Consider the following 57,671-nt stretch of genomic DNA (forward strand, 5'->3'; position numbering starts at 1 on the left):
GAGGCCGCTTAGCGGTTATGATTTATCGCGTCCAAGTTTCGGGGCGCAGTTCATACGCCGCCCCCTTCCCGGTAAAGACCACGGCGACGGTCTGCAGGATCAGCTTCAGGTCCGTCATCACGCCGCGGCGCGCGATGTAGCCAAGGTCCAGCCGCACCATGTCGTCGAAGTCCACGTCCGAGCGGCCGCCCACCTGCCAGGGGCCGGTGAGGCCCGGCTTCACGGCCAGGCGCTGCATGGCCCACTCGTCGTACTGCGCGACCTCGCGCGGAAGCGGCGGGCGCGGGCCCACCACGGACATGTCGCCCATGAACACGTTGAGGAACTGCGGGAACTCGTCGATGGAGTGCCTGCGGATGAAGCGGCCGATGCGCGTGACGCGCGGGTCGTCCCTCATCTTGAACATGGGGCCCTCGACCTCGTTCTCGGCCAGCAGGGCGTCCTTCATCTTGTCGGCGCCCTTCACCATGGAGCGGAACTTCCACATGGTGAACTCGCGGGGCCTGCCGTCCGCGCCGATGCGCCCCACGCGCCTCTGGCGGTACAGCGGGCATCCCGGGCTCTCGACGGCGATCGCGGCGCACAACACCGCGGACGGCACGAGGCCGACGGCGATCACGAGCGCGGAGAAGACGATGTCGAAGCCCCTCTTCACGAAGCGGTACCCCAGGCGCTCGCGGTCGAAGGCCTGGGCGCTGCGCATGAGCGTGAGTCGGCGCACCGAGCGCTCCTCCTCTCGTGCGCGATCACGCGTTCCAGCCACCGGCGTTCGAAGATCCGCAGGGACAACGTCCGCTTGTACCGCATCGGCAGCATTCACATCACCGGATGCGCTTGCACTGGGCACGTTGGCTGCCCCGGCTGCAGAAAACTCGGCAGTCGGCATCTCGCCAACCCCCTCGCCCTTCGTATTCGCTCCGCTCACATCAGCACAGCCTGCAATTGGCATTTGAGACTGTCCCCCCCCCCCGGCTCATGCCACACCTCGTTCCGGCGCGACATTGCGGGCTCCTTGCAAGTCCTTCATCAGCCATTTCTCCTTGGAAAGCACGCCCAGGCCCACGCGCGTGGACACTTTGCGGCCGCATACGTCGATCTCCAGCACCGCAGTGCTCTTGCGGCGCCAGATCTCCTTGACCATCGCCTCGTGCCCTACCAACGGACCGCCCGTTATCACCACGCGGTCGCCGTCTTTCACGCCCGTGCTCATGGGCACCACGCGGTTCCCAGGCTTGGTGAAGCCACCAATGATCTCGACCTCGTCGGGTGTCAGCGGTACAAACTCATTGCCTTGGGCCAGCAGCCTCGCGAATTCGTCCATATCGAGCAGCATGGCCTCGACCGCTTTGGGGTCATCGCAAATCGCGATGAGGTACCCCGGCAGCAAGGGCTTTTGCACGGGGACCCACCGGCCGCGAACCTTGATCTCGGTCTCGTATTTAGGTGAAAACACTTCTTGCAACAGGCACTTGGGCACCACGCGGCCAATGAGCGCGGCCATGGCGTCTTCGCGCCCTTTCATTACCTGAATCACATACCACTGCACGTACATCACCGCCTTAAGAACATTCCTATCGAGGGCGGGAAACGCAAAAGCGAACGCAGGTTGCGGCGAGCCCTGTGGCTACGCCCACCCGGTGCATGACCGACAAAACGTCCGCTATACATTCCCCAACCCACCGAGGTCTGCTCTTGGCACCACGTCGACAAGAGGGTATGGACACGCCGCCTATTGGCAACGGCAATTACCGATACCCCTCCCCCCTAAAATATGCGGACGGTGGATATCAGCTTATCGCTTGGTCAAGTTTACTATTAATAAACCCTTTAGGCGATTCTCTCCATAATATTTATTACTACTGAACTAATTACAGAAAACCCAGCAGTGTGTTTCCTATCGCTAAAACTGGAGGCACCAAATGGGTAAGCAAGACAAAACTGAGCGGGGTAAGACGCAACTTGCCCGACTGCGCAAAGCGCGTGGCCTTACGCAGACGGAAATCGCCTACGACCTTGGTGTAAGCAAAGCGACGTACAGTTCTTGGGAGAGCGGGCGCATTGAATTGGGGGCAGGGCGTATCACCGCCCTGGCCGAACGCCTTTGCTGCACGCCCAACGACATCCTCGGGTTTGCCTCCACCCCCGAGCATGACGAGCCCGCCCGTTACGAACCCCTCACCGAGGAGGAGCTTCACGCCATCAAACTGTTCCGTTCCTGCCCGCCCAATATCCGCCACAGCATCCTCGACATCATGCAAACCACCGTGAAAGGCTGGCGGATTGGATAGCGCGCCCCCACTCACTCCGTCATCGTTTATTTATTCCCTCACGTACCCTCCACAACAATGGGTTGACCTCAAGCGAGAAACCATTTCTCGCAGAACCAAATCTTGCAATCCTACATGGCAAGATTGATACGAATCTTGACACGCTGCGTTGCAAGATTTTGGAACCCAACGTTACCGCTCGGTCTCCTGCATGGCCTTCGTAATGAACTCGACCCCCCTGTCTACCATATAGAGCGGCAAGTTGAGCACCCCGTTGTTCAGCGTGAGATTGCGCTGCGAAAATCTCACCCTGAGCGGCGTTGAGTCTGCATGTTTTTTTTGCGTAGTACTTAAGGCTGGCAGAATGCACGACCTCGCCCGACTTGACCTCGACAGGCACCAGCTCGTTACCCACCTGAATCAGAAAGTCGACCTCATGCCTGGGTTTCTCGTTCGTCCAGTAACGAGGGCTCGCATCGAGCTGCGGAACCAGCGCCTGGGGCACGTAGTTCTCGGCAAATGCTCCTTTAAACTCCGCGAACAGCGCCGTCTTTTCCGAAAATGCCGTGGCATCCAAGCGAGACAGGCGCCGCAAGAGCCCAACGTCCAGACAATACACCTTGAACGCAGAGGGGCTGTCATAGGCCGAAACTGGCACACCCTTCGCGTCATTAAGCGGAATCTTTCGTATGAGACCGGCCTCTACCAGCCAAGAGACCGCGTCTTCATATTCGCGTGCGCGGGCTCCTTCACGCACCAACCCCCACATAAACTTCTTGTTCTCGCGCGCAAGCTGCGATGGTAGGGAGTTCCAAGCAAGGGAGATTTTGGCAAACTGGGCTGCCCCACCATGCTTGGCAAAATCATTGGTATACGAAACGAGCAGGTCCGAGAGGACGCCATCCACCTGTGCCACATCGCGCGTTGCCACCCAGCGATGCATAACTTCCGGCATGCCGCCCGTTACAAAGTACCTCTGGATCTGCTCATTCAGGCGATCGTTAAATTTGTGCTCGTGTACCTAGACGCAACCTGCTACTTTTCTATGGTGTACCCGACGCCCCAGATGTTCTTGATGAAGCGCGGGTTCTGGGCGTCGTCGCCCAGCTTCTCGCGCAGGTGCCGGATGTGCACCATGACGGTGTTGTTGGACCCTGCCATGAACTCCTCGTCCCACACGGCACGGAAGAGCTCCTCAACCGGCACCACGCTCCCGCGATGCTCGGCGAGATACAGCAAAATCGAGTACTCGAGGGGCGTGCAACGCACGGGCTTTTCGTCCACCGTCACCGTGCGAGCATCCTTGTTGATGGAGAGCCCGTTGAACGAGATGATGGGCCCCGCCTCCTCGGCAGCAACAGCCTGCTCGCGACTGCCGTAACTCGTGTACCTGCGAAGTTGCGCCTTGCAGCGCGCCACCAACTCAAGAGGGCGAAACGGCTTGACCATGTAATCGTCCGCGCCGAGTGTCAGACCCTCTATCTTGTCGGACTGGCTATCGCGCGCGGTGAGCATGATCACGGGGTAGGTGCGCTCAGAGCGAATGGTGCGCAGCAGCTCAAAACCGTCGACGTCGGGGAGCATGATGTCCAGCACAGCAAGGTCGAACTCTTGCTCCAAGATCAGCCGCGCCGCATCGGCGCCCGTATACGCCAGCGTGACGTCATAGCCCTCGTTACGCAGATAGATACCCACCAAATCCGTGATGGTCTTCTCGTCATCCACGACCAGAATGCGCGGCGTCTCCATAGCATGCTCCTTTCACCCACGCCCATTATGGCGAAGACTCCATTTCCGCGCACCCCTTTACAGATGCATTAAGCAAATGCTAAGCGAAATGCCAAGTAGCCGTTTTATACGTGGGACATCATTTGCGGTAATCTTGAGGCATCGCGCTGAGCGCACTCCCCTGGCTTCCGAATCCCCAAAGAGGTTCTTATGAGAAAACCCCGCGCAGCCACAATCGCCGCAGCCCTCGCCACAGCCCTCGCCCTTTTCGCCGGCTTCCCCATACCGGCCCATGCTGAAATTCGCACAAGTGACGTCATCCTGGGGACCACGGCGGCGGACCGCGGCATCGTACAGGGCGAATTGCCCGACATCACCGCGCCACATGCCATGGTGCTGGGCCAAGACGGTCTGGCCTACTATGAGCGCAATGCGGACGAGCCCATCAAGATCGCCTCGGTCACCAAGGTCATGACCGCCCTGGTGGCACTTGAGCACTGCGAGCTTACCGATATCGTCACGGTCGACTACGCCGCGGCGACGGTGGGCGAATCGAGCCTGGGCCTTTTGGAGGGAGACGCCCTCACCATGGAGGACGCACTCACGGGCCTCATGGTCATGAGCGGCAACGATGCGGCAACGGCGATCGCCATCGCCGCCGGAGCCAAGATCGACCCTGCGACCACCGACCCCTATTCCACGTTCATTGAGGCCATGAACCAAAAGGCGAAGGAGCTGGGCTGCACGGATACGGTTTTTGAGAACCCCCATGGCCTCGATTTCGACAGTTGGGCGGGCGATCTGCATTCGACTACGCGCGACATAACCGCGGTGTTCTCTGCCGCCATGAAAAACGAGAGCTTCCGCGCTATTGACAACAGCGACCGCACGTCGATTTCCGTGACCTCCGCAGACGGCACCCAACGCACGCTCACGCTGACCGTTCGTAACCAGATTCATGGACAGGAGGGGAATATCGGCGGCAAGACCGGCACCACGATGGAGGCGGGCAACTGCTTTGTTGGCGCGTTCTCGCGCGAGAACGGCGGCGAGGTCTACGTGGCCATCTTCGGGGCAGCAGACAACGACACGCGCTTTGCCGACACGCTCGCTTTGGCGAACTGGTACTACGACCACATCGCTACGGTGCCCTACATCAACACCCCCGTCACACGCAACGGTGTTCCGCTGGTGGGCGAGGCGACGTGCAGCGCATGGTGCGACCGAACTGCCGCGGTCACCCTCGAGGACCCCAACGCGACGCTCAGCGTATTTAGTCTGGGCGATGAGCTCGTGCAGGACGTGGAGTATGACAAACTGGACGGAGCCGTCGAGCAGGGCGCAACCGTGGGCACCATTTCCCTGCGGCAAGGGGATGTAACCGTGGGAAGCGCCAACCTCGTCTCCGCGGAATCCGTGCCGGAGCCCAACCCAATCGAGTGGCTCATGATAAAATTCGACCGGCTGATCCGCTTGTTCGAAGGCAGGCCGAGTACGGCCAAGTCGGTCGTCGTGAACGAGGTCGCCGATCCACTGGGCTATGACAACTGGAACGCGGCATAAGTAGCTGCTTTGAGCCTGCTGCGTTGAGCTTGTGCTCGCTGGCCGCAAGCGGAAGATTAGCGCCCGTCGCGCTCCTGTGTGAGCTTTTTCGCCTGATGGCGTGAGATGAACCATGTCACGAACGTGGTGATGAACAGCAGGGTCGTGGCTATACTGGCAACCGATTCCAGATCGTGGTTGCCTAGGTAAACGCCAAGACGCGACACCATGAATGCGAACACGGTGACAGCGAGCAATCCGTACGCCACGCGCGCGAGGGGCAGTTCGCGGTGCAGTTCGTTGTCGATGGGCGCGGGACCCTGCGCCGCTTCACGACGGGCGCGGAGCTCACGCGCGGTCTCCATGGCGCGGACATCCTCCGCCTTGCGGCGTCCGTCATCCTGCGACGCACGAGTGCCGTGAGTCTTCTTCTTGCTGCTCAATAGTATCGATCTCCTTGGCTCACGCAACGCGCGGGTTCATGTCGCGCCCTGTATGACCTTCTACCCAAACAAGCCGACCGCGTTATCCCACGCCGCCTGAGCGACCGTCTTCGGTAGCTCGCCAGTGCGATCCACACGGTCGAATACCAGCACATCGGCGGTCTGGGCGATCATGGCCGGCTCGCACTCCAGTCCGCGGATGGGCTCGGGCGCCATGTACGGGCAGTCAGTCTCGAGCAGCAAGCGGTCGAGCGGACAAGCGGCAAATGCCTCGCGGACCGCATCGTTGCGCTTAAAGGTTGCAGCACCGCCAAATGCAATGTGGCACCCAAGGGCAAGGAAGCGCTCCATGGTGGTGCGATCCTCACCAAAGCAGTGGAGCACGCAACCCGAAGCGGGAACACCCACCTGTTCGAGCACGCGCGCTGCATCGGCATGGGCCTCGCGGGATTCATCCCCGTAGTCATCGCGAAGATGAAGCTCAACCGGAACATTGCGAGCAACGGCAAGCTCGACCTGCCGCGCCATGACGTCCATCTGCAGATCGTGCGGAGCCGCCTCGATGTCATCGTCCGCATCGAAATGGTAATCCAAGCCAACCTCGCCCACGCCCACGCAGAGCGGATCTTCCAACGCGGACTCGACCTGCGCATGCAGCGCATCGGTGTACTCGGGGGCACCATATGGATGCACGCCCACGAGGTACCTCACGGCAAGCGGCGAACCGTTCTCCGCCGCGCAATTGACCGCCGCCTTAAGCCACGCGGAAAACGCGCGGGCGTCCGGAGTCTCTTCACTGCGATCGGCTACGGGATCGTACAGGGTAACCAGCGAGCGAACGCCAGCCTCGTATGCGCGGGCGAAAACGTCCGCCATGCCTTTGTCCTTCCCCCAAAACGACCGCAGATGGGCATGCGTGTCGTAAAGCGGTGCCTGAGGCGCAGGAAGCGTGAACGTCTTGTTCTTTTTGGTGTAGACAATCGGCATGTGCGAAAGGTCCTAGTCGAACGATTCCGAAAGAACGGCTGCGAGCTTGATGAACTCATCCGTGGTGAGCGCCTCGGCGCGCGCGGTGGGCGCAATGCCACATGCCTCGAACGCCACGTCGAGTGCCGCCTTGTCAAAACCGTTTGAGCTCATGGAGTTGCGGATGGTCTTCCGACGCTGGGCGAATGCGGCGTCGACCACGCGCGACACGCACGCAGCATCGATCGGGGCATAATCCGATTCGAGGCACGCCAGCCCGGCGCACGCGAGGGCGTCGACGCGGTCGATGCGCACGACGGCGGAGTCCACGTGCGGGGCGGGCATGAAGCAGCGTGGCGGCACCTCAAAACGCCCCGTCACCTCGCCATGCAGGGAAAGCTTTACCGTGTAGGCGCCATACGCTTTGGTGCCCGCCACGGCGGCGATGCGATCGGCCACCTCTTTTTGCACCATGACGACCGCACGCGTGAGGCTCGGCATGGTCTGGAAGAACTGCAAGATGATGGTGGCGGCAACGTTATAGGGCAGGTTCGCCACGAGCATGGTGGGCTCGCCGCCGCTCGCCTCGGCGATGGCCGTCGGCGGGACAGCGAGTGCGTCGCCCATGATGAAGCTGAAGTTGTCATGGTCCATGGCATGCGCGGCCAACACCTGCTCAAGCTCGGAATCCATCTCGATGGACGTCACGTGCGCGGCTTCCTGAAGGAGCGCAAGTGTGAGCGTGCCGATGCCGGGACCCACCTCGAGCACGCGCTCGGAGCCGGAGAGGTCGGCGAGCGCCATGATGCGCTCGATCACATGGTTGTCGACGAGGAAGTTCTGGCCCAGGCGATGCTTGGTCGCCAATCCAAAGGCCTCGAGCATCTCGCGTGTCGCGGTGGGATTTGCCAGCGGGGAAGTCGTCATCGTTAGCCCAGACGCGGGAACAGGGCGTCGCCCTTCTCGACCGGCAGCCCCGCAGTGAGCTGGCCCCACGCGCAGGCGGCGGCCATGTCATCGGTCGCGGCCTCGCCCTCGCAGCCGATGCGGCGCAGGGCCTCGGCGCTCGTGCTCGGCATGAGCGGCATGAGCAGATGCGCAGAGATGCGGATGGCCTCGAGCAGGTTCCAGATCACGTTGGCGAGCTCGCCCGCCTTCGCGGGATCCTTGGCGAGCGTCCAGGGCTCGGAGTCCTCGATGTAGTGGTTGGCGGCGTGGATGAGGTCCATGACCTCCTTGGCGGCATCGCCGTAGGCGAAGGCCTCCATCTTGGCGGCATAGCGCTCGAAGATGCCCTCGGCGGTCGCGGCCAGCGGATTCTCGGCGTATCCGGCGGCCGTGGCGTCGCGCTCGGGCGTGACGCCGTCGAAGTACTTGATGCACATGTTGGTGGAGCGCGAGATCAGGTTGCCCCAGCTGTTGGCCAGATCGGCGTTGTAGACCTGCTCCATGCGGCCAAAGCTGATGGCACCGTCGGTGCCCGGGGTGACGTCGGTCATGAAGTAGTAGCGGTAGCCCTCCACGCCGAGCTTCTCGATGACCTCGCGCGGGGCGATGGCGTTGCCGCGGGACTTGGACATTTTCTCGGCCTTGCCGGTCTCCTCGTTCTTGACGGTAAGGAAGCCGTGCGCAAAAACGTGCTCGGGCAGGGCTTCACCCAGCGCCATGAGCATCGCGGGCCAAATCACGCAATGGAAGCGGATGATGTCCTTGCCCACAATGTGGGTCTGCGCAGGCCAGCGGTAGGCGAAGTCCGCAGCGGCCTCGTCGCCCTCGGCGCCGTAGCCCACGGCGGTCATGTAGTTGGTCAGGGCGTCGAACCACACATAGGTGACGTGGTCGGCGTCGAAGGGCACCTCGATGCCCCAGTCGAAGGAGGTGCGGGAGACGGAAAGATCATTCAGGCCGCCCTCCACGAAGGAACGGACTTCGTTCATGCGGAAGTCGGGCTGGACAAAATCCGGGTGCTCGTCATACAGGGCGAGCAGCTTGTCCTGGAACGCGGAGAGCTTGAAGAACCAGCTCTCCTCCTTAACGCGCTCGAGCGGGCGGTCGCAGTCGGGGCAGAGGTGCTGTCCTTCCGTGCCGCGGGCCTCGTCGGCCTTCTCGACCTGGGTCTCGGTGAAGAAGGTCTCGTCCGGCACGCAGTACCAACCGTCGTAGCTGCCCTTGTAAATGTAGCCAGCCTCCTGCATGCGCTCCCACAGATACTGGACGGCGCGCTTTTGGCGCGGCTCGGTGGTGCGGATGAAGTCGTCGTTGGAGATCTCCAGCTCACGCCACAGATCGTGGAAATGCGGTGCCTGGGAGTCGCACCACTCCTGCGGGGTCATGCCGTGCTTCTCGGCGGCTTCTGCCACCTTCTGGCCGTGCTCGTCCATACCGGTCAGGAACTTGACGCTGTAGCCGGCGGCACGGCGATAGCGCGCCTGGACGTCGGCGATGATGGTCGAGTACGCGGTTCCCAGATGCGGGTCGGCGTTCACGTAATAGATGGGCGTGGTGATGTAGTAGGACGGCTTCGTGCTCATGATGCGCGGCTTCCTTCTCGCTGGTTGTTCATGCAATTCTTCATTCTAGCAGGAATGCCCGGTGTGCCATTGGGGGACGGACCCCTTTGGCACAAGGGGGCGCTGGGGTTGGACGTGCCATCGGCACACCGGACGCACGTCACTGCTGCTGCAGCTCGAGCACCTTGGCGTAGACGTCGCGCTTCTTGCGCGAATACTTTTGGGCCAGGCGCTTGGCTAGGGCGTTGGCGGGCTCCCCGGCAGCCAGGGCCTCGGCGATGTCGGAACGCAGCAGCTCGTCGGGATCGGCAGCCGCGTTCACCTGAGATCCCGCGGCGAGTGCGGCCTCATGGCGCTCAAGCTCCTCTTGGGTGGGAGGCGCCACCACGATCACCATCTCGCCCTTGAGCTCGCCACGCGCCACAACCTGCTCATGCAGCTCTGGGGCAGGAGCGCGCAAGACCTCCTCGTGCAGCTTGGTGAGCTCGCGGCAGAGCGCGACCATACGCTGCGGGAACACCTCGGCGATCGCCTTGAGCGATGCCTCCGCACGATACGGGGACTCGTAGAAGATGAGCGCGCCCGGAATGGACGCGAGGCGCTGAAGCCTGCGCACGCGCTCGCCGTGCTTGCGCGGGAGAAACCCCTCAAAGAAGAACTGGTCGCTCGGGATGCCCGACAGGACCAGGGCGGTCACACACGCCGAGGGGCCGGGAATGACCTCCACGGGGGCTCCTTCGCGGCGCACGAGCTCAACAAGCACCTGACCGGGATCGGACACGCTCGGCATGCCCGCGTCCGAGGCGAACGCGATGCGCTCACCGGCGAGCACACGCTCCACGAGCTCGGGGGCACGTTGGGCGATCACGTTGTCATCGCAGCGCATAAGGGATTTTGAAATGCCGAGGTGGGCCAGGAGCTTGGAGGTGACGCGCGTGTCCTCGCAGCAGATGAGGTCCGCAGTGCGAAAGGTCTCGGCGGCACGCGGGGACAGGTCTCCCAGATTGCCGATGGGCGTGCCCACCAGGGAAAGAAGCCCTGGGACATCTGAACGTTTCTCAAGGTCGCCAGAGCGAACGGTGTTCGGCATGGGCTACTCCATCATGGCACGCTCGAGTGGGGCAAGCGCCACGCGCGCATCCCATGCGGGAAGACGACGTTCGGTCTTCCACGTTTGGAAGAACCAGCCGTCCGCCGCATCAAACGTTGCGAGCTGGTTCGAAACGAATACGCGCTCATAGGCACGGCGACCCTCCGGTGTGACCGAAGATCCCGAGAGCACGGCGGCACCCGACCACTCGCCAACGATGACAGGGAACTTGAGGCTCTTTGCCTCGCGGATCAGCGTCTTGTTGCGATTGAGCGCGGCGGTGAGCCCTTTGGGGGACGTGATGTCCTGGGCGGTCTCGTCCCTGAAATGATAGAGGTGCAGGTCCATGACCACATTCTGGTACTGCTCACCTGCCATGAAGCGCTTCCAGGCGTCCGGATGGCCCGAATCGGAGAAGACGACCATCTTGCGCGTTGGCATATGACGGCGCACGACCTCATACGCATCGCGATAGAAATTGCGCAGATAGTGCCTGGGAATTCCCACGCTGGTGGAAAAAAGCCCCGTGCGCACGCTCATAACGGGAGAATCGAGCAACTCGATGCCAAGCAGGGGCTCTTGCTCGCCGTACCGCTCGGCAAGGCGCTCGAGGGTTTCGAGCGCGGTAGCACGGCCATTTGCAGAAGAGTGCCAGTCGGCCACGATATCGGGTATGGTGGGAGAGCTGTTGGAATCCCCCTGGCCACCAGGAACCGTCGCGAGATCAAGCAAAACTTTCATCTCGTATTTATTGGCCCATTCCATGGCGCGATCGATATAGTCGATGCAGGAAATATAGGATTCATGCTCGTTTTGCGCGCCAAACGCATACCAGGGAAGCGGAATGCGCACGGCGTTGAGCCCCATCGCCGACATTCTCTTAAAGTCGAGCTCGGTGACGAACGTCTCGTAGTGCTCGCGAACGCGCTCGTTATAGGCGGCGGGTCCTAGCACCTGCTGAAGCTCGCCGTCGTTGGAAGCACCAGTAGCGGCGAACAATGAGGGCGTGACCCATGGTTCCAAGATGAACCAACCAGACAGATTGACACCGCGAACCCTGTCGAACATGGACACCTCTCCCTGTGCACAATTCCTATCTAAGTTCTTAGGATACCCCCATCGAGCGCGATGAGACATCGAAGACCTAAACCAAAAGACCTCCCATTTTTGGGAGGTCTTTCAAATTCAAAGGGTGGCGGGGAAGGGAATCGAACCCCTGACACGAGGATTTTCAGTCCTCTGCTCTACCAACTGAGCTACCCAGCCACTATATGCGCTGTCGTTGACAGCAGTGATTAATATACCCATAGTTTTCCAAGCGGTCAAGCAAGTTTTTTGTTTTTGCCAAAAATAGTCCCCGCACCGCCACGCGCCGATAGTGCCAATAGCGCCGAGGGGCGCTCGATAACGAACGCCGCCCCCGAGCACGAAAGCATGCGCCAGGGCATAACGCCATCGTGGCGTGCGAGTACACGACCGGATGCGTCGACGAAGGCGATATCCAGCGGAATCCGCATGAACCAGGTGTGAACCGACCGGCAGCGGGGAAACACGAGGATGCGAACACGCCCTGCGCCGACCGTCGCGGGAAGAGCCACGAAGCCCGCAAGACGGCGCGCGAACGTCTTCGCCTCTTCGACCTGCCCCTCCCAGCCAAGGTCGTGCAGCGCGCGGAAGACTGCAACACTAGCAGCTGCCCCATGACAGGAAGTCACACAATCACCCCCGACTTCCACGGATCGACCGTCACGGCCTTGGTGTGGACAAGCTCGAGCGGCGCCCCCAGGTCCACTCCTGCAATGGAAAGACCCTGGGGCCACGGACGATATCGCAAGGTGCACCGATAGGTCCGCAAACTCCCCACAAGGCTGAGCAGGGATCCACGATCCGAGCCGTCGCTCCCTTCACCACCCTCAACCACTACTTCGACGCGTACCTCATGACCATCCATGGCTTGTGCGAGCTGCTTCTCAACCTGCGCCGCGGCAGATGCCCCCGAGAGCACCCCCGTCGCATCTCCCGCTGGCGCCAAACCGTGCGCGAGCACGACATCGGGCGCCACCCGGTCAAACCGCGCTGTAGCTGACACGAACATCATCACGTTGTAGACAATCAGAGCAAGCACCAGCATGACGGGAGCGACGACGGCCATTTCGACCGTCGCCTGAGCGCGATCCTCCGCACGGCATGTCTCACCCATCACGAACCGCCTCCCCCAATTGACGCGATGTCGCTCACGCGCACCGTAAGTGGCAGGGAGCCGCCGCCGGGCAGCGGGATTTCGGCAATGGTGAATTCCATGGACATGATGCGTTCCCCCACTGCATAGCCGACGGCCTGCAAAATCGCCTCTGGATCCGTTGCGCCGGCGGGAATGCTCCGCAATGCACCTTGGATATGGGCATAATCCTGCATACCCGCGCGCGATGCCACGAGCGAGCTATCGGTGAGCACAGGCTTTCGCTGTCTCAAGTCGACCGGCTCTATGCCAAGGGTTCGCACGATTCCCTGCAATCGATCCTTGAGCCAAGTGCCCACCGAGCCGATGCCGATCCTTCCCAGGCCCTCTGCAAGGTCGGAAAAGGCGCGGTCTATCCCGGCGCTCGACTCACCGTAGGAAGTGAGTAGATCACCCCACAAATCCATCACCGAATCAACGAGACCGACCGCTCCTCCCGACCCAACGCGCCCTTCCAGGGAGCTGAAAAACCCTGAGAGGACGTTGTTTTGACGCGTCGCCTCGTCGGGCGCGAGGACCGAAGCCGAAACGGCACCGCGCTCTGCCACGTGCTCCGTCGTGGCAAACGGCGATTGCAGGTCTTCGGGCGTTTGCGTGGCGGATGCGACGACGAGCGCGATGCACCCGTCCCTACCGGGAGGGGCGATACGCGGCCGTTTGCCCGAAAGGCCCAATATCGCCTCCTCAAATGCACTACTCACCTGTTCCGCCTCTCCACGTGAACGTGCCTGCTCGTCGAGCTCCTGTTGACGCGCGGCCACGTAGTCGTCAAGCGCCAACGTGAAGGCTCGCAGATGGTACTCAAAGCCGTTGTCTATGCTCGTCGATGCGGCGGGGGCCTTTCCCACGTCGCCAATACTGAACCGGCACACCTCGCACTCCCGCGCGGCACCTTGATCAAGCGACTCAAGCGAAAGCGAGGGGCCCGCCGCCCCCTGAGCACCGGGGCACGAAGAAGAGAAATGCAGAGTGAGACCATCGTCCTCGTTGCTCGAGGGCCACGCGGCATCGGTATACAGACTTGTCTTCCGCACTTCCTCGGTATTTCTGGGCAGCAACTTGACCGTCGAGGTGATCGTGCCGTCCCGTTCAACGACTTCAGCGCCCGCGAGCGTCTTAATCGCAAAGCCGTAAAATGCATGGCGTGCAGCGGCGTCGGCACGGGCTTCGGCCCCTTGCCCTTCGGGAGCATCGTGGTCATAGCGCCAGCGATAATACGCCCGTGCGCGATCGAGAGCGACATTCGGCTCCCACACCATGCTCGATGCGAAATCGGGGTTGTCATGATCCGCAATGCCCGAGAGCCGCCCCGCCCGCTCCTGCATGTTCATGCCATCGCGCCCACAATCCGCTAGCCACGCCGCCTCCTTCTTTGCCGCCGTATGCTCCGCCGCGCGTGCCAGATCTGCCGCTGTCTGCTCCAATTCACCGGATTCTCGCTCAAGTTCCCCGAGTGATATCTGGTCGCCCTCGAGCGCCGGGAACTCCGATGCAGATGTTGAGGGAGCCGCCAATGCGCTGCCGGCATACGTGGTCGATTCGCCATTCTGCGCCGTGCAGGCGCGGGTGGCGTTGGCGGCAACCAGATACGGCAACGAGTCCTCGAGGGTCTTAAGGCCCCGCGAAGCCGATGTCACGAAGGTGTTCCTGGTCTCGAGCATATCGAGGCCGGCGTCCAGCGTCTTTGCCGCAGCACCCTGTGCGCCCGGCACGAACGCCCCAATCAACCCCACGCCCGTCATGGCAAAACCGGCAAGCCCCAAGCTCAGCGAGCAGGCGTCGAGTACCGTCGCCACTGTATGGTACGAAGAGACCACATTCGCCCCCGCAAGCGCGGTGGCATCCGCACGGGCCTGCACATCGCCCGACCTGCCCGCCGACCATACCGCCAACGATGCCGAGAACAGCAGCGCCAGCACCATCAACATCGCAACGGCTGATGCCACCGTCGTATAGGCACCGTCCTCGAGAAACATATCGATGCCCCATCGCACTCTGTGTCGCGCGTTGCGCGTGCGGGGCCACCGGCTTCCAAGAAGGTCAGCCCTCAACTCATGTATCCCACATCTCAACCCATTCCGCATACTCACCCTCCAGCCACTCTGGCCTGCCCTCATACGAGACATCGACCCGCATCCGCACATCGCCGTATCCGTTCACCTCGCCCATCGCGCCCGCAAACGCCCCCAAGATGGGAAGCGGCCGAACATGCCCCTCGATGGATACGCGGACGGTTCCACCCGTATCTGCCGCGCGCCCACACTCGATCTCCCATGATTGGGAACCTCCCGCATGAAAGATCGCCAGATCAGGTATGGCGGAGAGCCTGCGAAGCGCGAACGCCCGATATGCCTCGTCGTCCTCCAGCGTGGCCGTCGTCATCAACCTAGCCGTCTCGGCAGCCGCGGATTCCATGATCGCGCGCGTGTAGAGCAGGCAGACGGGCTGGAGCATGAGCAGCAACAGCAGCAGAAACGATGGAATCAGCAAGGCCGCCTCGACGGTCGCCTGGGCGCGGTCCTCTGCCAACATCTCAATACAGGGATATGTCGATGGCTCCTCCCGCGCTGAACGCATGCGATGCCGCGGCGCGCACGAGCTCCGCAAGCGTCCCGTCAACGGCAGCACGCCACAACGCCGCCATTCCCGCCACCATCGCCAGAAGCGCAACGACGGTGAGGGCGTATTCGACCGTCCCCTGCGCCGCCCGCTCACCAAGCACGTGCACCAGCCGTCCATGCTGGTGCCATGCCCCAACCATCGCCTTATCCAGCCTTCCATGGCACCTCCCTGCACGGCGGGAGCGCGCTAGACCTCGCCTGGAAGCAGTCGAGTCACCCTGACCGTGCTCTCCCGCCCGCCTTCCGTATTCACCAGGACCACGTCGCACCAAGCATCCCCTCCCTGCACGATGGCGCCCCAAACATTTCCCTGCATATCGAGGTAGCCGCTGGCGGCAAGCCTTGCCTCTCCGGTATCCGCATAGGCACGCAGCACGTTCTCGGCAACAACGGGAAGATCACCCTCCTCGACCCAACACAGGGCATCGGTTGCCCCCTCGCCATCCGAAGCCGCCGCACCAGCGTCTTGAGCACGCGAGTTGAGAGCCAAATCGCGTAAAAACGTCTCGGTCGAGCTCTCGCGCGTCTTCGCGCCCAATAACGCTCGCGCACGCTCCAATACGCCAGCCTGCCCTCCCGCCTCAGCCTCATCCTGAGTGGAGGCATCGCCATCAACTTGCGTCGCCGCCTGTCCCATAAGCGCCGCAACAATCGCGACGCCGATGCAGACAAGGGGAAGGCCGTACACCAGCGCACGCGGCGCACGCCCGCTCACAGGCCGTTGATTCCGTTCGAGATGGCGTTCCACAGCTCGCTCACCTTGTCTCGAAACGCGATGATCGCGATGATCGCTATCACCACCAGCACACCAACCAAAATCGCGTACTCAGTCGTCCCCTGCGCATCCTCCTCATGGGCGGCCTCGATGCATGCATTGCCCGCTCGTTGACAGGCAACCGCAACGCGAGCGCGCGCTTCTTCACAGACCTCGGCCAGATACTCAACTAATGCGATCATGGGTACCTCCCTACATCATCCCGCCGGCAGCAAGCAGCGGGCCCAAAATGGATAACAACAAGGCGGGCAAGATGAGCGTCCCCGTAGGTATGAGGAGCTTGACCGGAGCCCGCTCGATTTGGCGCTCAACCTCGGCGCGATGGGCGGCGCGGATCTCCCGGCTTTGCCCCTCAAGCGTCTCGGACAGCGGCGCACCGAGCTCGAGTGCCTGCGAAACGGCGACTGCGAATACTTCGAGCGCCCTTAGTCCCGTCTCATGCGCGACAGCCTGAAGCTCCTCTTCCCGCGTCGTCAGACCCGATTGCCACGACACGCGCGCCTGCGCCAGACGCGCGGAAAGCCCACCAGATCTGCCATCGCAGTACATGCCCAAGGCGGCATCGAACGACAAACCCGCGGACAGACCCAGCCGAACGATATCGATCATCTCGGAAACCTCGCTCAACGTCACAGAAGTCTTCGAGGGGGCTTCCACCCTCAGAACCCTGCGCACCCCCGCTTCAAGTGATGCGACGAGCCGCATGCCCTCCCTGCGCAACGTCTGCGCCCAACGGGCGCAGGTACGCCGACGGTCGTAACGTTCCCATCCCAAAAAGAGAAAGACAGATATCGTCGCCAACGAACCAGATGCCACGACCGGTATGGCGATATACACCCCTCCCATCACACATCAACTCGCATGATCTTGCGGATGATCGACCAAGCGAACATGTTCAGGAACAACGCGACGGCCAGAGACCCAAGGCCGGAAGGTGTGAACACTCCCGCCCGGAAATCACTCGACGCCAACGAGAGGAACCCCACCATAAAGACGGGCATTCCGGCTACCAATCGAGCCGACATGCGCACTTGCGCCGTCTTCACCTCGAGCTGGCGCATCAGGGCTATGCGCTCCCCAACCAACCCGGCGGCTTCTGAGAGTAACCCGCCCAATGCCGCTCCTGTCCTGCGGGAAACCTTGAGGGCGAGCACCACCAAATCCAAAGCGGGCGCATCGAGGCGCTCCACCAACTCATCAAGTGCATCAACCGACGAGACACCGCAGGTCATGAGCGCAGAGGCGTGTAGGAACTCGGTGCGCACCGGTTCCTCCGCACGGCTGCCCACATACTGCATCGCTTGGGAAAGAGACAAACCCGAACCAAGAGAAACCGCCAACGAGCCGAACGCCTCGGGCATCGCACGCTCAACCCGGTTACGCTCCACCCGCTTGCGTGGGGTGAGGACGCCGTACGCGGCAAACTTCCCCTCAATCTCTTCGCGCGCATGGAGCAGCGCACGTTCCACGCCCTTCAAAATGAGCGCGAGCCGCCTGCGTGCAATCGTCAACTCGCCAGATAAGCCGGGTGTCGACAGGGCCGCTAGGCTGATAGCCGTGAGCGCTCCGACGCACGCTGACACGATGACCTCCATCTATCGACCTCCTCTTGCTCAAGCGCGCCCGTTCGCAGCGCCTCGCCAATGAACGGTGGCTCCCGAATCAGTTCCCACGTGTGGGCAACGGCGTCCCCTCGCACGTACTCAGTCAGTTCGACCCCGCCTCCCGGTGCACGCGACACGCCCGTGTACGACGAGACGTATCGCTTACCCGACGGGGTGCGCACCGACATTACGATCCCGTCGAGCGCCATCGCGATTTGCTCCTCGATGAGGGAACTCGCGAGATCGACGCCGTAGCGGGCGAGCAGGGTCAGGCGGACCACCGCCTCCTCGGCGCTGCCCGCATGCAGCGTCGTGAGCGAGCCATCGTGACCGGTACTCATGGCCTCGAGCATGTCGATGGCCTCACAGTTGCGCACCTCGCCCACCACGATGCGGTCGGGACGCATGCGCAACGCGTTCACCAGCAGATCGTGGATCGTGACAGCGCCCTCCCCCTCAATCGACGCCTCGCGTGCCTCGAGTCGGACGACATGCGGATGGTGCGTGAACTTGAGCTCGGCCGAGTCTTCTATGGTCACAATCCGCTCGCCATGCGGAATCTCGCACGACAGGGCGTTGAGCAGGGTTGTCTTTCCCGATCCCGTGCCGCCCACCACCGCAAGGTCCTCGCGAAGGCGCACGGCGAACGAGAGCATCTGTGCGTACCATGCGGGAAGAGACCCCAGGCGCACCAGGTGCTCCAATGAGCTAATCCGATCCGAGAACTTGCGAATGGTGAGCGTGGGACCGTCGATGGCGACCGGCGGGATCACCGCGTTCACGCGATAGCCGTTCGGCAAGCGCGCGTTCACCATGGGGCTCCGCTCATCGACGCGACGGCCCAGCGGCGATATGATCCGGTCGATGAGGATGCGTATCTGCTCGTCCGATTCAAATGGTCTGCCTATTGGACTCAGCACGCCGCCGCGCTCGATGAAGGTCGACGTGCAGCCGTTGACCATGATCTCGGTCACCTCATCGTCTTCCAGCAACGACTGCAAGGGGCCGAGCCCCACCACGTCATCAAGCACATCGGAGATAACGCGCTCACGCTCTCGCACGCCCAGGTCGATTGTCGTATCCGCATTGATGACCGCCTCGAGGGCCGGCCGCAACTCGACGCGCGCCTGTTCGACGTCGGGCACCTTGACGATACGGGCAACCTCGGCAAACCCAACGCGATCCATCATCAGGCGCATGATATGCACCCTCATGGCCCGCGGGACGGAGTCTGGCGAATCCGTCACACACGATGCGCGTCCGCGTTGCGGCCCCTCCGCGCGGGCGCTCCCACCGCCGGCTTGGACACGGGCTATCCGATGCATCAAGCTCATCGTGCACCACCGCTCCTTTTGCGCCACGGCAACCGGAACTTCGTCCCGCGCGTCTCTCCCTGTGGCGACGCGGCCATGAGGCGCTTATCGACCGAACAGCCCAGCTCCCCAAGTAGCTGCGCCGCAAAGGTCCGCACGCTCTCGGCAAACGCGCTGTTTCCCGCAACCAAGGCGTCGAGCTTGCCGAATGAGAGCATGCCTCTCACGTCTTCGCCGCCATCCGCTATCCGAACGCGCGAACGTAGCGAGGTGCCCATCTCGAATCGCAGCGCCTCCTCCTCTCCGCACCCACGACCACCTAGCCGATTGAACACGCTGGTCATCCGTGTCGCTGGGACGCCCAACCGCGCCGCGAGCGAGACGACTGCCGCCGCCGATGACCCCGAGGTCTCTCCGCTGCCGCCCACAATCAAACAACGGTCGCATGCGCCAATTGCAACTGCCGCCGCATCTCCCCAGTTGTTCGAGGTGTCGGCGTAAATCACATCCGCCGCGCCCCGAAGCACCTCGATAAGCTGCTCGATTGGGGTGCCAAACAACTCTGCCTTCTCGCCTTCTGTCAGTGGGCCCCACAGCGTCAAACCGGGACCCACGCGCATCGCCGTCGCCTCGACGTCGCACTCCGCGATGAAATCATCGCACTCATGGGCAACAAGGCCCTCGAGTCCCTTGCGAGTTTCCGCCCCCAACACGGCGGGCAGGTCGCCGAACATCAAGTCGAGATCAAGAACCGCGGCACGCAACCCGGCGCGAGCGGAAGAAGCGGCCAGAGCTGCCACAAGGGTCGTCTTTCCAACGCCTCCCCTGCCAGAAACAACCGTGACGAGCGGCGCACGGTGCGTCCCCGTCGCCGCGTGCGCAACCGAACGCGTGCCCGCACGTGCCGCAACCTCGCGCAAATCGCTCGCCGCCTCCTCTCCGCCTGCCGGCGCACCGTCACGCAGCTCGGCCACGGGCGGCGACATGATCGACACGTCCTCAGGCCATTCCGCGTCATCCGGCTCATCAAGCGGCGGCCACAGCTCCTCAAGAGGAACCATGTCATCGCGAACGAGGGCTATCTCGCCCGTCCGCTGCGGGAATTCGTCGGGTTCCATGCATGCTTCTAACGTGGTTGAGTCTTCGGAGCGCACCTGCGCGTCCTCACTCGCCCCCGTCGCGATGACCTCAGTTGCACCGGTACGCAGCAAATGCGCGATGGACGGCGCATCGCAGCCGTCGGCGATCACGAGTACCTCGACCCCATCAAGCGATTGCCGTACGAACGCCATCCCCGCCACCGTCGTCGCGACCGCCTGGGAATCGCAGCCAAACACCACATGGACATCTGCCGCGGCACACGCCCTCCCCAGTTGCACGGCGCCCTCCACCGAATTCACGCGGGCGATCCGCGCACGTGCATCACGCTTGCGCACTTCCGCGCGAACACGTCCGTATACGCCCTCTGCGCAATACGCCAGCCAAATCGATTCCATCCGTCACTCGCCTTCTTTCCTTAATGGCGAATCGTCCGCAGATGTATCCGCCTCCGGCTCGTCCTCGCCATCGGGCTCCCCTTCTTCCGGCTGCTCCGACTGCACCCCCGGCACGACTAAGGTGACCATGCCACTCGACGTCGCCGCCAGTAACTCGCGCACCGCCGAGGGACGCACCGCGAGCGTCACCCATTGCACATCTCCACCGCCTAAAGCCAGGTTGCTTGAGTCGATCACCCGCGCGCTCGTCAACTTGTCTGCAAGCGCGTCGCCCAAGGTATAGACGTCAACCGTCTGACCCCGCGTGAGCATGCCTCCAACCGCATGCTCCGGATCGCTCGCGACCGAGACCGCGACCATCCCGCGCGGAATGTCCACCGCGCCCTCACGCTGCTCGAAATATGCCTCCGCAAGGGGCGCATGCGCGGGGATCTGCGCCGTCGCCGTTCGACCCAGCACGCTCGAAAGACCGGTTATCGCGCCTTCGGGCAATAAGGCGGAAACCCATTCCGTCACCACGACGTTGCCCTCGTCGATCTTCTCGCCAGGCTCGATCTCCCGGCTGGCCACGCAAACGCTCGTCAACTCGCCACCGTATTGCGCCAGCATCTCCTGCTCCGCACGCTCCGCATCGCGGTGCGCGCCGGTTACCGCCATAAAGCACACGAGCGCGGCCGCCAATCCGGCAAAAACGCTGATTGCGAGCCTTCTGCTTCGATTCATGTACCGATCCCCCCAGTCGCATGCGTCCCGTGACTCGATTCTCGAACCCCGCGGAACTCGCGAAGGCGACTAATTGAGAAACTCCGCAGCGACCTGTTGAGGGCTCATACCACCAGCTGACACCCGATGACAGGCCTGTGCCAGACCCAGGCCAAACCTGTGTCCGAGCGCACGAAGGCCCACGGTCGACGCGCATAGAGAACAGGGCCGCCCATACCGAGCGACCCTGCGATCGAGCTATGTCGTTGTCTTTCGCTCACGCGTGAGGAAATCCCTAGTTAGAGGTGGATATCGGGGTCCAAGCTCTGCGCACTCACGCGCATCTCGGAAGCGAGCGCCAAAAACGCGTCCACGCGCACGCGCTCGATCTCCCCATCTTCCACGCCCTGCAGCACACCGCATCCCGGCTCGTGCACATGGGAGCAGTCATTGAATCGACAGGTATGTGCAGCATCGATGAACTCGGGAAATGCTCGTGCGAGCCCTCGTTCATGTCCCACGAGCGGCAGTGAGCGCAATCCCGGGCAATCGGCTATGACACCGCAGGGCTCAGGCAACGTGACCATGATGCGCGCGACGGTGGTATGCCGCCCAGCATCATCACGTTCACGCACCTCGCTCGTCTCGAGCGCCTCGGTGCCGAGCAACGTGTTGAGCAGCGTCGACTTGCCCGCACCGGACTCGCCCAAAATCATGCCGACCGAGCCGCGGGGAATGCAAGATCGGACCTCATCGAGCCCCTCCCCCGTACGCGAGGAGGTCGCGATCACGGGCACGCCCTCGCCAACCAGCCGCTTGATATCCTCAACAACCGCTTGCACCTCGCCCGCCTCACAGCGGTCGATTTTTGTGAGGACTACCACCGGCTCGGCACCGCAATCGCGCGCGAGCACGAGGGAGCGGGCGATGCGGTCGCGCATGAGCGACAAGGTGTCGCGCTCAGCTCCCAGGGGCTGCACGATAAAGATCACGTCGACGTTCGCCGCCAGCACCTGGCGTTCGCCACGGTTCTTGCCACGCCAGCGCTCAAACGCCGTGCGTCGGGGCAGGACGCGCAAGATCACGCCCATGTCGTGATTTGGCGAAACACGGACCGCCACGAAATCGCCCACGCTGGGCAGCACGCGCTCGGCGGTCTCATCCGCCCCCGCGGTCCTACCCGCACCCCTGCCGTGCTTACCACGCTTGCCGCGCTTGCCTTTGGCAAAATCAACAGCGTGTTCGGCGCGCAGTAACTCGCCTGCGGCCGTCGCAATCATGGGAAAGCCACGATCCAAGCGTACCACGGCACCCAGCTCGATCTCCGCGACGGGCACGTCCCCCGCCGCATCGAGCTCCGAGCGCGTCTGCTCAAACGCAGAGACCTGCGCGCTAGATGCACGCAGGTCCCCAAAGCTCGGAATATGTTCCAAAACGTCAGCCACGCTTACGCCTCGGTCCTTTCCCTTACGCCTGATCCTTCTCGATGGCACGCATGATGGCCTTGTAGATCTCCACCAGCGGGATGATCAGGAAGCCAAGGCCAAGGGCGGTGAACATGCCCTTGAGCTCGAGATGCTCAACGCCGAAGAAGATCTGGGCCAGCGGGTCGAACTCGACCACGACGAGCGTCAGCACGAGCGCGAGCGCGGCGGCGCCCCACAGCCACTTGTTCTGCGTCTTCATCTTGAAGATGGAGGTGCGGCGGCTGCGCATGTTGAAGCAGTGGAAGATCTCGACCATGTTGAGGGTGATGAACGCCATCATGACGCCTTCCTCGTCGGCCATGGAGGTCGCGAGCGCGCCGAGGTCGATCACGCCGAGGTCGTAGTACACGCCGCAGAAGAAGCTGGTGAGCACGAGCGCGGTGATGATGAGGCCCTGAACCACGGTGTCGAGGCCCATGTTGTTGGCGAACACGCCGTCGGAGGCATTGCGGGGCTTGCGCTTCATGATGTCGCCCTCGGCCTCCTCCATGCCCAGCGCGAGCGCGGGGAAGCAGTCGGTCACGAGGTTGACCCACAGCAGCTGGATGGGCTGGAACAGCGTGAAGCCCATGAGCGTGGCGGCGAACACCGAGAACACCTCGGCCAGGTTGGCCGAAAGCAGGAACTGGATGACCTTGCGGATGTTGTCGTAGATGCGACGACCCTCTTCGCACGCGTTGATGATCGTGGCGAAGTTGTCGTCGGCCAGCACCATGTCGGCGACGTTCTTGGTGACGTCGGTGCCGGTGATGCCCATGCCGATGCCGATGTTGGCGTGCTTGATGGACGGAGCGTCGTTAACGCCGTCGCCGGTCATGGCGACGATCTTGTCCTTGGACTTCCACGCCTCGACGATGCGCGTCTTGTGCTCGGGCTGGACGCGAGCGTACACGCTGTAGTTCTCGATCTTGGCATCGAGTTCCTCGTCGGACATCTTGTCGAGCTCGGCGCCGGTGATGGCCTGGTCGCGGTTCTCAACGATGCCGAGGTTCTTGGCGATGGCCACAGCGGTGTCGATGTGGTCACCGGTGATCATGACGGTGCGGATGCCGGCGCCGTGAGCCTCGACGATTGCCGGGGCAACCTCGGGGCGCTCGGGGTCGATCATGCCGGAGAGGCCGCAGAACACAAGGTCGTGCTCGAGGGCCTCGGCCGAGCAGTCGGCCGGCATGGCGGTGTAGCGGCGGCAGGCGAGCGCCAGCACGCGCAGGGCCTGGTCGGCCATGGCCTTGTTGGCGGCGATGAGCTCAGCACGGCGATCCTCGGTGAGCTCGACGACCTCGCCATTGTCGAAGATATGGGTGCACAGGCCGAGGACGACGTCGGGAGCGCCCTTGGTGAACTGCTCGAACTCGCCGTCGAGGGTCTTCACCACAACGGACATCATCTTACGACCGGAGTCGAACGGAGCCTCACCCACGCGCGGATGCTCGGCGTCGAGGCCCTGCATGCCCGCCTTAGCGGCATCGTTCACGAGAGCGCACTCGGTGGGCTCGCCGACGGCCTCGCCGGCCTCCTCGTCCCACTTGGCGTCGCAACACAGCGCCATGCCGGCGAGAAGCTTCTCCTCGGTGGAAGCGAGCTCGTGCTTGACGACGGTCATCTTGTTTTGGGTGAGGGTGCCCGTCTTGTCAGAACAAATCACCTGGGTGCAGCCGAGGGTCTCGACGGCAGAGAGGTTGCGGATGATCGCCTGGCGCTTGGCCATCTTGGTCACGCCAATGGACAAAACGATGGTGACGACGGCCACCAGGCCCTCGGGGATGGCGGCGACGGCGAGCGACACGGCGACCATGAAGGTGTCGAGCAGCATGTGCGGCTCGGCCATGACGTTGCCCAGACCGGCGCGTAGGATGTCAACGCCAAAGATGACCAGGCAGATGACGATGACCATTACGGTCAGGATCTTCGACAGCTCGGCGAGCTTCATCTGGAGCGGGGTGAGCTCTTCCTTGGCGTCGTTCAGGGCGCCGGCGATCTTGCCCATCTCGGTGTTCATGCCGGTACCCACCACGACGGCGCGGCCGCGGCCGTACACGACGGTGGAGCCCATGTAGCACATGTTCTTGCGGTCGCCCAGCGGCACGTCCTCGGTGCCCTCGGCGAGCTCGATCACGTTCGCGTGCTTCTCCACGGGGACGGACTCGCCGGTGAGGGCGGCCTCCTCGATCTTCATGGATGCGCTCTCGAGCACGCGGCAGTCGGCCGGGACGGAGTCGCCCGCCTCGAGCAGCACCACGTCACCGGGAACGAGCTCGGAGGAGTGCAGCGACACGAGCTTACCATCACGCATGACCTTCGACTGCGCGGCGCTCATCTCCTGCAGGGCCTCGAGGGCCTCCTCGGACTTCGCCTCCTGGATCACGCCGAGGGCAGAGTTGATGATGACGACCGTCATGATGATGATGACGTCGGCCCATTCGGCCTCGCCCTGGATCATGCCGGTGACGGCGGAAATAACGGCGGCGACGATAAGCATGATGACCATGGGGTCGGCCATCTGCTCAAAGAAGCGCTTCCACAGCGGCGTCTTCTCTTCCTCGTCCAGTTTGTTCGGACCAACGTTCGCCAGGCGCGTCTGCGCCTCGGCGGCAGTCAGGCCCTGAGCGGCACTCGTGGACTGCTCCTCGAGAACCTCCTCAGCCGAAGCCAAGTACTCTTTCAATCTGACCCCTCCCGGAGTATGCCAAGCGGGACACAGGCGCGCTGCGCCCCAATCCAACAGTCTGACACCCGATTATAATTCCCGGAACCTGGGCAAGGGCTTGTCATAGGGCAATATGGTACCCAAGCCGGTCCCTGATATACCGGAGAGCCCCGCGATAGGGGGCAATGTCCATATCCTCTTACTACGGGGCGTTTATAAATCAAGAGCTGTGTAGATTGAATCGGCATGCGGTCGTTTTGCAACGATGGACGGCTTGAATTTTCCTATAATGTGCCCATGTATCTGCTTACCAACGACGCCTGTTAATGACATCAGATGGAGGTCTGAATGCAGCAGAAACTTAAACGCACCAAGATCGTTTGCACCATGGGCCCTGCCTGTGACAACGACGAGACCATTCGCGAGATGATCAAGGCGGGCATGAACGTCGCCCGCTTCAACTTCTCCCACGGCTCCTACGAGGAGCACCAGGGCCGCATCGAGCGCGTCCGCCGTTGCGCCGCCGAGGTTGGCAAGCCCGTCGGCATCCTGCTCGACACCAAGGGCCCCGAGGTCCGCACCGGCCTGCTCGAGGATCACGCCAAGGTCGAGGTCCACGCCGGCGACAAGATCATCGTCACCGCGCAGCCCACGACCGAGGATTGGCTTGGCAACGCCTCCCACATTTCCCTCGACTACCTCAAGCTTCCTTCCGAGGCTGAGAAGGGCTCCATCATCCTGATCGACGACGGCCTGGTCGGCCTTGAGGTCGAGCGCATCGACGGCCAGGACATGCACTGCATCGTCATGAACAACGGCCTGATCGGCGAGCGCAAGGGCGTCAACATCCCCAACGTCGACATCTCCCTGCCCGCCGTCACCGAGCGCGATCGCCAGGACATCCTGTTCGGCCTCACCCAGAACATCGACTACATCGCCGCGTCGTTCATCCGTAACGGCAAGGCCGTCGAGGAGATCCGCGAGCTCTGCCTTGCCAACGGCGGCGAGCACGTTACGATCTTCCCCAAGATCGAGTGCGCCCTGGGCGTCGAGAAGTTCGACGAAATCCTCGAGGCTTCCGACGGCATCATGGTCGCTCGTGGCGACCTGGGTATCGAGATCGCGCCCGAGCTCGTTCCCCACATCCAGAAGGAGATCATCGCCAAGTGCAACGCGGCTTACAAGCCCGTTATCACCGCCACGCAGATGCTCGACTCCATGCAGCACAACCCGCGCCCGACGCGCGCCGAGGTTACCGACGTCGCCAACGCCATCCTCGATGGTACCGACGCCGTGATGCTCTCCGGCGAGACCGCAGCCGGCCAGTACCCGGTCGAGGCCGTTGCCATGCAGGCACGCATCGCCATCGAGACCGAGAAGTACATGCCTGCTCACGCCGAGCTCGCCATGCCCGAGAACGCGTCCGGCACCCGTGTCGTCAACAACGTCGTGGGCATGTCCGCCGTCCAGATGGCGACTGCCGTGGGTGCCAAGTGCATCACCGTGCCCACCACCACCGGCCGCACCGCTCGCCTGATCTCCCACTTCCGTCCGAACATGCCCATCTGCGCGTTCTCCCGCCACGAGTGGGCCGTTCAGCAGATGATCATGTACTGGGGCGTCATCCCGCGCCAGGCCGAAATCACCCAGGGCACCGTCAACGGCACCATCGTGAAGGCTGTCGAGACGGCCAAGGAGCTCGGCTTCGTCGAGAAGGGCGATCTCACCGTCGCGACCGCCGGCGATGCCCGTCTCTCCGTCGAGCTCGAGGGCAAGGTCTCCTCGACCAACCTCGCCTACGTGGCTCAGGTTCGCTAAGGCTCGCGCTACACGCATCCTTTCAAGCGATATCATCGCTGCAGAGGGGCTCGCTGGTTTGTCCAGCGAGCCCCTTCTTTGTCACCGGCCTCGCCGCATCTCCGCCCCCGGCCACGCCGCGCCTCACGACTATCCCATCAAGCCCAGAGAAGCCGCACATCGAGCGATACCCCTAAAGCCGCTCGCGAATGAGGCTCGCGGCGGTGCGTTGAACCTCGTTGAAGGTCTGAGCGAAAAACTCGCTGGTGAGCAAGCGGTATTCCGGTTCACCAACCAAGCTGTTGGTCCGCAGGATCTCATGAGCGATCGCCACTGTGTACAGCACCGAGCACTCATCAATCGCATACTGCGGGAATGCCGCGGCCGCATCGAGCAGGCGCGGAGTTGCAACGGGGAAGGCGTCGATGCGCAACGACTTGCCAAACTGATCGAAGTCCCCCTGCTTCTTAATACGGAAGTCGCGGCTGGGTTTTTGCCCCAGCTCGTCAAGGAAATCGCTGACGCGTTGGTTCCAGATGGTGTCGGCAAGCAGATGCGTCCAGGTGCCCAGCACCATGTCGAACTGAGAGCGGCGCGCATCCACAGCCTTGTCCGTCTCGCGGACGGCCTCGAAGGCCTGCACCTGAAGCGAGGCGGTGAGGGCGGGGTCGACCTTCAGCTCATAGTTCGGGGTGTGCGCGGGTGACACATGTGCCACCTCGCGCGCAAGCGAACCCGCCTCGATGATGAGGGCCTTCCTTGCCGCGGAGTCGGTGGGCCTTCCCGCCGCGTCGCTCGTGCACCCCCTTGCCACGTCATCGTCGGGCGTAAGGACGATCGTGCGGCCAGCAGAAGCACCGGGTGCGGCATTGGCACCATCGGCAAGCGCGTCGGTAATGCCCAACTCATGAGCCATGGGCGCCACATAGGTATGCCAAAACTCCGCCTCGCGGGGCTTAGGGATATGCTCGGGAGCGGCGAAATGCGTCACGCGATACGGGATGGGCTCGGCCACACTCGGCACCATGTAGCCCACGTAAATGTCGGGCACGAAGTTGCCAAACAGGAACGCGTTGCGATCCCGCACGACGCCCGCGAAGGGGCCGCCATCCTCAAGCAGCCCCTCCGCATGCGCGATATGTATGTTCCAGGATGGCATACCTCAATCTTCTCTCGCGTCGTCGTGCGCCCCAACCGCAGCGAAAACGTTCCCAGGTGCCCCAGATCCGGGCGAACGTAAAGGCGCGGTGTACTGAGGTACATAAGCCTTTAGGTTCGCCCGGAGGTGGGGTGCCTGGGAAAGCTTTAACTACGGACCTCGCCGCCAGTGGCCTTACACACCTTGGTCACGAGCTTGGAGTGAGCCTTCTCCACTTCCTCACTCGTGAGCGTGTGGTCGTCGGCGCGATAGGTGAGCGCGAACGCCATAGACTTCTTGCCCTCGCCCACGCGCTCGGCATCGCGGTACACGTCGAACAGGCGCACGCCCACCAGGAGTTTACCGCCGGCGGAGCGCAGACGGCGCTCCAGGTCCTCGCAGGTGACGGAGTCGTCGACCACGATGGCGAGGTCATGCTCGACGCTCGGGAACTGCGAGAACTCGCGATAGGCCTCCTGGGCCCCGGAGAGCTTGAGCAGCGCCTCGAGGTTGAGCTCGAACGCGACCACGGGGATATCGATGCCATAGACGTCGCGCGCGTCGGGGTGGATCTCGCCGACCCAGCCGAGCACGGTACCGCCGGAGAGAACCTCGGCACAGCGCCCAGGCTGCAGGAAGGCGTAACCCTCGCCCTCGGCGGCGCGGAAGCGGACCTTTGGGATGCGCATCTGCTCCAGCAGTTCCTCGACGACGCCCTTGCCGTCGAAGAAGCGCAGCGGCATGGGCTTGTAGTTCCACGTCACGTCGCCCATAGAGCCGGACATGACACCCGCGACGGCCTCGCGCTCCTTAGGGGCGCTTGCGTTCTCGCGGCCGAAGAAGAGGGTGCCGATCTCATAGAGCTGCACGTTCGCCGTGCTGTGTTTGATGTTGAACTCGACGGCCTGCAGCAGGCCGGGGATGAGCGAGCGACGCATCTCGGTCTGCTCAGCGACGAGCGGGTTCATGAGCTCGACGGCGCAGCCGCGGCCCTCCTCCGTCATGCCGATGCGCTCGAGGTCGCCCGGCGCGGCGAAGGAGAAGTTCATGGTCTCGTTGAGGCCGCAGGAGCGCAGGATCCGGCCGACCTTACGGGTGAGGCGCTGCTCGCGGGTGAGGCCACCGATGTGGTTCTTGGCGGCGGGGATGGTTGCCTCGACGCGCCCCATGCCCCACAGGCGCAAGACCTCCTCGATCAGGTCGATCTCGCGCGGGAGGTCGGGGCGGAAGGTGGGGGGCACGATGCTGTAGACGAGGCCGTCGCCCTCACCGGAGGCGGACATCTTGCAGCCCAGGCGGGTGAGGGAGCGCTCGATGAAGTCGGGGGCGATATCGGCGCCGCAGATGGCGTGCACGCGCGCGAGCCTGAGCTCGACAGGGGCGACCTCGCGCGGAGCCGGATAGACATCGACGCATCCGGGCGCGACCTCGCCGCCGGCGAGCTCCTCGATTAGGGCGCATGCCAGATTCGCCACGTCGGCGCATCCGGTCTCATCGACCTGGCGCTCGAAGCGGATGGAGGCGTCCGAAATGAGCGACAGGTCGCGACTCGTGTGGGAGGTGCGGCCCGCGTTGAAGCAAGCGCTCTCCACCAGGACGTCGACGGTGGCGTCGGTGACCTCAGAGTCCATGCCGCCCATGACGCCGGCGAGCGCCACCGGCGTGGCACCGCGCTCGCCCGTGGCGATAAGGCCCATGCCCGCCGAAAGCGTGCGCTCCACGTCGTCGAGGGTACGGAACCGCTCGCCCTCGCGCGCGGCGCGCACGGCCACGGCGCGCTTGCCGTCGCGCTCCTCGAAGGCGGAGAGGTCGAACGCGTGCAGGGGCTGGCCGGTGAGCATCATGACGTAGTTGGTGACGTCGACCACGTTGTTGTGGGTGCGGACGCCTGCCGCGTTTAGACGCTGGACGAGCCAGTCGGGCGAGGGGCCCACCTTGACGCCGCGCACCACGCGGGCGACGTAGCGGTCGCACAGGCCCTCGTCGATGAGCTCGACGGAGACGGTCTCAGCCGCGGACGCGCCGGCCTCGGCCTTGACCTGGGGAAGCTCCACGTGGAAATCGCGGTCGTAGATGGCGCCGACTTCGCGGGCGATGCCGATCATGGACAGGCAGTCGGGGCGGTTGGGCGTGATCTCGCAATCGAGGACCGTATCGGAGCTACCCAGATACTGGGCGAGCGGCATGCCCACGGGCGCATCCTCGGGAAGGATCCAGATGCCCTCGTGGTCGCCGGAGAGGCCGAGCTCGCGCTGCGAGCAGTTCATGCCGCAGGATACGACGCCGCGCAGCTTGCCCTTCTTGATGTGCACGTCGCCCGGCAGTTCCGCGCCGACCATGGCGGTCACGATGTGGTCGCCCTCGTTGAAGTTCTGCGCACCGCACACGATCTGCAGGGGCTCGGGGTTGCCGTCGGCGTCGACGTTGTTGGCGCCCACGTCGACCAGGGTGACCCACAGATGGTCGGAATCGGGGTGCGCCTCCTTGGAGACGACCTTCGCCGTGACGATCTTGTGATATGCCTCGCCCACCGTGTCGATGGACTCGACCTCGGTGCCGGTGCGGATGAACTCGCGGGCGAGCTCCGAGGGATCCTCCGGCAGCTCGACCATGCTGGACAGCCAGTCGTAAGAAACTTTCATCTCAAACCTCTTCTTAGAACTGATTCAGGAAGCGCATGTCACCGGTGACAAGCGTGCGCAGGTCGGGCAGGTCGTAGCGGAGCGCCGCGATGCGTTCGACGCCGGCGCCGAACGCGAAGCCGGAGTAGACGTCCGGGTCGATGCCGCAGTTGCGTAGGACGTTGGGGTCGACCATGCCGCAACCGAGGATCTCGATCCATCCAGAGTGCTTGCAGAAGGGGCAGCCCTCGCCACCGCACACGCCGCAGCTTACGTCGACCTCGCAGGAGGGCTCGGTGAACGGGAAGAAGTGCGGGCGGTAACGCGTGGCGCGGTCCTCGCCGAACATGCACTTGACGAAATAGTCGAGCGTGCCCTTAAGGTCGCCGAAGGTAATGCCGCGATCGACCACGAGGCCCTCAATCTGGTGGAACTGGGGCAGGTGGCAGGCGTCGGCCGTATCCGGACGGTACACGCGGCCCGGGGCGATCATGTAAATGGGAGGCTCCTGCGTCTCCATGGTGTGGATCTGCACGCCGGAAGTCTGGGTGCGCAGCAACACGTCGGACTCGCCGTGAGCGTGCTCCTCGGGGTGCGCCGCGGTGCCGGGGGCGTTGTCCTTTACGTAGAAGGTGTCGCGCGCAGAGCGGCTCGGGTGATCGAGCGGCGCGTTGAGGGCGGTGAAGTTGTACCAGCTGGACTCGACCTGCGGGCCGGTCTCGACGGTGTAGCCGATGCCACAGAACACGTCCTCAACTTCCTCGATGATCTGGTTGATGAGGTGCGCGTGACCGATCTGCGGACGGGCGCCGGGCAACGTGATGTCCACGGCCTCGGTCGCCATGAGCTCGGTGATGGCGGCGCGCTTGAGCTGCTTCATGCGGCCCTCAAGCAGCGTCTCGGCCATGCGGCGCATCTCGTTGGCGCGCTTGCCGAGCACCGGGCGCTCCTCGGGCTCGATCTTGCCCATCATGCGCATGAGGCCCGTGATCTCGCCTTTGCGGCCCATGAGCGCCACGCGCGCGGCCTCGAGTTTCTCCGCCGTCTCGGCGCTCTCGATCATCTCGCGGGCCCGCTGCTCGAGCTCCTCAAGTTCGTCGATCAGACTCATCTGTCCCCTCTCCTTCCGATCGTCGCCGCAGCGCGGCGCCGATGTGTTCCATAGAAAAATCCGCCCTCGGGATCGTGCGACCGCTCGCACTCCCAAGGACGGATCTGATTTCCGCGGTACCACCTTGATTGGCCGCCGGCTGTCCACCCGGCGAACCCTCTTTTGCCCGATGTCGCGCGGGCGCGCGGCTTCCCTACTCAGCGCGCAATTGGGGTCGGGTGCAGATCGCACGTCGCCCCGGTGCCATCGCGGCGCGGGAAGCCCCTCGCCGGAAAGCGGCCGTTCAGGTCGCAGCTCGGGAGTGAACTCAGGTCTCGTCGCCGCGGGTGGGCTTGCAGCCGGTGACCCTCCCTCTCTGTGCGGCGAGGCGGTGAGGCCCGACCTCTCCGTCAACGCAGTGGCCAAGATAATAGCACAACGGCAAATGCAGCCGCACTATAGATGTGATGCGCTCCCGGGCTATTTATCACAGCCGTTCAACCCGGTCGATGCCTTGCGCTCTATCGCTAAACATTCTGCCATTCCCAGCCAGCAGCGTGGCGACAAGTCCAGCCAACAATCCAGCAATATCGAGCGTTTTTGCAGTCCAGAATGCTGGAAAGGTCACATTTTCAAGGTACCAGATAAAAACTGACAGGAAAGAATTCGCATCATGAGAGCCCCATCCCCACATCGTCTGCAAGTCGTAAAACGTTAGAAGGGCAAAGCTCATCACCAATGTGGTACAAGGGTATCGTACATACTTGCCCCCCCATAGCCCCGCAAAAAAGAGCGCAAGGGACGTGGCTATTAACAGCCAGTCTACTTTTGTTGGATACTCCAATCCTTTGTATGAAAAGCCAGGCAATCCGTAAAACTGCTCAGTAACTCGAAGGTAGTAGCTAGAAGCCAAAAGTACCGTGGCGGCAACCGCCAGCAATCCCGCTAATACTTTTCGCCTACCTCCGAACATAGCCGTAGTTCGACTTTCCATCATGGGTCGCCCAGCCATTGATCTTATCGCTCACATCAGCATGATAATCTTGAGTGTGCTGAGCGACATGATAGTCCCTATAGCCACCTGGACCTGTACCGTTCCCCGGAACCATTACATAGCCAACATGATCCCAGTCCCCATCTTTTCCGAAATCCAATGCGATGAAGTCCCCTTCTTGAATCGTGAAAGAAAAGTCGAGGTGGTCTGAGCCGCAATTTTTGACCCCAAAATACTTCATGAATTCATCAGCAAGCGTCCAGGTCCTTGATTGTAGATGCTGACCCCAATCATTTCTATGCCACCAACCGACATGGACGCTGTTGTAATCGCCGCCGGAAACCTGAGGTTCTCCCCCGCTTTCAAGAATCTGAGATGCAAAGTTGGTGCAATCCGAGTCAAAACTTGGATACTTCGGATTGCGCTTCGTCGAGTAGGTGAGCGCGTACTCGAAAGCTGCATTAGAATCGAAACTCCGAACCGCAGTCGAGTGTCTGGCAGATGCAATTTCAGTCCACCCGGAAAGCTCTTCAAATGATGCGCTAGGCAACGTTAGCATCAACTCACGTGCTTCTTCGCCTGGATCGGCAGACTCAAGCCTAGTGATTGCTTCGATATTTCTCTCATCATTTTCAAAAATATCAAAAAACAATCGCAGCTCAGAAACGCGCTCATCAGATTCGCAATACCAAGCCGGCCTGTCAGGAGAATCGAGGAGCGCCATAGAGAGCTCCGCATAGCGTGCCCAATTATTGCCATCGATTGGGTCCAACGCATACGCTTTCATCACCGCCTGGAGAGCTTCGTTCCTCCTTATCGAAGACAAAGCCTCTGATGGGAAGTCAAAGGTAGGATACAAAGGAACGAATGCCCCATCTATCCCAGCTTCAATTTTCGAAGAAACGGTTCCGAATTCCCGCGGTAAATCGATCTGCGCATTCGCGACCGGCTTCTCAATTGCTTGAAATTCAACTGTTTCTTGCGCACCAATAGGACACGGATTAAAGACAGAAGACGATAGAAATAAAACGAACAGAACGAACGCTGACACAATCATTTTCATAATGAACTCCTTAGCATTGGTGTGCGACCAATTGCTTATGCTTCACAAAGGCCCAGAAGCTTGCTCACCCCATCCCTATCTCTATCTCATCTGATTCAATGCTCTACTTTTCCCGACAGCCTAATATCCTCTCGTTGTCCCCTATCTGGGACAATTACATTAGACATTAATATTTATATATTATGATAACACTTCACAACTGAATATATTGCACCAGCCCTACTAAATTGAAAGACAGGCGAGATGAAATGGGGAGGGTCAGTGCCGCCCGTCACTACGTTCGGAAGACAAACGGGTACACTCAAAGGAAGCAACCGTACTTAACCTATCTCAAGGAGGCCCCATGGCAACTGCAGAAGAACTGACCGGCCGCCTTCGCGCGCTCGAGTCCAAGCTCTGGACCCGCGAGTACCTCATGAAGATCGCCGAGTTCGACGGCGCAACCATCGCGCCCGAGAACGGAGCGGCCGCACGCGGCGACGCGATGGGCGCGCTCGCCGGCGAGCATCACGAGCTCCTTACCAGTGAGGACGCCCGCGCGCTCATCGCCGAGCTCGAGACCGCCGTGGCCGCCGGCGAGCTCACCGATCCGCAGGTCGTCGCCGAGGTGCGCGCACTCGCCCGCGACCAGCGCGAGGCCGTCGCCCTGCCCACCGAGGAGGTCGAAGCCTGGAGCCGCCTCACCTGCGAGGCCGACGCCGTCTGGCACAAGGCGAAGGGTGCCAACGACTGGGCGAGCTTTGAGCCCTACGTGGACCGCATCGTCGAGACCCTCAAGCGCCACGCCGGCTACATGGACCCCACGCGCGACCCCTACGACGTGTGGCTCGACCAGTACGAACGCGGCATGGACGCTGCCGCCTACGACCGATTCTTCGAGGCCGTGCGCCAAACCGTCGTACCGCTCGTACATGCCATCGGTGAACGCGGCGAGCAGCCCAACGCGCCGTTCCTCACCGCACACGTCCCCGACGCCGTCCAGCGCGCGATGTCCTTCGACCTCATGAAGCTCGTGGGCCTCGATCTCGCGGACACCTGCCTCGCCTTCACCGAACACCCCTTCTCTGAGGGCTTCGCCGTGGGCGACGCGCGCGTTGCCACCCACATCTACGAGGACAACCTGCTCTCCAACGTGTACTCCGTCATCCACGAAGCGGGGCACGCGTCCTATGAGCTGGGCGTCAACCCCGCGTACGCGCGCACGTGCCTGGAGGGCGGCACCTCGCTTGGCATTCACGAGAGCCAGAGCCGCTTCTTCGAGAACACTGCGGGCCGCAGCCGTGCGTTTATGACGCCGCTGCTCGCCCTGTTGCGCAAGCATGTACCCGAGGTCTATGGCAGCGTGAGCGAGGATGAGCTGTACCGTGCGGTCAACATCGCCACACCGTCGCTCATCCGCACCGAAGCCGACGAGCTCACGTACCCGCTCCACATCATGATCCGCTACGACATCGAGCGTATGCTGTTCGCGGGCGAGGCGACCGCCAAGGACGTGCCGGCGCTGTGGGCCAAGCTCACCAAGCAGTACCTGGGCCTCGATGTCCCGAATGACACCCTTGGCGCGCTGCAGGACACTCATTGGAGCGGCGGCAGCTTTGGCTACTTCCCAACCTATGCCCTGGGCTCGGCATACGACGCCCAGTACGTGCCCGCCATGGAGCGCGCGGGCGTTGACCTGGAAGGCGCCTGCACGGCCGGGGACCTCGCCCCCGTGCGCGCGTGGCTGCGCGAAAACATCTGGCAGTGGGGTCGCGGCAAGGACGCGGGCGAGCTGGTCGAGGATGCGTGCGGCGCGCCGTTCAACGCCGCCTTCTACTGCGACTACCTGGCAAAGAAGTTCGGCGAGCTCTACCGGCTGTAGCACCCGTGCGAGCCCACAACCTCAACGGTCTGCGTTGGGCATAGCGACTCACATGAGCCCTCATACCGATTAATGACCGTGCCACGCCTTTCCAGTAGGAACCGTGAGCACCAAAGGAGGCGCCGCTCGGTCTTTTAGTGACCGAGCGGCGCCTCCGTGCGCCCCCATCAGACGAAAATACGCAAATGCGGGGATAATAATCGGTCCCTTGAAGTAGCCACACAATGCGCGCCCAATCTACCTGCTGGTTTTCTGCGGGCATAACGCCAGCTACTCGGCCCTCCCTTTTTTATCCCCGCATTTGCGTATTTTGCTGGCGCAAGAGGCATCCACGCATCAGAAAACACCCACGAACCCAGTATCAGCATGAGAGAGAACGCTGCCGCGCAGCGCGGCCAGGGCTACACCGTTAAGAACACCATCACGATGATGAGGGCAAAACCAACCAGATCCGTGGGCGCGAACACGGTGCCCAAAACAAGCGCGCTCGTGACCGTGGCGGACACCGGCTCAATCGTACCGATGAGGCTCGCCCGCACGCTTCCAATATCCTTAACGCCCTGCATATACAGGTTGTACGCCAGGAAAGATCCAACCACGATAAGCACGGCAAGCGCGAGCCAGCCCTCCGGATCGAACGCCGGAATACTCTGCCACGGCTGCACAAACGCCGAGAGCACAATCCCCGATGCGAACATCGCGGTGCCTGTGACAATGGATGAGCCATAGACCGGCAGAATCTTCGCAGGCACAATCGACATGCAGGCGGCGCCCACCGCCGAGATCAAGCCCACGGCCAGCCCCTCGGGCGGAATCACGAGCGTGCTGGGGTCGCCACCCGTGGCGATGAGGAACGCGCCCGCAAATGCCAAGACCACGCCCGCGAGCTCGCGGCGGCGTGGGAGCCGGCGCGTGACAATGCAGGTATATACCATGATGAGCACGAGCTGAAGGCACTGCATGACGGTCGCAGTGCCGGCGTTGGTCAAGCGAACCGCAAGCAGATAGGAAAACGAGTTGCCAAACACACCGAACAGGGTGAACACTGCCATGACCGCCAGGTGGCGCGGGTTCTTGAGCAGCTGCACAAAGCGAACGCGGTCGAACAGCAGAATGACGACCATGAACATAGCACCAGCGAGAAGCTGGCGTATGCTGAGCAGCCAAATGGTGTCGATCTGGTAGTGCGCGAACAGGTAGCTTGCAGACGTACCGGAAAAGCCCCAAAAGATACCGCCGAACAGCGTGGCGAGCACCCCAACGAGCAGACGGCGTGAATCCCGGTCGTTCAGACGCTCGCGCATCGAGCGCCGTGCCGCGCGTGAGGCAGCATCCGCATCGGCCCCCGGCTTGATGGACGATGCCAGACCCATGCGCTCACGCTTCTCGAAAGCAGCAACCTCAGCAGCCTTGCCTGCGTCTTCGATGTCGTCGCCGCAGCCGCGCGATTCCATCTTTCCGTTCGTCATGCATCCCCCATCTCGTCGTCTTGCGGGACAACGATACCTCAAGCCAAGCGCGCCCATTGAGCAAACCATCGCCTCTAGCGAAAGATATGGACCCTTTGCCTGAGATAACGAGAGCCGAATTGCTCGGAGACGCCCATTTCTAGGGGGCAACGCCCGCCGGAAGCGCATGCTGCACAGGAGACGCGTGCCGCAGCGGAGGCGTGTGCCGCAGCGGAGGCGTGTGCTGTATCGGAGGCGTGTTCTGTATGTCTAGCAGCATTTGAAAGAGTCGGTGTGGGCGCGAGGTGAGCATGTTCCGCGGCAGGGACGGATCGCAAGCGCGGAGTGCCAGACCGCCGAGCGGGTATACTGGGCGAAGCGACCAACGTAGCAAACACTCTCCATAAAGGAGCTTCGCATGAACCAGCCGGTCTCCACCTGCAAACAAACCTCCCCCTGCGATGAAGCCCCCACGCGCCCGCATGCCTCTGTCCGCGACCGCGCCTCCCAGCTGCTCACACCCGGCGTAACCGTGTCCGGCTTCACCGTCACCACGGCCAAACCCCTCGCCGAATTCGACGCCGACGCCTACGTGCTGCACCACGAGGCATCCGGCGCCCGTCTGCTCTACCTCGCCTGCGAAGACGAGAACAAGGCGTTCGCCATCGGCTTCAAGACCCCGCCCACCGACGACACCGGCGTGTTCCACATTCTCGAGCACTCGGTCCTGTGCGGGTCGGCCAAATTCCCCGTCAAGGAGCCCTTCGTGGACCTCATCAAGAGCTCCATGCAGACGTTCCTCAACGCCATGACGTACCCGGACAAGACGGTCTACCCCGTGGCAACGACCAATGAGCAGGATCTGCTGAACCTCATGGACGTCTACATGGACGCCGTGCTCAACCCCGCGATCTACACTAAACGCGCCATCTTCGAGCAGGAGGGTTGGCACTACGAGCTCGACGTCCCCGAAGGCGCTCCGCTCGAGCAAGGCACCCTGCGCTACAACGGCGTGGTGTTCAACGAGATGAAAGGCGCACTGTCCGACCCGATGAGCGTCCTCGACGACGCCGTCAACCGGGCGCTGTTCCCCACCACGGCGTATGCCTGCGAGTCGGGCGGCGACCCGCGCGCCATCCCGCAGCTCACCTACGAGCACTTCCTCGACACGCATGCGCGCCATTACAACCTGGCGAACAGCTACATCGTGCTGTACGGCGACATGGCGGTCGAACGCGAGCTCGCGTTTTTGGACGAGCGCTACCTGGGCGACGAGCCGCGCATCCGCGATGAGCGCGCCCGCGCCCGGGCGCTGGCAGAAGCGCGCAAGGCGTCTGACGCAGCTGAGCCCACCGGGGTCGTTGGGGCCGACGGGACCGCAACCGCCGCGTGCGCACCCGTCACCATCGGGGAGCCCAACCCCCTCACGCGGCAAGAGCCCGTCACCTGCGATTACGAGCGCGTCGACATGCCCACCACTCCCGAGAACGCACTGGTGGGTATGGCGTACGTGCTCGGCGACGTCGCCGACCGCAAGCGCCTCATAGCCGCGGACATCATGTTCGACGCCCTGCTCGGAACCAACGAAGCCCCCGTCAAGAAGGCGATCCTCGCTGCGGGCTTGGGCGGCAACGTGGTGAGCTACACCTCGGGCGACCAGCTGCAGCCCCACACACTCATCATCCTGCAGAACGCCAAGCCGGGTGTCGCGCGCGAGTTCCGCCGCGTGATCGAGGACGCCTGCCGCGACCTGGTGGAAAACGGCATCCCGCGCGATCGCCTCGCCGCCGTCCTCGCCAGTGAGGAATTCGACCTGCGCCAGCGCGACTTTGGCATCGCTGACGGCGTCGCCATCGCGTGCGACGCGCTCGGCACGTGGCTCTATGAAGACACCGACGCCGCAGCCACACGGGCGCTCGAGTACGGCAAGGTCTACGCCGAGCTCAAGCAGGCACTGAGCACCACGTACTTCGAGGACCTGCTGCGCGAGATCGTGCTCGAAAGCGGCCACCATGCGCTGGTGGAGCTCGTCCCCGTCGCCGATGACGCGCGCGCCGCGCGCGAGGAGGCAGACGAACTCGCCGCGGCAAAGGCAGCCCTCGACGAGGCGGGGCTCCAGCGCATCGTGGAGGACGTTGCCGAGCTGCGCGAGCGCCAGGAGGCCGAGGACGCGCCCGAGGCCAAGGCGACGCTGCCGCGCCTGCGCGTGAGCGACATCGGGCCCGCGCGCCCCGAGCCCCAGCTCGTCCTGAACAAGCAGACCCCCATCCCCTGCCTGCGCCACGACCTGCCCACGCATCAGCTCGCGTACGCCCTCACCTACTTCGACCTGTCGCACCTCGCATTCTCCGAACTCCCCTACGTCACGGTCCTCGCCCGTCTCATGCAGCAGCTCGCGACCGAGCGCATGAGCGCAGGCGAGCTCGACAGCTACATCGGCGCGAACCTCGGCTTCCTCTCCTTCACCACCGAGGTCGCCACACAGCCCAACTGGAAGCTCGCGCGCCCGCGCCTGCTGGTCTCCGCGGGAGCCCTGTCCGAGAAGATGGACGCCCTGGCGAGCATCCCGCGCGAGGTCTGGGCGACCACGATCTTCGAGGACACCGACCGCATGCGCGACGTGCTCACGCAGATGCGCATCGGCATGGAGCAGGGCTTCCTCATGAACGGACACAGCGCCGCGCTCGCGCGCGCCATGTCCTACGTCTCGCCGGCTGCCGTGCTCACGCAGCAGCTTTCCGGCATCGACTTCTACCGCTTCCTACGCGACCTGCTCGAACATTTCGACGAGCGCAAAGACGCGCTGTGCGACACCCTACGCGACCTGCGCGAGCGCATCTTCACGTCGACCGGCGGCATCGCAAGTTTCACCGGCTCCGATGAGGACTTCCGGCGCTATTGGGCGGCCGCGGGTGACCTGGGCCTCGCCCCCCGCACCGCGCCCGCCAAGGAACTCTACGTGCCGTGGCCCGAGGACAAGCATGAGGCCTTCGTCATTCCCAGCGATGTGAGCTACCTCGCCCGCGCCTGCGACCCACGCGTGCTGGGCATCGAGACCGACGGCGTATGGAGCGTCGCCTCCAACGCCCTATCCTACGATTACCTATGGAACGAGATCCGCGTGAAGGGCGGTGCCTACGGCTGCGGTTTCCGCTCGCCGAGCCCGCGCCACGCGAGCTTCTACACGTACCGCGACCCCGCCATCGACCCGTCGCTCGCGCGCATCGCGGCCTCCGGCGACTGGCTCACGTCGTTTGCGCCCGACACTCAGACCTTCGAGGGCTTCATCGTGAGCTGTGTTTCGGGTGTTGACGCGCCGATCAAGCCCTACGCGCTTACCAAGCGTCGCAACGCCGAATACTTCTGCAAGACGCCGCCCGAGCAGCGCTCCGTGCGTCGGCGCCAAATGCTCGAGGCGACCCCCGAGGCGCTTCGGGCGTTGAGCGACGACGTCAAGCGCATCGCGAACGATGCCCCCGCCTGCGTATTTGCCGGGCGCGACGTGATCGAGGCGAGCAATGCGAACTGGAACGTCGTTGATCTGCTGAGCGACACATGCGACACATGCGGGGAGGAGGCGTAAAGCAGCCCCCTCTCCCGCGCGGCCGCACGTGGCAAGCGGTAGAATGGACAGACGAAGACGAGAGGACCGTGCAATGGCAACTGCAAAACATACGAAGACGCCGGCCACAACGGAAAGCGCTCCCCGCGAAAAGCCCAGTGCTGCTGAACAGGAGATTCTCGAACAAAAGAGCGACGTGCGCCGCGCAATCATCGAGTGCCGCCAGGAGCTGCGCCCGAGCGCCCGCTCGACGAAATCACGCGAGATATGCAACAAGCTGCTCGACCAGTTACGCGCCAGCGGTATCAAGAGCAAAAACGGACAGCCCCCAACGCTCGCAGTGTACGCGGCACTGCGCTATGAAGTCGATCTCGATCGCTTCATTCGCGGGGCATACGCATACGGGTACCGCATTGTGTTCCCGTGCATGATCCCTAACGCCGCACAGGGAGCCATGTGCATGCGCTCCGTCTCGTGCAACAACTACTTGGGCGGAAACGTGCCGTTCATCGTTGACCCGCGCAAGCCCTGGGGACCCGCTGTGACCGAAGAGCACCAGACGTACACCAGCACGCGTGCGGGCGCGACGCGCCGCTTCATCCCCTCGCGCATCAAGGGCAGCGTTCCCCCCAAGGACGACACGCGCTTCCCGGTTGTGCCCCCATCGGAAATCGATTTGGTCATTGTGCCCGCCGTCGCATTTGACGCTCAAGGCAACCGCTTGGGCTACGGACGGGGCACCTACGACCGCTACCTGCCGCAACTGCGCGAGGATTGTCAGCTTTTGGGCGTCGCGTTCGTCGAGCAGGAGGTCGATCGGGTTCCCTGTGATGAACACGACCGCAAGGTCCCGCAGTTCATTACGGCATAAAAATGGGTCCGGCATCCTATTGCGCCGGACCCATTTTTCTATTTCATGCCGCTGGCACCAATGCCGCCCTGCCGCCGCTCGCACGCCGAAGGTTCCGACGTGCGCGAGCTGATAACTGCCGCCACGCCTACGACCAACATAGCCGTGTCTACCAAAACGGCAATCGCCTCGAACACCTGCAAACACCTCCCACATCGGTACGAATACAACCTCTCCGCGAAGCGTTAACGCCTCCAGAGCGAACAGGGCGTTGCGCCTGCGCACGGGAACCCCTCGCAGGCGCCGCCCGAGTGCCTACTGCGCATGGCGTAGGCGTATCGAATCTTGGACAATGCCCTTGCTCATGAAATACGTGACCACAAAATAGCCGCCGTAGCACAGTAAGAAGATGCCGCACGTCACGCCCACGGTCCCGCCAATCGACATACCGCCGAACAGCGCCACGATCTCGATGACCACCTGCAGCGCCACGAAGGAGTGCGCAACACCCATCAGCAGCGGGAACACAAAGAAGATCGCCTGCTGCACCAAAACGGAGCGCATGATCTCGCGGTTGGACGTGCCCAGCTCGGATAGGATGCGGCAGTTCTTGCCGGAGTCTGCCACGCCCGAGAGCTGCTGGATCGTGAGAATCGCCGCGCATGCCACGACAAGCACGAAGCCGATATAGATGGCCAGGTAGCTGATGAGACCGTTCATGGAGTTCGTGGACTCGTAGCTCTGGGCACGCGTGGCCTCCATGCCCCAAATCGCGCTTTCGGACCCGTCTGCGTTCAGGATCTGATCCCACGAGCGGTCCTGACGTACGTAGCCCTCCGTCTCGTCGTACGTGAGGCCCTCGCGGTAGTCGCCCAAGAAGTAGCTCGTGTACAGCGGCAGGCCGCTTGCATCCACCAGCTCGTCCGGCACGACGATCGTGCCTGAATTGCTGCCCATCGAGGAGTTGAAGAAGGAGCTCGCGGCCTCGTCCACACTCGCGGCGGCGGGGCGAAGCACGCGTCCGCCAAGCTCGATCTCCACGCCCTCGCGCATGTCGGCGTTATAGATCTTGTTCAACGACTCGCCCATGTCGCTCGTGATGAGGTAGCCAGTGTCGCCCAGATCGACGCGCTCTTTACCACGGAAGTCGAGATAGCGGTTGTAGTCGCTCTCCTTCATGACCGCCAGGCCCATCATGCTCGCATTGCTCGAATTCGTGCCCTTGGGCATGGGCATGTCCACCGCAGCGGCAAGATCATTCAGGCTCACCAACGGCAACTCGGTGCCTATCGGTCGCGAGTCGTAGATTTCCACCTGGACGTACCTGCCCAAAATGCCCGCAAGGTCGAAGGGACGCTCCTCGGATGTGCCCTTATCGATGACGTTACTCCGGCTCAGCTCCAGGATGTCCACGGGCTCGGTCGCAAGCTTCATGGGCACGTCGCCCGTATATGTGGGGTCGTTCACCACGTTCTCGCCAAGGTACATAACCACGCGCGAATAATCGGCGATCGTGCTGCGCTCCACGCTCGTGTTCATCACGCTGGCAATGGACATGCCGCCCGTCACGCTCGTGATGGCTAGGAACAAAATCATCGAGATGATGGCCATGGAGAAGCTCACCGTGTTCACCTTTGCGGACAGCTGGCGCACGGTGAACATGTTAAGGCCCCTCCAATACAGACCGCGCGCGGCCTGGAGCACCTTGAGCAAGAACCCGGACAGACCAAAGAAGAACAGAATCGTGCCCACAACCACAATGCCCGTGGTGAGCATGAACTGATTCATGGCGGCTTCGATCTCGCTTGGCGCGCTGTCAATGGGCAGGCCGTCACGCAGCAGCCGGAAGTACGCAATGCCGATGAGTGCGGTGCCCAGGATGAATATCGCCGCGGACACGATCGGGTTGCGCATCTTGATGGCCTCATTCTTGCGACCGGCGCTCATGAGGTCGATCACCTTGGCACGACGCACCACGCGCAGGTTGAACACGAGCGTCACCAGGAAAATCGCAACCAGGCAACCCACCGTGATCAAAAATGCCGGCACCGAGAAAAAGAAATGGAAGTCACGGATCTGCGTTTTGAACAGTGACGCCGTGAAGAAGGTCATGAGCTGGGAGAATCCCACACCCAGCGCGATGCCGAGTACAAGGGCCGCACCGGAGACGATGGCCGTCTCGAGGGCCATCACGCGCGACACCTGGCCACGACTCATGCCAAGGACCTGATACAGGCCGAATTCCTTCTTGCGTCGTTTCATGATGAAGTTGTTCGCGTACACCATGAGAAAACCCATAAGCGTAGCGAGGAACATGGTGAGTCCGGACATGATGGTGCTTAGGAGTTCGGGCATACCCTCTTCCTCAAGCACCAGATCCGCCTGAACGGAAATGGTGTTGAACGCGTAGAACACCGTGACGGCAAGCGTGAGCGTGAGCAGGTAGACCAAGTAGTCCTTACCCGCACGGCGCACGTTGCCCCAAGCGAGTTTACAGAGCATCGGAGCCCTCCCCGCCCATCATGGCCACGACCTCCATGATGCGGTCGAAGAACTCGCGGCGCGGGCTGTCTCCGCGGCGGAGCTCGGTAAAAATGCGCCCGTCGCGGATGAACAGCACGCGGTTGGTGTAGCTCGCGGCAAAGCTGTCGTGCGTGACCATAAGCACGGTTGCCTGGTACGCATGGTTCATGTTTTCGAGGCTCTCGAGCAACAGGCGGGCGTTCTTGGAGTCGAGGGCGCCCGTGGGCTCGTCGGCCAGGATGACGGCGGGGTCGGTCACCAGGGCACGGGCAGCCGCCACGCGCTGCTGCTGTCCGCCGGACATCTGGTAGGGATACTTATCGAGCACGCCCGCGATGTCCAGACGCTGTGCCACTTGTTCAACGCGCGCAAGGGTCTCCTTGGCGGGCGTGCGCGCGATGGTGAGCGGTAGGGCGATGTTCTCGCGCGCGGTAAGCGTGTCGAGTAGGTTCGAATCCTGGAAAATAAAGCCCAGCTGCTCGCGACGGAAGCGCGTGAGCTTGGCCTGCTTGAGACGCGTTACGTCCGCCCCGTTGATGATGACGCTGCCGCTTGTCACGGTGTCGATGGTAGACACGCAGTTGAGCAGTGTCGATTTGCCGGATCCCGATGCGCCCATGATACCCACGAACTCGCCCTTATTCACCGTGAACGACACATCGGCGAGCGCGCGCGTGACGTTGTTGCGACTGCCGTATACCTTCTCGACGTGGCGCACCTCAAGGACGGGAGCGGCCTGTGCCTCAAATGCCATGTGAATCATTCCTCTCTCTTTAACAATCTTGCCAGAGCGCGGCCAAATAGCTGACTAGCGGCTTACCAGCGCAAGCAATGCGAGCATGCCCGATGCCATGAGCGCCATCACGCACAGCCACACCGTCATCTCAACCTGGCTCATGCTCGCCTGAACGAGCGCGGGCTCACCCTGAACAATCGCGGCGTCCATCTTCATCATCATGTCCTTCATCGTAAACGTCCTTTCCCATCTGCTCGCGCACACTGGCGCGCTGGTCTTTTTCTTCGACCCCTATACTCGCAGCAACCCCCGTGCACAACCATCGATTTGGCTTACAGAAGGGTTGCATTCGTGTAAGGTTGCTTGTGGAAAACGGAAGCAGCGATTGGAAGCATCGCAAAGCGAGGTGACGTGCATGAAGAACGTTCGCGTGGCGGCGGGCATTATCCAGCGCGAGGGTGGCGAAGTTTTGGCCGTTCAACGCGGATATGGCAGCATGGCAGGCATGTGGGAGTTCCCCGGCGGCAAAATTGAGAACGGCGAGACGCCGGAGGAAGCGTGCAGGCGAGAGCTGCTCGAGGAGCTGCAGGTGCGCGTCACTAACTTGCAAGATTTTTACACCCTCGAGTACGACTACCCCGACTTCCATCTTTCGATGAACTGCTTCTTTTGCCAAATTGCCGAAGATGAAGGGGAGCCTCAGGGCAACGACCGTCAACGCGAACTGCGCTGGGTACCGCAGGTCTCGCTCGCGACGCTGGAATGGATGCCGGCCGATATCGAGCTTGTGGAACTCCTCGAACAGCTCGCGCGGAAATCGAACGGCGAAGGGGCCCGTCAGCCTAAGACGAGCGACGAGGTCGGCAAGGAGCATGAGGGCAGGACGCGCGCCAGCAAAAAACGCGCTCGAAAGAAGCGCGCCCCGAAGAAGCCCGACCTCCTCGACGGCATCGACACCTCGCAGCTGACCGCCGGCCAAACCGCCCTGGTCCGTCGCCGCGCCGCTGTGCGCAAATCCATGCAGGGCAACAAGCGGCGCGACACCAAGCCCGAACTTCTTGTACGCCAACGGTTGCGTGCCGCCGGGCTCACCGGCTACCGCCTCGACTGGGCAAAGGCCCCCGGACGTCCCGACATCGCCTTCCCCGGACGCAAGATCGCCATCTTCGTCAATGGCTGTTACTGGCACCGCTGCCCCAACTGCAATCCAAGCGTCCCCAAGAAGAACGTCGAGTTCTGGGAAGCGAAGTTCCGCCGTAACGTCGAGCGTGACCAACGCGCGCTCGACGAGCTCAAGGCACTGGGCTGGACCGCCATCACCATTTGGGAATGCGAGCTCAAGCGCGACTGCATCGATGAGACAATGGAGTGCGTGATTGAGCGCGTGCGCGCGGCAAGCACCGGTACGAGCACGGACAAGGCAGCAGCTGAGTCGCAAACCGCCCCAATCGCCTCAGACGCCCCTGCCGAACCGAACGCCTCGCCAACGCCGGATGCCGCCTCGATTTTGACAGACGCCCCAATCCACGACCCCTCGCCCACCAAGTAAGGAGCCCATCATGCACCTGGGAATGTTTCAAGCCGAGGAGTTCGGCGACCTGCAGCGCCTCGTAGACGGCCTGTTCACCGGACGCGAGACAATCGAGCGGCTCGACCTCATCGTGCAGGCCGAGATTTTGGACCTCGCACCCGATTTGCTCGAGATCGTGAACCTCGTGCCCCCGGGAACGTACGACCGCACGAGGCTGTGCGATCAAATCAACTCCGCCCTCGCCGCGCACGGCTGGGGTGCCACCTACGGCACGGTCGAGTAGGCAGCAGGGGCACCCCGCCGGACCTCGAATTGGAGATGGGCTCCAAATTGAGGTGCATGCGCGTGCGTGCGCGCGATGCGGACGGACGTGGGCGAATACGGGCGAATGCGGACGGACACAGGCGCGATGCGGGCACAGGCAAACGCAAGCGCAGTACGAACGCAATCAGGCGTGGTGCGAACGCGCGCGAGCAAATGCAGGCGCTGTGCGCGTGTAATGTCGAAAGTGAAGGGCTTCAATCTCATTTTTTTCGACATTACACGCGCGCGGTAAGGCTAGGCGCGCCTCCATGCGCGCGGTAAGGTCAGGGGCGCTTCGCCTTCTTGCAGGCGACCGTCATGTAAATCATGCCGATTACCGCGGCGCTCACGGATCCTGCGAGGATGGCGGCCTTGGCAGCGAGCATCTCGAAGGGCTCGGCGGGGAAAGCAAGGCCCGAGATCAAAATCGACATGGTGAACCCGATGCCGCCCAAGATACCAACGCCCACGATGTGCCGCCACGTCACCCTGCTTGGCAGTTCGGCAATGCCAAGCTTCACCAGCAGAAATGTTACCCCCACAATGCCGATGGGCTTGCCCAGCAGCATGCCAAAGTACGTACCCATGGACACGGGGTCGAATGCCAACTGCACCACATCGACGCCCACCAGGCGCACTTGAGCGTTCACGAAAGCAAACAGCGGCAAGATGATAAAGTTAACCGGCGTCGAGATCTTACGCTCGAGGCGGACGAGCGGGGGCGAGACGCGATGCATAACGCGCTCGGCACCCAAGGTGGCGTGCGTGAAGTCGTGCTGTCCCAGGATATGCGCATCCTCATCGTAAGAATCGACCAGGTCGGGCATATAACCGCGCAGCCAGTCAGTCAGGTTGTCCAAGCGGATGCCCGAGCGCGCGGGAATCGCGAACGCCACAATGACGCCCGCGAGCGTGGCATGCACGCCCGACTTGAACAGGCACACCCAGAGGACGAATCCACCCACCATATAAGGCGCCAAGCGGTAATGCTGCGTCTTGTTGAGCATGAACAGGGATACGGTCACCACAGCGGCGGCTAGGAGCCACATGAGATCGGGAGCCTGACCGTAGAACAGGGCGATCGCCGCGATGGAGATGAGATCGTCGGCAATAGCGAGGGTCGAGAAGAACACGCGCACGCCGGCGGGCACGCGGTTGCCCAACAGCGAGAGCACGCCAAGAGCGAACGCGATGTCCGTTGCCATGGGAATAGCCCAGCCCTGTGCCGAACCGCTTCCGCGATTGAGCAGCATGTAGATCGTCGCTGGCACCACCACGCCGCCCACGGCGGCAAGCATGGGGAGCAGCGCCTGACGCGGGCGCCTCAACTCGCCCACCGTCATCTCGTATTTGAGCTCGATGCCCACGAGCAGGAAGAAGATCGCCATGAGGAAATCGTTTACGAACACCTCGATGGAGATCGCCATCGTATGCGAACCAATGCCCACGTGGATGGGCTCCATCAAGATATGGTGAATCGCCTCATAAGCGTCACTGTTGGCACAGATAACCGCGGCAATCGCCGCCACAACCATCACGGCAGCGGCGATAGTTCCATTTTCCGAGATGCGTTCCCAAATATCGCGCCGCTCGATGCGCTTGCGCTGCGTCTCGTTGAAAAGCTGCTCGCGTGCGTCCATACCACTCCCCGTCTCTTTTCACATCGAGAACTATCCTACCCAGCGGGCACATATGAGCGACATATGTCCATTATTGGTTCTAGAGCGAATCCATAATTGCCGGGCATCCATATTGCAAAACTCAACCTCTGGCATAGAAAGGCGCCCTGCACCGCACATGCGTTGCAGGGCGCCTCACGCTTGTTGGAGAAGCGTTAGTTCGCGGCGAGAATGGGGGCAGCGACCTGCTTCTTGCGAGAAAGCACGCCGGGCATCCACACGCCCTCGGCCACGTCCTCGATACCGAGACCCTTCTGCGCGGCGGCGGTGTCGCCCTCGAGCAGGACCTGGGAGCCCTCCTCCATGATGTCGGTGAGACAGAGCACAATGCCATCAGCGGCCTTCTCGGCCTGGTAAACGCGCATGGCCTCGCGGATCTCGGGAATCATACCGAGCGCGCGGGACTTGTCCACGGTCTCGTACTGACCAATGAGGAGCTTCTTGCCAGCAACCTCGAACATCTTGATGTCGTTGCCGACCATCTCGGCGGCGGTGAAGGAGCCGGACGGGCGGGTGAGGAAGACCTCCATGCCGAACTTGACCGGGTCGACGCCGAGCTGCTCGCCGAGCTTTGCGGCGATAGCGGCATCCACATCGGTGGCGGTGGGGCTCTTGAGCATGAGGGTATCGGTCATCATGGCGGACAGCAGCAGCTTGGCCTGCGTGTCCGTGGGCTCAACGCCCAGAACCTCGAACAGCTTGGCCACGATGGAGCAGGAGGAACCCCAAGGCAACGCCACGATGTGCAGCGGAGCGGCGGTGGTGAAGTCGCCGAAGCGATGGTGATCCACAACGCCGAAGATGGTGGCGTTCTCGAGGCCGGTGACGGACTGGCCGGGCTCGTTGTGGTCGGTCAGGATGACGAGCTGGGCGTCTTCACCCTCGGCAGCGGGCTCGATGGCGTCGATGAGCGTCGGGGCAGCCACGCCAGCGTCCTCAAGGAGCTTGGCGGACTCGGCGGGAAGCGGACCCAAGCAGCAGGCGGTGTAGGTGTTGCCCTGGTACTCAACCTGGTTGAGCAGCTGGGACAGGACGACGGACGACATGATGGCGTCGTTGTCGGGGTTCTGGTGTCCGAAGACGAGGACGTTTGCCATGAGGGCTCCTCCCTTGTAGCGAATGCATGGATGCTCTCATTGTAACGCGCGGACGTCACCCCGCCTCGCAAGCCTCTGTATTAACGATAAACACCCGTCTCTTTGACGAAGCCCTGTTATCGGCACGGTATCATACGTGCGGAATAGCAACACCCCCTTCGTCGATCCATGCGAGGCGCGGCATCGCGCGCAGGCTGCGCCAGCAGAGACCGGCTTTTCGTCGGGCATCCTTGCAAGTGGCATGTCCACGGCCAATTCGATTGGCATTCGCCATCGACGAGGGGAATTCTCTTTCTTGATTGGAGCCAGCATGCTTGCTGATTACCATGTACACACCGATTTCTCCGACGACTCCGTCTTCCCGCTCGAAGACGTCTGCGCGCTCGCCGTTGAACGCGGCATCGACGAGATCTGCATCACCGACCACGTGGACTACGGCGTGCGCCCCGACTGGGACGAATACCGCCGCGACCCCTCCTGCGCCAAGATCGTTGAGGGCAAGCCCTCCATCAACGTCGACTACGAGCGCTACTTCCCCGCCATCGAGCGGGCGCGCGGGCGATTTGCACCGGAGCTCACGGTGAAAACGGGTATGGAATTCGGCGTGCAATCGCACACGCTCGACAAGTACCAGACGCTGTTCGACCAGCACGCCAATGCGTGGGACTTCATCATCCTGTCCATCCACCAGGTTGGTGACCAGGAGTTTTGGGATGGAACGTTCCAGGAGGGCAGGACGCAGGAGCAGTACAACATGCAGCACTACGAGGAGATGCTGCGCGTTGTCCAGAACTTCGACCATTGGTCGGTTATCGGACACCTCGACCACATCAAGCGCTACGACCCGCTCGGACCCTGGCCCGACGTGAACAATCGCGACATCGTGGCGGAAATTCTTGAAGAGGCGATTCGCCGCGACAAGGGCATCGAGCTCAACACCTCCTCCGTCCGATACGGCCTGTCCGATCTCACCCCCAGCGTTGAGATCCTGAGCCTCTACCACGACCTCGGCGGCCGTATCCTCACCATCGGCAGCGACTCGCACAAGCCCGAACACCTTGGCGCGCACATCCCCATGATGCGCGAGCGCCTGCAGGAAATCGGCTTTACCGAGTTCTGCACCTTCGACCACATGGAGCCGATCTTCCATAGGCTGTAGGCTCTCCCTGTCGGCACAGCGCCGAAGCACGTCTTGCCGTCCACCTCGTCCCATCAACCCCGGAGCATCAATGGCCTCTCTCCTTCTCGCTGTCATCTATCTCACGTTTATCTCGCTCGGCCTTCCCGACTCGTTGCTCGGCACCGCATGGCCCGTCATGCACGTCGACCTCGCCGCGCCCGTTGCCGCACAAAGCCTCATCTCCATCATCATCAGCTGCTGTACGATCATCTCGTCACTGCTCACCGCGCGCCTGGTCCACAAGCTCGGCACCGGCAAGCTCACCGCACTTTCGGTTGGCCTCACCGCTGCGGCGATCCTCGGCTTCTCTACAACGAACGCGTTCTGGCAGCTCTGCCTCATCGCCATTCCCTACGGTCTAGGCGCGGGTGCCATCGATTCCGCCCTCAACAACTACGTTGCTCTGCATTACGGCGCACGCCACATGAGCTGGCTACACTGCTGCTGGGGTGTCGGCGCGAGCGTGGGCCCGCTCGTTATGGGCTGGGCCCTCGCCAGCCCCTTGAGTTGGCATGGCGGATACCTCGGTATCGGCCTCATCCAGGCCGCAATCACGGCGGCCCTGTTCCTCTCACTTCCTCTGTGGAAATCAACCGACGCGGAGGCGACCGATGCAAATGAAGGCACGGCGATCGAACCTGCCTTTGACACCGGTGCTCCCCGTAAGCAGCCCTCTGGCGAACGCCCCCTCACGAACCGAGAGCTACTTAGACTCCCGGGTGCCATCGCCTCCATCGGTTCCTTTGGCTTCTACTGCGCGCTCGAGGGCTCCATTGGCCTGTGGATTGCCAGCTACCTCGTCATGGCGCGCTCCATCGACACGGCAACGGCGGCTTCCATCGTTGCGCAATTCTTTATGGGCATCACCATCGGACGCCTCGTGTCGGGCTTTGTTGCCCAATGGCTCACAAGCGAGAACCAGATCCGCATTGGCCAAGCGCTCATCGCCCTCGGCATCCTCTCGCTCCTGGTGTTTGACGGGCCTGTTGCCGCCGGTATCTCCATTCTGCTTATGGGTCTTGGGTGTGCTCCCATCTACCCCAGCATCGTCGCCCTCACGCCCAAGCGCTTTGGCGCCAAGGCATCCCAGGGGCTGGTCAGCCTGCAAATGGCATGCGCGTATGCGGGCTCCATGCTCGTGCCGCCCGTCTTTGGGCTCGTCGCCGGTGCGGGTGGAGCGGTGCTCATTCCCTATATGATTGCGGCGCTCCTCGTTACCAATACCATCCTTGCCGAGCTTGCCGTGCGCAAGGCCAACGCCGCCCCGGGCAACGCGACGCGCTGACAGGAAGAAAGCCCCCCTCGAACCTCCCAATGTGGCAGTTCGAGGACAAACACCGCATGCAAAACAAGAGGCCGGCTCCATTTGGAACCGGCCTCTTCATCTACAGCGATCCGCACACGCCGTCGAGCAGGACAGCGGACAGCCATGCGGCGAGTGCACGACGCTCGTCTACACCTCGCACGCAGCGGCGCGCAGCGCCACGTACGCAGCACCGATGATACCCGCATCGTTGCCGAGCTCGGCGACCTCAATGGGAGTCTTGGTACTCACGGAGAGAGCGCAAGCGGCATACTTCTCGCGCAGCTTGTCCAAATATACGTCCGCAGAAGCAGAAGCGCCGCCGCCCAAGACATACACCTCGGGATCGACCACAGCAGAGATGATCTGCAGGCCGCGGGCGAGATAGTCGGTCATCGTTTCAACGGCAGCCCAGGCGACCTCGTCGCCCTCACGGCACGCCTGGAACACGGCGCGGGAGTCGCTCGTGCCGGAAAGTTCGATGGGGTCGACGCCACGGACCTTGCACTCATGCAGGTAGTTGCTCACCACGCCGGTGGCGGAGGCGTATTGCTCGAGGCAGCCCTTGTTGCCGCAGCCGCACACACGGGTCTCGTCGGGGTTCACGCACATGTGGCCGATCTCGCCGCCCGCACCGAACGCGCCGTCGATCACATCGCCGTTCACCACGACGCCACCGCCCAAACCGGTGCCGATCGTCACCATGACCATGCTGCGATGACCCTTGGCGCTACCACGCCACAGCTCCCCCATGGCAGCCGCGTTCGCATCGTTCACGTAGCGCACGGCGGCATGGGGACAGCGAGACTCGAGTGCCTCCTTGAGCTCGGGGGCGTTGATCTTGATGTTGGCGGCAAGCGTGATGTTGCCGCTCGCGGGAACGGGGCACGGCAGCGCCAGACCGACGCCGCGCACGAACAGCATGGGCTGCTGCACGGACGCCATGAGCTCCTCGATGCCGCCCACGACCGCCGCGTAGCCCTCCTCATTGGCCAAAGAGGGGGTTGGCACGCTCACCTTGCCGAGTAGGTTGCCGTCCTCGTCGAACAGGCCCTCCTTGACGGAGGTGCCTCCCACGTCGATGCCAATGTAGTACTGCTTGCTTTCGGTCATTGGAGCTCCCTTCGTGTGGCAGGTCCATGTGCCCGCCTCAATCGCTGGCTCCAACTATACCGCTACCTGCCGCCATCGTGCCAAACGAATGGGCAGCATATCGCCCGGAGGCCCCGGAGCCCAAGAGGCCCGACACCATCACCCAATTCGCCGAGCAGGCGCTTTTCATACGATTCGGAGGGTACAAACGCAGGAAAAGCACTCACTTAGGATGCGCTTTGGGGCTTTTTGCCGGCAAACGACACCACAACGCCGATTAACGCTCCGAGCAGTGCGGGCACAACCCAATTCATGCCCAAATCGGCAAAGGGCAGGACGTCGAACGGCAGCCAAGCGCCGGTGAAAAACGCGTCGCGCAAAGAGGTGGCAATGCTCACGACGGCGGTTAAGCCCACGGCGCATGGCCACACGGCGGGCATGCCATCGCACACCTTATGCAGCATGCCCATCACAACCAGGACGATCGCCATGGGGTACATCGCGTTGAGCAGTGGGACGGAGAACGTGAGGATGGCATCGAGCCCGAAGTTCGACACCACGCAGGAGAAGACGGCAAAACCCAGTGCCCACACGCGATATGGAATGCGCGGGAACTCGTCGGAGAAGTACGTGCCGCAACAGCTGATGAGACCGATGCACACATTGAGGCAGGCAAGCAGGAAGATTGCCGCAACGACCACCGTGCCCACCGTACCGAAGTGCTGACCAGCGGAGGCAGCAAGGATCTCGGCACCGTTGGTAGCGCCGGGCAGAACGGCGGCTATGTTGACGCCCACCAGCGCCAAGCCGCAGTAGATGATGCCCATGAGCACGCCCGCGAATATGCCCGCGCGGGAAACCTCGCGCGTGAGGCCGGCATCGTCCGTCACGCCGAGCTCGCGGATATTCGTGGCGATGACGATGCCGAACGTGAGCGACGCCAGCAGATCCATGGTCTGGTAACCCGTGAGGAAGCCCGACATAGCGGGGGCGGAGGCGTACGTAGCATGGGCGGCCTCGAGACTGGATGCGGGGTCGAAGAGCGCGGCACCGATCACGAAGACCAGCAAGGCGATGAGGGCGGGGCCGGTGATGCGACCGAGCAGGCGCGTGAGAGCGTTCGGATGCATGGCGAGCAGGTAGGCAACGGTGAAGAACACGACCGAGAACACGAGGCGCGCCACCTCGAGCGAAAGCCCCGCGGGGAGCAGCGGCTCAAACATCTCAAACGAGGTGGAAGAGGTGCGCGGAATGGCGAGGCACGGACCGATTGCCAGGTAATTCGCCGCAACGAAGACGTGCGCGAACAGCGGGTGCACGCGCGAGGCGAGGTCGCGGATAGTGCCCGCGAGGCCAACCGCGATAATGCCGAGCATGGGCAGACCGATACCCGTAACGAGGAAACCGACCATGGCGGGAACCACGGCCTCACCCGCCTGCAAACCCAGTAAGGGCGGGATAATCAGGTTTCCCGCGCCAAAGAACATAGAAAAGAGGGTAACGCCCACGAATAGGGACTGCCTCGATGTCAACTTACCAGTAGTCATAGTCTCCCCGTTCCCGCGATTCCGCCGTAGTGCTCGTACTTTACCAGAGGGGAGTATTTCTCACAATATGCACGAGGCGGGCGAGATTATGCGTTCAGCACCCCGCAATGCAGCGGGTTAACACAGCGTCAACATTTGGCATGAGCGGAAGGCACTCACATTGCGACGAGGCACGGCGACGCACAACATGAAAAGGCGGAGCACCCTCAGGGTGCCCCGCCCCATCATCGGCGATCAGGTAACGTTACGCGCGTGCAGCAGTCACTGCTTGCGACGCCTCACAATAACGCCAGCGGAGATTACAGCCACAGCAGCCACCGCAACGCCACCAATCACGAGCATCGAGCTATCACCCGTCTGGGGCAACCCAGAATCGGGCTTCTGCGTCGAGCCCTGCCCGGGCTTCTCGCCCGGCTTCTCAGACGGCGCGTCATTCTTCGAGAACTTCGCAACGAGCGTCAGGTCGCTCGTCACGGGCGTCTCAAACGAATACAGCTCGCCGTTGAGATACCAGCCCTTGAAGGTGTGGCCGTCCTTAACCGGATCATCCTGCGGCGCCGCGACCGTCTCGCCATCGGCCACCTCAACCTTGTGATACTGCTCACCATCAACCGTGAAGGTCACCGTATGAGTCGTAGGCACAGGGGGAGCAGGCGTCTCATCGGAGCGCTTAAAGCGCGCCTCGAGCGCAACGCTGTAGTCGGCTGCAACCTCATAGGAAGTCTCCTCGCTCAGAGGCTCGCTTGAACAGGGGGCAAACCAACCCATGAACTCCATGTCATCGCCGGCCTTTGCCGTGAGAGTCACCTTGGAGCCGGGCTTGACGTCCGCACGGAACACGGCGTCGGAGGCATCCGCGTCCTCGACCGATCCCGTCACGATACCACCCAACTCACCCGCGGACATGTCGAGCGACCCGTCCTGCGCGGCGACATAGCTCATGCCGCGCGCGTACACCGTACTTGCGGGTGCGGGCTTGTTGGCGATGTCGAACTCGGAAACGGCAACCCACTCGTCATTGGACTTGGTCGCCTCAAAGCGCACGCCGTACACCGTCTGCTCGTCGAACGAGATGGTCTTCTTGGAACCATCCGCCTTGAACGTGGCGCCCTTGACGACCTGCTTCCATTCTCCATCCTTCTCCGTGCGAATGAACAGGTTCGCCTCGGTCACCTGACCGCTGTTTTGGCCCTTACGCGGCGTAAAGGAGAACTGATTGATGAGATAACCCTTACCGAAGTCGATCTCAGCGTAGATTGGGTTCGTCACGGACAGGTGCCCGTCGGCGTTACCTTCCGTTACGTCCTTCCAATTGGAGTGCCAGATGGTGGCATCGTCGTTGTCGCAGGCGTGCCCGATGTGGCCACCGGCGGTTTCACCTTGAAGGGTCTGGCTATTGGTCGTTGCCGTCCAGGCCTTCTTGTTGAACTCATCGATCTCGGGTTCCTCGACGGCAGGTTTGACCACCACGTTGTCCATAGTCGCGGCGATCGCCTGCGTCTTGGACCCTATGCGCTGCAGAGGCAGGGTAAAGGTGGCATTGGTAATGCCCTCCTTGGTCACCTTGCCCGCATCGGCGTTGTAAAAGCTGCCACGTGCCGTCCCGATGGCCTCGCCGTCGATCTTGAGCGTTGCCTCCTGCACGCTGGTGACAATCTCAACGTGAACCGACTTGCCCACTGGCAGCTTATAGTCGAAGTAGTAGTTGTACAGCTCGCGCGTAAAGCCAAGCCGTCCGTCGTCCATCACGCGAATATCCAACGTGCCGTACGGCGCATCGGCCTCAAAGAGGATATCGCCGGGACAGGCAGGCTCGGTGAGCTCGATGTCAAAGGAGAGCGAGGTGCCGGTCGAAATCTTGTCGATCGCACCGTCAACATAGGACTCGCCACCGTTCAATGTGAGCTTGCCGTTCTCCACCTCCGCGTTCTTGCCCTCCGTAAGGTCGCGGCCGTTCTCACTCACATCGTCGAGGCCCTGCTCGAAGTCGAACTCCTCGTAGGAATCGCCCTTGAGGGAAGCCTCGCCGTACGGATTCACGCCCGGACCGTAGCCGGCCGTCTCCACGAGAGAGCGAAGGTTCTGATACCCCTTGCTTCCCTCGCCCTTTTCCTTGCCGGTAGCAGCCCAGTTGTTCTCTGCGTACACAGGCATCGCATCGAAGAAGCGCGTGAACTCGTCGGCCTCAGATAGACCGGATGCGCGTGTGTCGATATTGTCGTTCCAGATGGCGAATGCGGATCCCAGCACCTGCTTATCGCCAGATGGCAGCACGGTACCGCCAAAGTTGTTGGGATCGAACGAGTTGTACAGCCCCTCGGAGTTGAGGTAGTCGCCGTATGCACCGCGATTGCCACCACCATTGGGAACCATGTAGCCATAGGAATCGAGGATGTTGATAAGATCGAAGCCCTTATCGTGCATGCGCCGAGGGTTCGCCCAACCAAGAGACCAGATGTTCATCTGAACGTCCTCGATGCCCTCAGGACCGGGCTCGGTGCCACCACCCTGCAGGTAGCTGCTGTCAAAGCTGCCCCATACGCGTACGGTATTGCCGTTTGCCTTGAGGTGCGGCACGAGGTCGTTATAGAAGCTGCAATATGCCGGGCGGCCGTTGGGGATGATGAACTCGTCTGCGCCGATGTGCACGACGGTCTCGTCGTCGAAAACCTCGTTTTCGCCCGTAGTGTAATCATCGAAGATATCCTTGATGAGTTCCATGGTCTCGGGCTTGGTCACATCGAGATGGTCGATAGCGGAACGCGTCGTGTTCCCAGCCGTCGTGACCCTGGTGTTGTGCACGCCGAGCTCAGGCCACACCTTGGT

48 protein-coding genes and 1 tRNA gene (1 of these 49 running past the window's edge) are annotated in these 57,671 nt (G+C 62.3%); 10 read left to right on the forward strand and 39 right to left on the reverse strand.

Translation table 11 applies throughout. The features are described from left to right. Positions 1-22 precede the first annotated feature (22 nt). The gene (locus Q5Q88_RS06590; protein WP_302742429.1) at positions 23-886 is read right to left on the reverse strand and encodes a sugar transferase; all 864 of its coding nucleotides are present in this window, start codon (positions 884-886) and stop codon (positions 23-25) included. Positions 887-973: 87 nt separating this feature from the next. Continuing rightward, positions 974-1,552 carry a transcription termination/antitermination NusG family protein gene (locus Q5Q88_RS06595; protein ID WP_302742496.1) on the reverse strand — a complete coding sequence of 193 codons (579 nt, stop codon included), beginning with the start codon at positions 1,550-1,552 and terminating at the stop codon, positions 974-976. Positions 1,553-1,919: 367 nt separating this feature from the next. Here Q5Q88_RS06595 and Q5Q88_RS06600 point away from each other — a divergent pair, with 367 nt between their 5' ends. Continuing rightward, positions 1,920-2,288 (forward strand): helix-turn-helix domain-containing protein, encoded by a 369-nt coding sequence (locus Q5Q88_RS06600; protein WP_118653007.1) that lies wholly within the window; start codon positions 1,920-1,922, stop codon positions 2,286-2,288. Between the two features lie 19 nt (positions 2,289-2,307). Here Q5Q88_RS06600 and Q5Q88_RS06605 read toward each other — a convergent pair whose 3' ends face one another. After that, positions 2,308-3,222 (reverse strand): DUF4143 domain-containing protein, encoded by a 915-nt coding sequence (locus Q5Q88_RS06605; protein WP_302742433.1) that lies wholly within the window; start codon positions 3,220-3,222, stop codon positions 2,308-2,310. Between the two features lie 80 nt (positions 3,223-3,302). Next, positions 3,303-4,016: a response regulator transcription factor gene (locus Q5Q88_RS06610; RefSeq protein ID WP_118653005.1), complete on the reverse strand. Its 714-nt coding sequence runs from the start codon at positions 4,014-4,016 to the stop codon at positions 3,303-3,305. Positions 4,017-4,205: 189 nt separating this feature from the next. Here Q5Q88_RS06610 and Q5Q88_RS06615 point away from each other — a divergent pair, with 189 nt between their 5' ends. Next, entirely contained in the window at positions 4,206-5,558 is a 1,353-nt protein-coding gene (locus Q5Q88_RS06615) for a D-alanyl-D-alanine carboxypeptidase family protein (protein WP_302742435.1), read from the forward strand. A 56-nt stretch (positions 5,559-5,614) separates the two neighbouring features. Here Q5Q88_RS06615 and Q5Q88_RS06620 read toward each other — a convergent pair whose 3' ends face one another. From Q5Q88_RS06620 to Q5Q88_RS06720, 21 genes are all read right to left on the reverse strand, one after another. Beyond that, positions 5,615-5,980 carry a hypothetical protein gene (locus tag Q5Q88_RS06620; RefSeq protein WP_118653001.1) on the reverse strand — a complete coding sequence of 122 codons (366 nt, stop codon included), beginning with the start codon at positions 5,978-5,980 and terminating at the stop codon, positions 5,615-5,617. A gap of 60 nt (positions 5,981-6,040) precedes the next feature. Next, positions 6,041-6,967: a TatD family hydrolase gene (locus tag Q5Q88_RS06625; RefSeq protein WP_302742438.1), complete on the reverse strand. Its 927-nt coding sequence runs from the start codon at positions 6,965-6,967 to the stop codon at positions 6,041-6,043. 12 nt (positions 6,968-6,979) lie between these two features. After that, on the reverse strand, positions 6,980-7,873 hold the full coding sequence (rsmA, locus tag Q5Q88_RS06630) for a 16S rRNA (adenine(1518)-N(6)/adenine(1519)-N(6))-dimethyltransferase RsmA (protein ID WP_294123063.1): 894 nt from the start codon (positions 7,871-7,873) through the stop codon (positions 6,980-6,982). 2 nt (positions 7,874-7,875) lie between these two features. Continuing rightward, on the reverse strand, positions 7,876-9,477 hold the full coding sequence (gene metG / locus Q5Q88_RS06635) for a methionine--tRNA ligase (protein ID WP_294123058.1): 1,602 nt from the start codon (positions 9,475-9,477) through the stop codon (positions 7,876-7,878). A gap of 139 nt (positions 9,478-9,616) precedes the next feature. Continuing rightward, positions 9,617-10,546, reverse strand: a complete 930-nt coding sequence (rsmI, locus tag Q5Q88_RS06640; RefSeq protein WP_302742441.1) for a 16S rRNA (cytidine(1402)-2'-O)-methyltransferase — start codon at positions 10,544-10,546, stop codon at positions 9,617-9,619. 3 nt (positions 10,547-10,549) lie between these two features. Continuing rightward, a complete protein-coding gene (locus Q5Q88_RS06645) occupies positions 10,550-11,614 on the reverse strand; it encodes a glycoside hydrolase family 5 protein (protein ID WP_294123054.1) in 1,065 nt (354 codons plus the stop codon). Positions 11,615-11,739: 125 nt separating this feature from the next. Further along, positions 11,740-11,812: transfer RNA gene (locus tag Q5Q88_RS06650), tRNA-Phe, on the reverse strand. A 56-nt stretch (positions 11,813-11,868) separates the two neighbouring features. Beyond that, the gene (locus tag Q5Q88_RS06655) at positions 11,869-12,261 is read right to left on the reverse strand and encodes a DUF192 domain-containing protein (protein WP_294123052.1); all 393 of its coding nucleotides are present in this window, start codon (positions 12,259-12,261) and stop codon (positions 11,869-11,871) included. Further along, positions 12,258-12,746: a hypothetical protein gene (locus tag Q5Q88_RS06660; RefSeq protein WP_294123050.1), complete on the reverse strand. Its 489-nt coding sequence runs from the start codon at positions 12,744-12,746 to the stop codon at positions 12,258-12,260. Before Q5Q88_RS06660 ends, Q5Q88_RS06655 begins: the two co-directional genes overlap by 4 nt. Continuing rightward, positions 12,746-14,761 carry a hypothetical protein gene (locus tag Q5Q88_RS06665; protein WP_302742443.1) on the reverse strand — a complete coding sequence of 672 codons (2,016 nt, stop codon included), beginning with the start codon at positions 14,759-14,761 and terminating at the stop codon, positions 12,746-12,748. Before Q5Q88_RS06665 ends, Q5Q88_RS06660 begins: the two co-directional genes overlap by 1 nt. A 76-nt stretch (positions 14,762-14,837) precedes the next feature. Continuing rightward, positions 14,838-15,317 carry a TadE/TadG family type IV pilus assembly protein gene (locus Q5Q88_RS06670; RefSeq protein ID WP_118652983.1) on the reverse strand — a complete coding sequence of 160 codons (480 nt, stop codon included), beginning with the start codon at positions 15,315-15,317 and terminating at the stop codon, positions 14,838-14,840. Between the two features lies 1 nt (position 15,318). Further along, positions 15,319-15,513 carry a hypothetical protein gene (locus tag Q5Q88_RS06675; RefSeq protein ID WP_294158273.1) on the reverse strand — a complete coding sequence of 65 codons (195 nt, stop codon included), beginning with the start codon at positions 15,511-15,513 and terminating at the stop codon, positions 15,319-15,321. 80 nt (positions 15,514-15,593) lie between these two features. Beyond that, the gene (locus tag Q5Q88_RS06680) at positions 15,594-16,121 is read right to left on the reverse strand and encodes a hypothetical protein (protein WP_294123044.1); all 528 of its coding nucleotides are present in this window, start codon (positions 16,119-16,121) and stop codon (positions 15,594-15,596) included. Next, positions 16,118-16,363, reverse strand: coding sequence for a hypothetical protein (locus Q5Q88_RS06685; protein ID WP_294158275.1), 246 nt, complete (start codon positions 16,361-16,363; stop codon positions 16,118-16,120). The genes Q5Q88_RS06680 and Q5Q88_RS06685 overlap by 4 nt, the downstream gene beginning before the upstream one ends. A 10-nt stretch (positions 16,364-16,373) precedes the next feature. Further along, a complete protein-coding gene (locus Q5Q88_RS06690; RefSeq protein WP_294158277.1) occupies positions 16,374-16,790 on the reverse strand; it encodes a type II secretion system F family protein in 417 nt (138 codons plus the stop codon). A 236-nt stretch (positions 16,791-17,026) separates the two neighbouring features. Beyond that, positions 17,027-17,776: a type II secretion system F family protein gene (locus tag Q5Q88_RS06695; RefSeq protein ID WP_302742451.1), complete on the reverse strand. Its 750-nt coding sequence runs from the start codon at positions 17,774-17,776 to the stop codon at positions 17,027-17,029. Further along, a complete protein-coding gene (locus Q5Q88_RS06700; protein ID WP_294123037.1) occupies positions 17,725-18,999 on the reverse strand; it encodes a CpaF family protein in 1,275 nt (424 codons plus the stop codon). The genes Q5Q88_RS06695 and Q5Q88_RS06700 overlap by 52 nt, the downstream gene beginning before the upstream one ends. Before the next feature lie 116 nt (positions 19,000-19,115). Next, positions 19,116-20,594 carry a P-loop NTPase gene (locus Q5Q88_RS06705; protein WP_302742453.1) on the reverse strand — a complete coding sequence of 493 codons (1,479 nt, stop codon included), beginning with the start codon at positions 20,592-20,594 and terminating at the stop codon, positions 19,116-19,118. Positions 20,595-20,597: 3 nt separating this feature from the next. Further along, complete coding sequence (cpaB, locus tag Q5Q88_RS06710) at positions 20,598-21,317, reverse strand: Flp pilus assembly protein CpaB (protein WP_302742455.1); 720 nt, start codon at positions 21,315-21,317, stop codon at positions 20,598-20,600. 278 nt (positions 21,318-21,595) lie between these two features. After that, on the reverse strand, positions 21,596-22,741 hold the full coding sequence (gene rsgA, locus Q5Q88_RS06715) for a ribosome small subunit-dependent GTPase A (protein ID WP_302742458.1): 1,146 nt from the start codon (positions 22,739-22,741) through the stop codon (positions 21,596-21,598). 22 nt (positions 22,742-22,763) lie between these two features. Then, positions 22,764-25,448, reverse strand: a complete 2,685-nt coding sequence (locus tag Q5Q88_RS06720) for a cation-translocating P-type ATPase (RefSeq protein ID WP_302742460.1) — start codon at positions 25,446-25,448, stop codon at positions 22,764-22,766. A 330-nt stretch (positions 25,449-25,778) separates the two neighbouring features. Between Q5Q88_RS06720 and pyk the strand changes: the two genes are divergently transcribed. Beyond that, the gene (gene pyk, locus Q5Q88_RS06725; protein WP_118652962.1) at positions 25,779-27,248 is read left to right on the forward strand and encodes a pyruvate kinase; all 1,470 of its coding nucleotides are present in this window, start codon (positions 25,779-25,781) and stop codon (positions 27,246-27,248) included. A gap of 172 nt (positions 27,249-27,420) precedes the next feature. Here the strand turns inward: pyk and Q5Q88_RS06730 are convergent, their stop codons facing one another. The 5 genes from Q5Q88_RS06730 to Q5Q88_RS06750 form a co-directional block, all read right to left on the reverse strand. After that, positions 27,421-28,386, reverse strand: a complete 966-nt coding sequence (locus tag Q5Q88_RS06730) for a hypothetical protein (RefSeq protein WP_302742462.1) — start codon at positions 28,384-28,386, stop codon at positions 27,421-27,423. Positions 28,387-28,532: 146 nt separating this feature from the next. Next, positions 28,533-31,007, reverse strand: coding sequence for a phenylalanine--tRNA ligase subunit beta (gene pheT, locus Q5Q88_RS06735; protein ID WP_302742464.1), 2,475 nt, complete (start codon positions 31,005-31,007; stop codon positions 28,533-28,535). Between the two features lie 13 nt (positions 31,008-31,020). Next, complete coding sequence (pheS, locus tag Q5Q88_RS06740) at positions 31,021-32,097, reverse strand: phenylalanine--tRNA ligase subunit alpha (RefSeq protein ID WP_294123018.1); 1,077 nt, start codon at positions 32,095-32,097, stop codon at positions 31,021-31,023. A 466-nt stretch (positions 32,098-32,563) separates the two neighbouring features. Beyond that, complete coding sequence (locus tag Q5Q88_RS06745; protein WP_302742466.1) at positions 32,564-33,049, reverse strand: hypothetical protein; 486 nt, start codon at positions 33,047-33,049, stop codon at positions 32,564-32,566. Further along, positions 33,036-34,133, reverse strand: coding sequence for an amidase domain-containing protein (locus tag Q5Q88_RS06750; protein ID WP_302742468.1), 1,098 nt, complete (start codon positions 34,131-34,133; stop codon positions 33,036-33,038). The genes Q5Q88_RS06745 and Q5Q88_RS06750 overlap by 14 nt, the downstream gene beginning before the upstream one ends. A gap of 343 nt (positions 34,134-34,476) precedes the next feature. Between Q5Q88_RS06750 and Q5Q88_RS06755 the strand changes: the two genes are divergently transcribed. Further along, complete coding sequence (locus tag Q5Q88_RS06755) at positions 34,477-35,994, forward strand: carboxypeptidase M32 (protein WP_302742470.1); 1,518 nt, start codon at positions 34,477-34,479, stop codon at positions 35,992-35,994. A gap of 401 nt (positions 35,995-36,395) precedes the next feature. Here Q5Q88_RS06755 and Q5Q88_RS06760 read toward each other — a convergent pair whose 3' ends face one another. Beyond that, the gene (locus Q5Q88_RS06760; protein ID WP_233546056.1) at positions 36,396-37,463 is read right to left on the reverse strand and encodes a DMT family transporter; all 1,068 of its coding nucleotides are present in this window, start codon (positions 37,461-37,463) and stop codon (positions 36,396-36,398) included. A gap of 397 nt (positions 37,464-37,860) precedes the next feature. On the opposite strand from Q5Q88_RS06760, the gene Q5Q88_RS06765 reads away from it, so the two are divergent. Beyond that, entirely contained in the window at positions 37,861-41,025 is a 3,165-nt protein-coding gene (locus Q5Q88_RS06765) for an insulinase family protein (RefSeq protein WP_302742473.1), read from the forward strand. A gap of 73 nt (positions 41,026-41,098) precedes the next feature. Then, on the forward strand, positions 41,099-41,875 hold the full coding sequence (locus Q5Q88_RS06770; protein WP_294123698.1) for a 5-formyltetrahydrofolate cyclo-ligase: 777 nt from the start codon (positions 41,099-41,101) through the stop codon (positions 41,873-41,875). A 294-nt stretch (positions 41,876-42,169) separates the two neighbouring features. Here the strand turns inward: Q5Q88_RS06770 and Q5Q88_RS06775 are convergent, their stop codons facing one another. Genes Q5Q88_RS06775 through Q5Q88_RS06785 form a run of 3 tightly spaced genes read right to left on the reverse strand, consistent with a single transcriptional unit; the run spans position 42,170 to position 45,344 of the window. Then, positions 42,170-44,356: an FtsX-like permease family protein gene (locus Q5Q88_RS06775; RefSeq protein ID WP_302742476.1), complete on the reverse strand. Its 2,187-nt coding sequence runs from the start codon at positions 44,354-44,356 to the stop codon at positions 42,170-42,172. Beyond that, positions 44,346-45,131 carry an ABC transporter ATP-binding protein gene (locus tag Q5Q88_RS06780; RefSeq protein WP_118653055.1) on the reverse strand — a complete coding sequence of 262 codons (786 nt, stop codon included), beginning with the start codon at positions 45,129-45,131 and terminating at the stop codon, positions 44,346-44,348. The genes Q5Q88_RS06775 and Q5Q88_RS06780 overlap by 11 nt, the downstream gene beginning before the upstream one ends. Before the next feature lie 54 nt (positions 45,132-45,185). Then, positions 45,186-45,344, reverse strand: coding sequence for a hypothetical protein (locus tag Q5Q88_RS06785; protein WP_199588839.1), 159 nt, complete (start codon positions 45,342-45,344; stop codon positions 45,186-45,188). A 184-nt stretch (positions 45,345-45,528) separates the two neighbouring features. On the opposite strand from Q5Q88_RS06785, the gene mutT reads away from it, so the two are divergent. Together mutT and Q5Q88_RS06795 are read left to right on the forward strand one after the other, a co-directional pair. Beyond that, complete coding sequence (mutT, locus tag Q5Q88_RS06790; RefSeq protein WP_302742479.1) at positions 45,529-46,662, forward strand: 8-oxo-dGTP diphosphatase MutT; 1,134 nt, start codon at positions 45,529-45,531, stop codon at positions 46,660-46,662. A 10-nt stretch (positions 46,663-46,672) separates the two neighbouring features. After that, positions 46,673-46,927, forward strand: coding sequence for a hypothetical protein (locus Q5Q88_RS06795; protein ID WP_118652936.1), 255 nt, complete (start codon positions 46,673-46,675; stop codon positions 46,925-46,927). A 304-nt stretch (positions 46,928-47,231) separates the two neighbouring features. Here the strand turns inward: Q5Q88_RS06795 and nhaA are convergent, their stop codons facing one another. Both nhaA and Q5Q88_RS06805 read right to left on the reverse strand, forming a co-directional pair. Further along, positions 47,232-48,587, reverse strand: a complete 1,356-nt coding sequence (gene nhaA, locus Q5Q88_RS06800; protein WP_302742481.1) for a Na+/H+ antiporter NhaA — start codon at positions 48,585-48,587, stop codon at positions 47,232-47,234. A 194-nt stretch (positions 48,588-48,781) separates the two neighbouring features. Next, the gene (locus Q5Q88_RS06805; protein WP_302742483.1) at positions 48,782-49,723 is read right to left on the reverse strand and encodes a DHH family phosphoesterase; all 942 of its coding nucleotides are present in this window, start codon (positions 49,721-49,723) and stop codon (positions 48,782-48,784) included. 310 nt (positions 49,724-50,033) lie between these two features. On the opposite strand from Q5Q88_RS06805, the gene Q5Q88_RS06810 reads away from it, so the two are divergent. Next, positions 50,034-50,882 carry a histidinol-phosphatase HisJ family protein gene (locus Q5Q88_RS06810; protein ID WP_302742485.1) on the forward strand — a complete coding sequence of 283 codons (849 nt, stop codon included), beginning with the start codon at positions 50,034-50,036 and terminating at the stop codon, positions 50,880-50,882. A 70-nt stretch (positions 50,883-50,952) separates the two neighbouring features. Next, on the forward strand, positions 50,953-52,188 hold the full coding sequence (locus tag Q5Q88_RS06815) for a sugar MFS transporter (protein WP_294123687.1): 1,236 nt from the start codon (positions 50,953-50,955) through the stop codon (positions 52,186-52,188). A 168-nt stretch (positions 52,189-52,356) separates the two neighbouring features. On the opposite strand, the gene Q5Q88_RS06820 is transcribed toward Q5Q88_RS06815, so the two are convergent. From Q5Q88_RS06820 to Q5Q88_RS06830, 3 genes are all read right to left on the reverse strand, one after another. After that, positions 52,357-53,319, reverse strand: coding sequence for an ROK family protein (locus Q5Q88_RS06820; RefSeq protein ID WP_118652926.1), 963 nt, complete (start codon positions 53,317-53,319; stop codon positions 52,357-52,359). A 206-nt stretch (positions 53,320-53,525) separates the two neighbouring features. Continuing rightward, positions 53,526-54,845, reverse strand: a complete 1,320-nt coding sequence (gene brnQ / locus Q5Q88_RS06825; RefSeq protein WP_302742490.1) for a branched-chain amino acid transport system II carrier protein — start codon at positions 54,843-54,845, stop codon at positions 53,526-53,528. A 261-nt stretch (positions 54,846-55,106) separates the two neighbouring features. Beyond that, positions 55,107-57,671, reverse strand: partial view of a family 20 glycosylhydrolase gene (locus Q5Q88_RS06830; protein ID WP_302742492.1) — the 3' portion only. The gene runs 1,644 nt beyond the window's last position; only the last 2,565 of its 4,209 coding nucleotides appear in the window; its start codon lies off the right edge, out of view; its stop codon occupies positions 55,107-55,109.

The organism is uncultured Collinsella sp. (assembly GCF_959026545.1).
Lineage (GTDB): Bacteria > Actinomycetota > Coriobacteriia > Coriobacteriales > Coriobacteriaceae > Collinsella.

Bases quoted from the DNA above. Each gene is read 5' to 3' on its own strand.
- Q5Q88_RS06590 (WP_302742429.1), bottom strand. From the start codon at position 886: ATGCCGACTGCCGAGTTTTCTGCAGCCGGGGCAGCCAACGTGCCCAGT.
- Q5Q88_RS06595 (WP_302742496.1), bottom strand. From the start codon at position 1,552: ATGTACGTGCAGTGGTATGTGATTCAGGTAATGAAAGGGCGCGAAGAC.
- Q5Q88_RS06600 (WP_118653007.1), top strand. From the start codon at position 1,920: ATGGGTAAGCAAGACAAAACTGAGCGGGGTAAGACGCAACTTGCCCGA.
- Q5Q88_RS06605 (WP_302742433.1), bottom strand. From the start codon at position 3,222: ATGCCGGAAGTTATGCATCGCTGGGTGGCAACGCGCGATGTGGCACAG.
- Q5Q88_RS06610 (WP_118653005.1), bottom strand. From the start codon at position 4,016: ATGGAGACGCCGCGCATTCTGGTCGTGGATGACGAGAAGACCATCACG.
- Q5Q88_RS06615 (WP_302742435.1), top strand. From the start codon at position 4,206: ATGAGAAAACCCCGCGCAGCCACAATCGCCGCAGCCCTCGCCACAGCC.
- Q5Q88_RS06625 (WP_302742438.1), bottom strand. From the start codon at position 6,967: ATGCCGATTGTCTACACCAAAAAGAACAAGACGTTCACGCTTCCTGCG.
- rsmA (WP_294123063.1), bottom strand. From the start codon at position 7,873: ATGACGACTTCCCCGCTGGCAAATCCCACCGCGACACGCGAGATGCTC.
- metG (WP_294123058.1), bottom strand. From the start codon at position 9,477: ATGAGCACGAAGCCGTCCTACTACATCACCACGCCCATCTATTACGTG.
- rsmI (WP_302742441.1), bottom strand. From the start codon at position 10,546: ATGCCGAACACCGTTCGCTCTGGCGACCTTGAGAAACGTTCAGATGTC.
- Q5Q88_RS06645 (WP_294123054.1), bottom strand. From the start codon at position 11,614: ATGTTCGACAGGGTTCGCGGTGTCAATCTGTCTGGTTGGTTCATCTTG.
- Q5Q88_RS06660 (WP_294123050.1), bottom strand. From the start codon at position 12,746: ATGGGTGAGACATGCCGTGCGGAGGATCGCGCTCAGGCGACGGTCGAA.
- Q5Q88_RS06665 (WP_302742443.1), bottom strand. From the start codon at position 14,761: ATGTTTCTCGAGGACGGTGCCTATACGACGGTGGCATCAGCCGTTGCG.
- Q5Q88_RS06670 (WP_118652983.1), bottom strand. From the start codon at position 15,317: ATGTTGGCAGAGGACCGCGCCCAGGCGACCGTCGAGGCGGCCTTGCTG.
- Q5Q88_RS06685 (WP_294158275.1), bottom strand. From the start codon at position 16,363: ATGATCGCATTAGTTGAGTATCTGGCCGAGGTCTGTGAAGAAGCGCGC.
- Q5Q88_RS06690 (WP_294158277.1), bottom strand. From the start codon at position 16,790: ATGATCGATATCGTTCGGCTGGGTCTGTCCGCGGGTTTGTCGTTCGAT.
- Q5Q88_RS06695 (WP_302742451.1), bottom strand. From the start codon at position 17,776: ATGGAGGTCATCGTGTCAGCGTGCGTCGGAGCGCTCACGGCTATCAGC.
- Q5Q88_RS06700 (WP_294123037.1), bottom strand. From the start codon at position 18,999: ATGAGGGTGCATATCATGCGCCTGATGATGGATCGCGTTGGGTTTGCC.
- Q5Q88_RS06705 (WP_302742453.1), bottom strand. From the start codon at position 20,594: ATGGAATCGATTTGGCTGGCGTATTGCGCAGAGGGCGTATACGGACGT.
- cpaB (WP_302742455.1), bottom strand. From the start codon at position 21,317: ATGAATCGAAGCAGAAGGCTCGCAATCAGCGTTTTTGCCGGATTGGCG.
- pyk (WP_118652962.1), top strand. From the start codon at position 25,779: ATGCAGCAGAAACTTAAACGCACCAAGATCGTTTGCACCATGGGCCCT.
- Q5Q88_RS06730 (WP_302742462.1), bottom strand. From the start codon at position 28,386: ATGCCATCCTGGAACATACATATCGCGCATGCGGAGGGGCTGCTTGAG.
- pheT (WP_302742464.1), bottom strand. From the start codon at position 31,007: ATGAAAGTTTCTTACGACTGGCTGTCCAGCATGGTCGAGCTGCCGGAG.
- pheS (WP_294123018.1), bottom strand. From the start codon at position 32,097: ATGAGTCTGATCGACGAACTTGAGGAGCTCGAGCAGCGGGCCCGCGAG.
- Q5Q88_RS06745 (WP_302742466.1), bottom strand. From the start codon at position 33,049: ATGTTCGGAGGTAGGCGAAAAGTATTAGCGGGATTGCTGGCGGTTGCC.
- Q5Q88_RS06750 (WP_302742468.1), bottom strand. From the start codon at position 34,133: ATGAAAATGATTGTGTCAGCGTTCGTTCTGTTCGTTTTATTTCTATCG.
- Q5Q88_RS06755 (WP_302742470.1), top strand. From the start codon at position 34,477: ATGGCAACTGCAGAAGAACTGACCGGCCGCCTTCGCGCGCTCGAGTCC.
- Q5Q88_RS06760 (WP_233546056.1), bottom strand. From the start codon at position 37,463: ATGACGAACGGAAAGATGGAATCGCGCGGCTGCGGCGACGACATCGAA.
- Q5Q88_RS06765 (WP_302742473.1), top strand. From the start codon at position 37,861: ATGAACCAGCCGGTCTCCACCTGCAAACAAACCTCCCCCTGCGATGAA.
- Q5Q88_RS06770 (WP_294123698.1), top strand. From the start codon at position 41,099: ATGGCAACTGCAAAACATACGAAGACGCCGGCCACAACGGAAAGCGCT.
- Q5Q88_RS06775 (WP_302742476.1), bottom strand. From the start codon at position 44,356: ATGCTCTGTAAACTCGCTTGGGGCAACGTGCGCCGTGCGGGTAAGGAC.
- Q5Q88_RS06780 (WP_118653055.1), bottom strand. From the start codon at position 45,131: ATGGCATTTGAGGCACAGGCCGCTCCCGTCCTTGAGGTGCGCCACGTC.
- Q5Q88_RS06785 (WP_199588839.1), bottom strand. From the start codon at position 45,344: ATGAAGGACATGATGATGAAGATGGACGCCGCGATTGTTCAGGGTGAG.
- mutT (WP_302742479.1), top strand. From the start codon at position 45,529: ATGAAGAACGTTCGCGTGGCGGCGGGCATTATCCAGCGCGAGGGTGGC.
- Q5Q88_RS06795 (WP_118652936.1), top strand. From the start codon at position 46,673: ATGCACCTGGGAATGTTTCAAGCCGAGGAGTTCGGCGACCTGCAGCGC.
- nhaA (WP_302742481.1), bottom strand. From the start codon at position 48,587: ATGGACGCACGCGAGCAGCTTTTCAACGAGACGCAGCGCAAGCGCATC.
- Q5Q88_RS06805 (WP_302742483.1), bottom strand. From the start codon at position 49,723: ATGGCAAACGTCCTCGTCTTCGGACACCAGAACCCCGACAACGACGCC.
- Q5Q88_RS06810 (WP_302742485.1), top strand. From the start codon at position 50,034: ATGCTTGCTGATTACCATGTACACACCGATTTCTCCGACGACTCCGTC.
- Q5Q88_RS06815 (WP_294123687.1), top strand. From the start codon at position 50,953: ATGGCCTCTCTCCTTCTCGCTGTCATCTATCTCACGTTTATCTCGCTC.
- Q5Q88_RS06820 (WP_118652926.1), bottom strand. From the start codon at position 53,319: ATGACCGAAAGCAAGCAGTACTACATTGGCATCGACGTGGGAGGCACC.
- brnQ (WP_302742490.1), bottom strand. From the start codon at position 54,845: ATGACTACTGGTAAGTTGACATCGAGGCAGTCCCTATTCGTGGGCGTT.